The sequence below is a fragment of the Rhizobium sp. UFLA01-1127 genome (genome assembly GCF_059803845.1).
In genome coordinates this window covers 1-43,076 of record NZ_JAUQTZ010000047.1, presented here as the reverse complement: position 1 = coordinate 43,076, position 43,076 = coordinate 1, and the positions used below count along the sequence as shown (strand labels likewise).

Below are 43,076 nucleotides of genomic sequence, written 5' to 3'. Positions count from 1 at the left end.
CACGGCAAAGGCCAGGAAGATCAGCGAGGCTCAGGCGGCGGAACTCGTGGAGCAACGGATGGCCGCACGCTCTGAACACGGCGACAGCATGGACATCATCAACGGCCTGTCGGAATTGGCGCGCGAGCACGGCGTCGTGCTGGCCTCCCATGACGACGACACGGTCGAGAAGGCTGCCCTGCTGCACAGCCTCGGCGCGGCAATCAGCGAGTTTCCGATCAATATCGCAACGGCCAAGGAAGCAAGGCGCCTCGGATTGGCAACGGCGATGGGCGCGCCGAATGCATTGCGGGGCCTATCCTATTCCGGCAATCTTTCCGCGCGGGAAGCCTATGAGGCCGGCGTGCTCGATATTCTCGCCAGCGACTATCATCCATCGGCCATTCTGCCGGCTGTGATCGCACTTGCTGAGATCGGCAAAGGCGGCCTTCCCGCCTCGGCCGCATTGGCAAGCGCCAATCCGGCCGAGGCACTCGGCTTGCATGATCGCGGCCGGATCGCCGAAGGGCTGCGCGCCGATCTCGTGATCGCAGAACGCAGCCGGGTGCCGCGCGTGCGCAGCACGATCCGCGGCGGCAAGGTGGTTTGGTCCGACGGCACCATCAAGGGCTTTTAAGCCAAAAGACCAAGCCGGCACGCGCAGCCTCGGCTAGGTCGATCGGCCTGCCGAACGGCCGGCCGGCGGCGGCAATCGCATCGCGTGCCAGCTGATGCTCGCCTATCATCGGATGCTGCCGGCCGACTTCCAAGCGGCACCGTCGCGCGTCGCGATCGTCACGCCGTTCGAGCCAATACATTGACCCGATTTACGCGGCGATCGAAGTGCCAGGCAAGCTATTCGATCGCGGTGATCTCGAGCTCGTCATCGCCGAGGCTCATGACATCTCCCACGGCCTTTCCCATCAACAGCCTTGCGACCGGCGACACATAGGAAATCGACCCTGCCTTGGGATCGGCTTCATCTTCGCCGACGATGCGGTACTTCTGTACGCGGCCATCTTCGCGGCTGAAAGTTACCTTGCTTCCGAAGGCGACGATCTCGGTTGAAGCGGGTGTCGCAATGACTTCAGCGGTTCGCAGCCTTTCCGCGAAGTAGCGGGCATCGCGCAAGGGGATCGCTGTCTGTCGCCGGCGCTCGTTGACGTCTTCGATGGCACTCGCCGTTTCATAGGCCTTGCGCGCCTCCTGAAGCTGAAGTTCCAGAGCCTTTAATCCCGCTTCCGTGACGAGGTTTGGATGCGAAGAAACGGGCCGGTCCGGCAGCACGGTTTCGGCAGCCGTTTCGGCGCTTTCTTCCTTCATGAACGCAGTGCTCAATTTCAAACTCCACTTTGACGCGCCACAACCTTGAGGTACAATTGGCGATATGCTCCCGGTTGGCAATTTCAACGGCCCTGATTGAACGACGGGAGGCAATCGGCAAATCAGCCCTATACTATAGACCAGATAGGAGCATTGGAGGAATAGAATGGCCGATGGAAAGCCCAAGTCGCCGATAAAGACCGGAGCCGGGAAGCCGCTAGCGGAGCCGAAATTGCTTTCAGGCGGCAACCCGCAGATTGCCAAGGGTGACGGCGACGCGCCGGTGCAGGCTTATATCGCCGCAATGCCCGGCTGGAAGAGCAAGCTCGGGCAGCGCATCGATACACTCATCGTCGAGGCAGTTCCCGACGTTCGAAAGGCGGTCAAATGGAATTCGCCGTTCTACGGCATGGACGGTGACGGCTGGTTCCTGAGTATCCATTGTTTTACGAAATACGTGAAGGTGGCCTTCTTTCGCGGCACGTCGCTGCAGCCGATCCCGCCGGGCGATTCCAAAACCAAGGAGACGCGCTACCTCAACATCCATGAGAACGATACGCTGGACGAAGCGCGATTTGCCGATTGGGTAAAGCAGGCCAGCCGATTGCCGGGCGAGCGCATGTGAGCCATCTCCGGATGGAGCGGGGAAGATGCGATCCGCGGCCGCCCCGCGGAATTTTGACCACCTTACGACAACGATAAGGGATAGCCATGCTCCGCCGGTATGGCGATGTTCGGCATGCGCCCTCAGAGTCCTCGTTGCAACGGCCGGTAAATCGATTAGTCTTCAGGTGGCAAACAATGCCGGGTGCAAAGTCTCCGTATGGCCGACACTTTGCCGGGCAGCTCAACTTGAGAGAAATCGATGGTCAGCCTTGGTGTTTTGACGACGTATATATTGGTGGTGCTCGGCCTGATGATCATTCCAGGCCCGGCGACCCTGCTCACGCTGGCCAGAGCCGTCAGCGGCGGCAAGCGCGTGGGGCTCGCAACCGGCGCCGGAATTGCCGCCGGCGATCTTTTCCATACGACGATGGCGACCTTCGGATTGTCGGCTCTGCTCGCTACATCCGCGCTGGCCTTCGAGATCGTCAAATATGCCGGCGTCATTTATCTCGTCTATCTCGGCTTCAAGGCTTTCGTCGAGAAGAGCAGCAGCATCGACATGCCGACTGCGCAAGCCATCACGCCCATGCGCGCCTTCCGGCAAGGGTTCTTCACCGAGATACTCAACCCCAAGACGGCGCTTTTCTTTCTGGCTTTCCTGCCGCAGTTCATCCATCCTGCAAGCGGGTCCGTCATTGGCCAATTCGCGCTGCTCGGAGCCGTCTTCGTTGCCCTCAGCATCGCCGTGACGTCGCTTCTGGCGATCGGTGCCGGATCGATCGGCGGCTGGCTGCGCCGCAACCGCACCATCGGCCGATGGCAGGGAAAGGTCATCGGAACGATTTATATGGTGCTGGGCCTGCGGCTTGCCTTGCAGCAGCAGTGATCCGGTTTGCTGCAACGCTCTGGTCCGAAAACCGATCACATTTTTCGGCGCCATGGTCGGGAGATCAGGCAGACTGCCGTTTGACGACGCAGAGGTTCATTTCCGAACGCAAGCGAAAGCCCATCGCCTCATAAAGCGCGATGGCCGGCGTATTTGTTCTGTAGGCGTGGAGGTAGGCGGTTTCACCGCGCGCCGAAATCTCTCCGGCCACGAAGCGGAAGAGCAAGGAGCCGAGGCCCCGCCCCTGAAAGTCCGGATGGGTACAAAGCCCGCTGAGCTCGGTAAATAGCGGCTGGCGCATCCGCTGGCCGGCCATGGCAACGAGACGCCCGTCTATTTTCACACCCCAGAAGCAACCGAGGCTCTGGGCGCGCAGCGTAAAGGGGCCGGGCTTGGTGAGCGCAGCAAGAGCGAGCATATCCGCGGCATCGGCCTCCGTCAGCAGCTCCACCCGGCTGTCCGACACCCGCTCGCAAGGCCGCTCTGCTATCATCTGCACGATCCTGGCGGAGGAAAGAACCGTCAATCCTTGAGGAACGATGATCGGCTCGGCTTCGACGATCGCCATGACCTCCTCGTCCGCAGGCAGCCTTGCCAGGGCATCGAGGCCTTCTGCCGTATTGTCGGCGGACGCCGCAAAGGGCACGATCGAAGGCGGATAGCGACGGGCGTCGCCGTTTCCCTCCGCCAATGACGCATGGGCGGTCTCAAGCGCGCTCCAAACCGGTCGGTCGAGAATATGGCTCATGGTTTCGGCTCCTTTTCGGGGCGGGCACGCCGCGCAAGCGGCGCTTGCGCAAGACCCTCCTCAAGCGCGGCCAGTTGTTCCAGCATTGGGCCGGAAAGATCGCCGCAGAGTTCGCGAACTGCCTGCTCGACACGCGGCCAGACGGAATTTTTCGAATAGTCCATGAGAGACTGCCCCTTGGGCGTCAGCGAGATCAAGCGGCGACGCTGGTCTTCGGTCGATGCCCGCATATCGACATAGCCCAGTTCCAGAAGCTGCGAGATGGTGCGCGTCGCGCCCGGCTGGGTAATGCCGACAGCCTGGGCAAGCTCGCCGATCGTCAGCGGGCCGGCGCGGTCGATGGCCGCGAGAAACGGATATTGGGCCGACTGCAAGGTGACGCCAAGTTCATCGATAATCTGCTGCGTATCGGCCTGCAGGCGTTCGCCGATGCGGCGAAAGCGGCTGCCGAGACAGAGGAAACCCAGCGATCGGACGACATCTTCAACCAAACCTACCTCCTACCCCATAAATATAACACGTTATATAAAAGATTATACGATGTTGATCAATAGTCCGTTTGGATTGAAGATGGTCCCACTAAGCCTGCAACAGAATTTGCGACAACCCTGCATCCGCGCGAGTTGCGGAATTCTCCAGCCATTTCTCAGATGTCCGATTGTCGCCGGCCCGCCGGCTCGTCAAAATACCAGGCGATTTTTCGATCCGGAACAGCGTTGACGATCAAACCCGGACGGCATCACTCAACCGGGATTCAAGCGGCGCTCACAGGCGCACGCTAACTTTTCAATCCGAAGCTCTTTTCAAGATGCTCCCAGCTTTTGTCCATGACATTGCTGGCAAGATAGGGAATGCCGACATGGCCGTAGAAAATCGACATTTGCCCCTCTGCCTTCTCTTCGCTGGCGCCGGCGATCTCGCGCAAGTAGATGGCCGACACAAGGCCGGTGGGATCGGCTCCGGTTTCGCAGTGCACGAGGATCGGCTTCGGCGCATCGCGGAGAATCGCGATTAGCTGGCGCGCCTGTTCCGGTGTCACTTCCTTCGTTGGCGGCAGGCCAAAATCGACATGGGAGATACCGGCCTGCTGGGCCGCATCGGTCTCGTCCTTATACCAGGGCGCGATGCTTTTGCCCCGGAGATTGATGATCGTCTTGATGTCATAACGTCTGACATAGTCGTCAATATCGGCCTTGGATGGCTGAGCGGAGCGATAGAGCTGTCCCGGCACCACCTCGTTGAAGTTGTCCGTAAGCTGGATGGCGCTCAGATATGAACCAAGCAGCACCAACGAGCTCACCGCGATCCACCTGGAAATCCTCAGTAATCTGATCATGAAATCATTCTCGTCACTACGATAGATTCAAACTGCCGCTGCCCGATGACCGGGCGGAGCAAGGTCGCCGTCCCTTGCCGGTCCCTTGCATCCATAAAGGCCGTCTACAGGACAAGGTGCAGGACATCGAAGGTTTTATGGTCATGCCAGACCATTATGTCCTGAACGCGGTGATATCCTTACAATTTCGTAAGTAAGGCGATCACCTCGTCAGGCATTTCTTGAAATGCGAGACCTTCGCTTGCTCGAATTCAATTCGATTGCACGGCGACGTAAGTTATTGTGTCTAGACAAAGAAAAGTCGCTTGCGCAATATGCTGCCGATAAAAACGGCAGTAGCATCAACTGCCTCCACAACGAGCAGGGAACTTCATATTATGAAAAAGGCATTGTTTCTCGCCGCCTTCGCGGCCCTGGCCGGCTTCAGCCATGCGCAAGCCGCCGACACCAAGGTTTCGATCGGAATTTCCGGCTGGACCGGCTTTGCGCCGCTGACGCTTGCCAAGGAGGCCGGCATCTTCAAGAAACACGGGCTTGACGTCACCGTGGCCAAGGTGCCGCAGGCAAGCCGCCATCTGGCTCTCGCCTCCGGCGACATCCAGTGCGCGGCAACGACGGTGGAAACATGGATCGTTTGGAATGCCGCCGGTGTGGCGACGACGCAAATATTCCAGCTCGACGTCTCGCACGGCGCCGACGGCATTGCCGCCAAGCCGGGAATCGAAAAAGTGGCCGACCTGAAAGGCAAGGCAGTTGCGGCATCGGCGCCGGGCACGTCGCCGTATTTCCTGCTTGCCTATATCCTTGCCAAGAACGGCATGACCATGAAGGACGTCAAGGTCGTCAACATGGAGCCGGGTCCGGCCGCCCAGGCGCTGCTTGCGGGGCAAAACGACGCCGCCGTGACCTACGAGCCTTATCTGTCCGCCGTGCGGGCGGCGCCGGACAAGGGCAAGATCATCGCCACGACGATCGACTATCCGGCCGTGATGGATACCTTCGGCTGCACGACGGCCTTCCTGAAAGATCATCCCGATGCCGCCAAGGCATTGGCCGCAAGCTATTACGATGCGCTTGAAATGATCAAATCCGACAAGGACAAATCCTTCGAGATCATGGGCAAGGATGTAAAGCAGTCCGGCAAGGAATTCGGCGAGTCGGCAGCCTATCTGGAATGGCAGGACAAGGCGGCTGCGAAAAAGTTCTTCGCAACGACCTTCAAGAGCTTCAACGAAGAAGCCGCCCAGATTCTGCTCGACGCCGGCGTCATCAAGCAGAAACCAGACCTTTCAAAACTGGCCGATCCGTCCTTCATCGAATAAGGCCGCAACCTATTGATGGGCGTTTCGAGCGTTCGGCACGCCTTTTTCACGACAAGAGATAAAATGCGCCCGCTCGAACCCATCAGTCCCGGCAGCCGGCTGGTCTACGGCTTGCTTTTCTTCATTCTTTTCTTCGCTGGCTGGGGCTGCCTGACCCTTGGCGGCTTCGTCTCGAAAACCTTCCTTGCCGATCCCATCACTATGGTAAAGGACGGCTATGATCTTCTCGTCAATCAAGGCTTTCTCTTCGATATCGGCATGACGATCTGGCGCGTGCTCGGCGGCTTCGTCCTGTCGGCGCTGATTGCCGTGCCGCTCGGCATCCTCATGGGGGCTTACAAGCCGATCGAGGCACTTCTCGAGCCCTTCGTCTCCTTTGCCCGCTATTTGCCGGCATCGGCCTTCGTGCCGCTGCTTATCCTGTGGGCCGGCATCGGAGAAACACAGAAACTGCTCGTCATCTTCATCGGCGCGGTGTTCCAGATCATTCTGATGGTCGCGGTTTCGGTGGCCGGCACGCGGCGGGATCTGGTGGAAGCGGCCTATACGCTTGGCGCTTCCGACCGCGGCGTCGTGCGGCGTGTTTTGATCCCGGCGGCGGCTCCCGACATCGGCGAAACACTGCGGCTCGTTCTGGGCTGGGCCTGGACCTACGTCATCGTCGCCGAACTCATCGGTGCGTCCTCGGGCATCGGCTATATGATCATCAACAGCCAGGCGCTGCTTGCCACCGGCCAGATCATCTTCGGCATCATCGTCATCGGCCTGATCGGCCTCGTCTCCGACTTCGCTTTCAAGCTCATGAACCGAAAGCTGTTCGCATGGAGGTTTGCGTGAGCGTTCCCGGAGAACTTCGCATCAGGGATGTCAGCCGCACCTTTCCCGGTGTCCGGGGCGGCGCGCCGACGCTCGCCTTGCAGCCGACGACGCTCGACATTCCCCGCAACGACTTCGTCACCATCCTCGGGCCATCGGGTTGCGGCAAGTCCACCCTTCTGCGGATCATCGCCGGTCTCGACCGGCCGACAAGCGGCACGGTCACGCTGGATGGCAAGGACGTGACCGGCCCCAGCGCCGATCGCGGCATGGTGTTCCAGTCCTACACGCTCTTCCCGTGGCTGACGATACGGGAGAATGTTGCCTTCGGCCTGCGCGAACGCGGCGTTGCCGAAAAAGACAGGAATGACATCGTCGCGAGCTATATGGACAAGGTTGGGCTGCGCGGCTTCGAGGATCATTGGCCGAAGCAATTGTCGGGCGGGATGCAGCAGCGGACGGCAATTGCCCGCGCGCTTGCCAACGATCCGAAAATCCTCCTGCTCGATGAACCGTTCGGCGCGCTCGACAACCAGACGCGCGGGCTGATGCAGGAATTGCTGCTTGGCATATGGGAACGCGAGCAGAAGACAGTGGTCTTCGTGACACACGACATCGAGGAGGCCGTATTCATGGCATCGCGTGTGGTGACGATGACGGCGCGCCCCGGCCGCATCAAGTCGATCACACCGGTTAATCTGCCTCATCCGCGCCACTATACGGTCAAGGCAAGCCCTGAATTTTCAACGCTGCGGCTGAAATTGACGGAAGAGATCAGAAGCGAGGCAATTGCAGCGGCTTCTCACGGCTGAGGGTCTGGCAAGCCAGGCGTTGCTTGGCTAATGCGGAATGCAGTTGCGAACATCAGGCCCCCTCCCCTGCGGCAAGGAGGGCTTCCGGTGCTGATCCGCCTGTATGCGATTGCCCTGCCGAGAGCATCGTCATGCATTGGACCCCGGCTAACGCGACAGTATTTCTGCCGTTTGACTTTGCGGCATAAAGATTGCTGTCCGCAGCATTCAGGCAGTCTTCGGCGTCAAATCCCCCCTCGCAATAGACCGCGCCGATGCTTGTGGAAACGCGCACGATCGCCCCGGAAGGCGCACGGACGTCCAGCTGCGCTATCGCGAGCCTGATTTCCTCGCAGCGTTCGAACATGTCTTCCGCAGCCAGGTTGCCGAAGAATAGTACGAACTCCTCGCCTCCCAAACGGCCGGCCATGTCGCTTGGACGACAGTGGGCGTTCAATATCTGGCCTGTTTTCCGCAGGACCTCGTCGCCCGTCGCATGGCCGTAACGATCGTTGATCGACTTGAAATGATCCAGATCGAGGAACAGCAGCCCTCCCGATATGCCCGCTTTGCTGAAGCCGGCCAGATCCTCTTGGAAGGCCTGCCGATTGAAAACATTCGTGAGCCCGTCGAGCCGTGATTGTAGCCGCAGTTCCTCGTAGGCCTTGGCAAGCCGCAGAAGCGCGTCGGCCGCCGCAGTTTCAGCCCTTCGCAGCTTTTCCGACTGATGAAAATGGAAGGAAGAAGTCGGAATGGCGATCGTTAGCGGACAGATAATTGCCATCATCAAGCCGAGGCCATCGACTTGGCCGCCGAACAAGGGAACGATACTGAAACAAATCGCCAGGGAAGCCGCGAGAGATAAAAAGCCGGTCAAAATGGCTTTGAGCAGAACGACACGCATGGCAAAACCGCAGGATCAAGGGCACCCCGTCCCATTAGCGGTGACTTCCTTAATATCCTCTACGCGAATGAGTAAAAATCCACTCAATGGAAAAGGTCCCTGGATGCATCCGCAACGATGGAGTGTATTGAAGAATTGAGCCTCGCCATCAAGAACATGGCTGGTGTTCGTTCGCAAACACCGCTTTGACCGGGTTCTTCATTCGATGAGCTGCAAATTGCCCTCATTTGCATCGGGTTCGTCGTATAACGACCTCAGCTATCGAAGATGGCCGCCGACTTGACCGAGGAGGACGCCAAAACCGACGAAGCTTCTGCGAAAGCGTCATCCAGGATGCACAGCTGGCGGGCATGGGCGCGCGCATATTCCTCGTAGAAGCCGCGCGAGATCCAGATTTGTGAGCGTCCCCGCCGGCCGCTCCAGCCGACGCCGCCGATCGATTCAGCTGCTGAAAGCTTGCGGCGGACATAGACTTGCGACAGGCCGAACGATTGGACCAGATGGGAAATCGAGCTGACATTCGTCAGGAGCCGATCCTGTCTCCCCAGATCTTCCGGATCGATTCCGGCGATCAGGCGATCCACCAGAAATCTTCCCGCTTCGGCGAAGGCAAAAATGGCATGAAGCGGCCCAGGACTGCGCACCTCCCGACACGATAACAGCGCATGCGCCGCAAGCGGCTCGATGAGTATCAGCATGCGCTCCGGCTCTACCAGGAACCGAGCCGCTCTGCCGCCTCCATCGATAAGGTCGAGGGCTTGAAAATGCAGGTTGTACCAATGGATCAGCATCGACAGCATCAATTGCGTAGGTCCGACCTGATCCGAAGGGCCACCTCTCGAGCCTGCGACCGGACGAATGAAGTTATATTGCAGCGCTTCATCGAAAAATGCGTAGGCCGTGTTGCGGCTGGCGATCCCGTAGTGCTGAGTGAGATTTCCAAGACCGCGTCTGGTCAATCCTGCTCCGACCCTGCGGACGGCTCTAAAATAGTCGCTCAATGCGGCATGGCACAGGAGCCAGCGCTGCTGGGTGGCAAAAAGCACAGCGGCCCGAGGCAAGGATTCGTAAACGGCAACGAAGCTTTGTGCCAATAAGAAGACGGCGCTGGAAAATTCCTTCGCTTCGATCAGTTCACCGGTCTTGCCGGCAGGCCGGGTGCAGATTGCGCGCGCAGGATGCGCTGATCGATGTACGGGGAAATCAAGCACTTTTCCCATAAACCCATTCTTTCACCGTTGTCGCCTGAACGATGTCCAAGGCATTGATACCCGCTCCGGAACCGCCGCGGATGCCGCGAATGTCCGGTTCGAGAAAAAAGCGGCAGGCAACCGAAGGAATGCTTCGTTCCCTTTTCTCTCGATCCCGAGTATCGGCTCCGCTGCCGAAATTTCTTAAATATCGCCCAATAGTAGTTGGAACGACGTAAAGGCGTCCTGAGAAAGCGTCGGTAAAATTCTGATATTTTCTGATATTTTTCTGAAATCATCGATTTCGGCGGTTAAAACTGCATTTAATCAGTTGTGGTCGAAGCCGTTACACCACTTAGGCAAGTGACAATTTGTTTCTGCTTGGTCGATATCGGCTCGTTGACTGCCACGTTAAGCTCTCTTTATACTGACTGTATTTTCGATACTTCAGTTGGAGATCGTTGGGAGCAGGTGTTTTGTTTCGCTGGGTTCGTCCTCGATCCGGATCGTGCCGCGCTTCACGGACCCGACGGCTCCGCAATCAAGCTGCGCCCCAAAGCCTTTGAACTGCTGAAATTCCTCGTCACGAACAATAGGCGCGCTGTCAGCAAGCGGGAATTGATGGAAGCTGTGTGGCCCGGTATTCATGTCGGGGAAGACAGCCTTTTTCAGTGTATCCGCGAGATACGTTCGGCATTGGGTGACACTCAACGGCACATGATCAAGCTTGTGTCGGGCCGTGGTTATGTGTTGACCGCGGAGGTGTCCACGAAACAGGAAAGTGCGAATCCGCAATCGCCGGCGAGCGATACGCCGATTACCGATGCGCCGGCAACTTATCCCGTCGTACGGCGACATCGGTCGGGCTCGCCTAAGGCTTTGGCGCTCGGGGGAGCCGCTCTTTTCTGCATGCTCGCTGTCGTTTTCGGTCTCGCCGTGTCTTCCCCGGGATTCGGCGATATCTCGGGTACAAGCCAGCCCATCATTGAAGTCCTGCCGATTGTCGATACTGCCGGCGATGCCCAAAGCGCCGCTCTGGCGCAAAGCATTGCCGCTGAAATGATCAATGGCCTTACCAAGATCGATGGCATCCGCCTCATCGTCCCCAAGGAACGCGAGCCGGCGGCGTCTGCCAAGCCCATTTCCAGTCGCTCGAACAGGGCCGGCTTCCTTCTGCAGGGAGAATTGCAAAGAAGCCCGCAAGCATGGATCTTTCAAACCCGCTTTATCAATGCAAGCAGCGGGGCAATCGAATCCGCCGCCCAGGTTAAACTGGATGCCGGCGAACCCGACCGGCAGCGCCTTGCGTCCCGTCTCGCTGCGGGAGCGGGCTATGAACTCGCCATTCGCCTGAACAAATCCGGCCGAACGGACAATGACCCTCGGGCTGGCGCAGCCAACGTCGCGATACAACAGGCGAGCGCGTCGATCAATCAGACGACGCACGAGCGGTTTGCGACGGCTCGATCGATACTGGAAAAATATCTTGCCGAACAACCGGATAATGTCGATCTGCAAATTGCCTTGGCAGCGCTGCATCTGCGCGGAATTCAGCTTGCCTGGTACGATCCCGCCGAAAGCCGGACTGCGGAGAACGACGCAAGATCTCTGCTCGAACATGCTTTGAAAGCCCGGCCAAACTTCATTCCGGTGCTCGGAACCTATTGCCGCTTTCTGACGGTCACCAACCAATTTGCAGAAAGCCTTGTGGCCTGTGCAAGGGCGCTGAGCCTCAATCCGTGGGATGGCACGGCGCTATTCCATCTCGGTTTGACGCAAATTCAGCTGGGCCGCTTCGAGGATGGGCTTGCAACATTCGAACAGGCCGACCGCTTCGATACGCCGGACGTCTCGCGCTGGACATGGCTGCTGGGAGCAGGTTTTGCAGATCTGCTCCTGAACCGCAATGAAAACGCCGTGGAATGGCTGCAGCGCTCTATTGCGATTACGCCGGGAACAGGGCGCACGCACATGCTTCTGGCAGCCGCCTATCAACGATTGGGGCGGCCCGCCGAAGCGAAACAGACTTTTGCGACGGCAATGCAATTGAGGCCGGGCTCGACGGCTGTCAATATTGTCCTGCCGTCTCTTAACGCCAGTCCGACCTATCTCGAAGCGAGCGAAAAAATCAGCCGCACGCTGATCGAGATCGGGTTACCGGCCGGCGGCGATGAGCAAAAGCCTGTCGGCAAAGGTCAATGAAGGCATCGCTGGCGTCGTGACGCTCGCGGGCAGCGGTGGACAGCCATCCCGCACGGCGGGAAGAACCCGGCGCCGAACAGGCGCGGGCTCCCCGAGAAAACCGTCAGCTCAACGGCGCGAACCGAAGGGACGAAGCGCCATATGGCGATTGACGTCCTTGTAGAGCAGATAGCGGAACGGGCCTGGGCCTCCGGCATAACAAGCCTGCGGGCAGAAGGCGCGCAGCCACATGAAGTCGCCGGCCTCCACCTCGACCCAATCCTGGTTCAAGCGATAGACAGCCTTGCCTTCCAGCACATAGAGGCCATGCTCCATGACATGGGTTTCCGCAAAAGGAATGACGGCGCCCGGCTGCAAGGTGACGATCGTTACATGCATGTCGTGCCGCAGGTCTGACGGATCGACGAAGCGGGTCGTTGCCCAGCGACCCTCCGTGCCCGGCATGGCGGACAGCGCAATGTCCCTCTCGTTCAAGATGAGCGGCTCCGGATGGTCCAGTCCTTCGACCGCTTCGTAAGCCTTGCGGATCCAGTGAAAGCGGGAATGTGTGCCCGAGCGGTTATGCAGCGACCATTTCAGGCCCGGCGGCAGGAAGGCATAGCCGCCCGGCTGGAGAACATGCTTGCCGGAAGGCAGCGTCAATTCGATCTCGCCGTCGACAACGAAGAGCACGCCCTCGGCCTCGGGATCCTGTTCCGGCTTGTCGCTGCCGCCGCCCGGAGCCACTTCCACGACATATTGTGAAAAGGTCTCGGCAAAGCCCGAAAGCGGCCGGGCGATGACCCAGCAGCGCGTATCGTTCCAGAAGGGCAGATAGCTGGTGACGATGTCCTGCATCACTCCCTTCGGGATGACCGCATAGGCCTGCGTGAATACGGCACGGCCTGTCAGCAGATCGCTCTGCGGCGGATGGCCGCCAAGGGAGGAATAATAGTTTCTTTGCATGGTCTAAGCCCTTCATTCTCATCGTTTCGGGAGGCTAAGCATTAGCCTCCCAGTCGTATTGCATGTGTCGGAAATCGGAACGCCGCATTACGTCGCCCTTCTTCCTCCGGTAATTTCACGATCCCCGCATAACCGCGGCTGCGGGCATGCTGCAGCGGCGTTACGCCGTCATTGTCGGCGAGATTGACGTTTGCATCGGCATTTATCAACAGCCTTGCGATCCGAACAAGACGCAGCCGCTGTCGCTGAGAATGACGGCCTCGACATGACCACGCTCGGAGGCGGAAATAAGCGCCGTGCCGCCATAACGGTCGGCACTTTTGAGATCTACCCCGCGAGCGAGTGTCAGCTTGAGAATATGCAGATGCCCGCGGGCGCCGGCATAGAGCCAGGAAAAGCAAAGCCGACAGCAGATGTTTCAACATGCCTTATCCTGTTGATGTGTCTGCGCGGAACCTATCAGGGAACCCGGCTTCGGAAAATCGAATATCCAAGCCGAGACCGCTTGGGAAAACGAAAACACTTTCAGGATTTTGTGCAGCAATACCCGCCGCATGCTTTCAGGCAGATGCTTACGGTTTTTGACGCCAGCCCATGTCTGCGACCACGACCGAGGGCGGTATGGAACCGATCAGCAGCCGCACGCAAAAGCCGCGGCCGGTGTCCGGGAATGAAACCCGCCCGCCGTGAAGTTCGGCTGCCTTCCTGACCAGATTCAACCCCAGACCCGCGCCGGACGAACCGGCATTGATGCGGCGAAATGGCTCGAAGACACGATCACGCTCCGATGGCGGTATGCCCGGACCTTCGTCGCAGACATCGATCGTGCCCGTGGCGCCAACGCGAACGACGATCGTCCCCTTCCCCCCGGCGTGATCGATCGCGTTTCGTATCAGATTGACGACCGCCATTTCGATCGTCGACGTCCGGATCACGAATATTGCTTCCTCGGGGCTCGGCTCGAAGTCGAAATCATAGCCGGCGTCCATCGCGATCGGCGCGAGATCGGCGGCGATACCTTCCACCACCATATTCAAATCTTTCTTCTCCGCCCGCAATTCGACGGCGCCGATGGCCTGCATCTCCAGCAGCTGATGAGCGAGCCGGGAAAGACGGTCGATATCGTTGCGAAGCTGCCGACTGACTTCGACTTCGGGCAAAAGATCCGCCCGCGTCCGTGCAATCGCAATCGGCGTCCGCAACTCATGTGCGGCATCGGCAAGGAAGCGATTGTGCCTGTTATATCCTTCGTCGAGCTTGGAAAGGGCATGGTTGAACGCATCCACGAGAGGGATGATCTCGGTCGGCACCTTCGAACGATCAAGGCGGGCGGAACGGCTATCGAAGTCGATCGCCTGCGCCTGCATCGCCGTTTCCACCAGCCCGCTCAGCGACCGCCCGACGGCACGGGGCGTTACCAGCAGGGTCGCCGCGCCGGTGAGCGCCAGTATCGGAACCACGCCGATCAGGATGACGAATGCGAGCGCCGGCAATACGTTGAGCCATCGGATTTCGCCATGGGGACCTTTGGCGACGTCGACGCGCATATTAATCCATACATTCAAGCCGTCATTATCAAAGCCGCGTTCGGTAGCCGCCAAGATCTGTAGTCTGCCGGCGGACGTTTCTCGATTTTCGACCGTGGCATGCGCGCCATTGCCAGCTTCCACCCTCGCCCGATCGATCGTCCAGGGAAAGCTCTCGTTGAGCGCGGCCGCGGGTATCTCTCCATATTGAAAGAGTATTCCCTTGTTGTCCCGGATTATGAACCAGAGTTCGGGATAGCGCCGCTTCAGCTCCACCACCTCCTGCGTCTCGGCCACCTGCAGCTGCCCGTCATCGTCTCTCGTTACCTGCTGAGCGACGACACGAACGGCTTCTTCATTGGCATCTTCCAGCTCCGGATCGATGATCCAGATCCAGCCGACGAGAAGGACGAAGAAGAGGAGGAGGAGAGAGGCTTGCAAGATGATCAGGCGCTTTATCAGCCCCCAACGTAGCGATCGGCTGCGCTCCGGGTTCATGCCTTGGCCCGGATCAGATAGCCGATATTGCGCACGGCCCTTATTTCGACGGTGGCCTCGGCCAGAAGCAGCTTCTTTCGAATGCGCGAGATATGCGCGTCTAGGGCGTTCGATCCGATCTCGTCCTCAAGCGCATAAACCGCCTCGGTCAGGCTCGGCCGTGTCACGATACGGTTCGGACGGCGCATCAGCGTCTCCAGCACGAGATATTCACGGCGGGGAAATTCGATGAAGGAGCCGCCAACGGAAATCTCGCTGGTTCTCGGATCGACGCTCAGATTGCCGAAATTCAGATATCTGTCGGAAACCGCCGGCCCTCTTCTCTGGAGCGCTCGCAATCGGGCGAGCAGTTCCTCGATCGCAAAGGGCTTGGCAAGGTAGTCGTCCGCGCCGCTGTCGAGCCCGTCCACACGGTGGTCGACGCCGCCGAGCGCAGTCAGCAAGAGGATCGGCACGGGGTGCTTGCGTTGGCGCAATGCCGCAACGAGATCCAGCCCTTCGCCGTCAGGTAAGCGGCGATCGAGCACAAGGACATCATAGCTCCCGGCGCGGGCCATGGCATCGGCATCCGCAATCGTGCGGACGTGGTCGGCGAGCACATCGCGGCGCCGCAACGCTTCAAGCAGCGCACGCGCCATTTCCGGCTCATCCTCAAGAAGCAGAATTCGCAATGACTTTTCCTCAAAAGGACGGCCATTGCCATCCTTCGCCCGCACTGACAGCCAAAGATTGCGGCTACATTACACGCAGATTGCCAAGGTGGATGTCGTCCGAAATACCCTTACATTTTTCGACATCACGCTCTAAACGGCAATGTTGGCCATAGAGCGGATCCCGTCTCTAGAGGTTTTGCGAGGTTTCACTGCCGGATTGTCCCTGCTGACGGGATTTGCGCTCGTCATGCAAGGTCAGATCCCGTCTCACCCGCACACTTGCGACTTCAATCGGCTGCGCCTTCCCCTGCTCGGCAATAGCTGCGCGTGCCCGCTCGATATCCACCATATAGTCACGCGCAAGCGGCAGAGCCGAGACATTCTTCGTCAATTGCAACTGCCAGTTCATGTGCCCCATGCGACGGAAGGCAAGCTCGGACCCGACCAGATAGAATTCAAACATCCGGCAGAATCGCTCGTCGTAGAGCTCAGCCAGAGTGCTCCTGTTCTTCGTGAAGCGATCCCGCCACTGCTCCAGCGTCTTGGCATAATGGAGACGCAGAATTTCGATGTCGGTCGTCCAGAGACCGGATTTCTCGACCACGGACAGAACTTCGGAGACCGCCGGCGAATAGCCGCCGGGAAAGATATATTTCGCAATCCATGGATTCGTGCTGCCAGGGCCGTCGGCCCGGCCGATCGCATGGATGAGCGCAACGCCGTCCTCCTTGAGCACGGAGCGGATCTTGTCGAAAAAGGTCTTGTAATGGTTGATGCCCACATGCTCGAACATGCCGACGGAGACGATGCGGTCGACCGGACGCGTCCAGGAACGATAGTCCAAAAGCTCGAACGTTACCATATGATCCAGGCCGGCATCCTTTGCGCGGGCCTTTGCAGCCAGCAACTGCTCTTCCGAAAGGGTCAGACCCGTCACTCGCGCGCCAAATTCCTTGGCGAGATAAAGTGCCATGCCGCCCCAGCCGCAGCCGATGTCCAGCACCTCAAGACCTGGACGATCGAGCATCAGCTTCGACGCGATATGCCGCTTCTTCTTGAGTTGCGCCTCTTCAAGCGTTTCGTCGCCGACGGGGAAATAGGCGCAGGAATATTGCCTGTCCTCATCCAGCATCAGCGAATAGAGACGCGCGTCCAGATCGTAGTGATGCGCGACGTTGCGCTTCGATCGCTTCGCGAAATTCAACTGATCGAGATTTCGGCGCAGCCAGCGAACCTTTTCCATCAGTTTCTCAAAAGGATGGCTCCCGCCTTCCATCATATTGAGGGCAAGCAAATCCGCCATATCATAGAGATCGCCGGATCCCGGCTCGACTTCGCCGTCCATATAGGCCTCACCCAGCCCCAAGGCCGGATTGAGGAGCAGACGGCGCTTGGCGCGGGCGGTCTTGATTTTCATTGCGGCGCGCGGTTCGGACCCGGTGCCGAAAATGCGTGTGGAACCATCAGGAAAAGTGACCGTGAGCGTTCCGATTTTGATCAGGCGGGAAAGAGCTGCTTCTAGGAACATGACAACTACCTGTTTATCGTTTCCTTGACGGGTGAATCTCGGGTCCGAAGGCGACCAAGAATCCCGTGACGGTATTGCGATGCGGAAAGCGTACTACCTAATCTGGTAGAATATCCAGATCATCTGCGACATCAAGGTTGCGGCAGCTTAACGATGACAAACTCGAAGTGGTTGCATCGCCACCACCGGAACCGTTTGCAATATCCGCAGGGACCTGCGCCGATCTGCCGAGGGAAAGTTCGCCGCATCGTGCCTGAGAGTTGGCCAAGCCATGGCCCCAGGCTGCCCATTGCGACGGTGTTTCGGCATCCTTCCGCAGCTTGCGGGCAGAATCGACGCGGACGCATCAAGGGCAAGATCAGGATCCGTCCAGTGTCGGATCGCTTGAATCCGCTCTCGGTCGCAAGTTCACGTAGCAGGACGGGCAATGTGAACGGCGACTGGCCGCAGCCACGCACAGGGAACACTGTCAGGCATTCCCATGCTGCCCTTGCGGGAGTTTTCGCCGCCCTTCAGATGTCGAAAGCGCTCGGCAGAACCACGACATCGCGGATCGTCACGTTGCGCGGACGCGTCAGCATGAACATGACGGCATCGGCGACTTCCTTGGGCTCGATCAAGGCGCCGGCTTCCTTGGCCTTCCGCAGGTTTTCCTCCGGCCAATCCGCAAGCAGGGCGCTGATCACGGGACCTGGAGAAACCGAACCGACGCGAACTCCGCTCTTCAGAAGCTGGCGCCGCATGGTCTGTACGAAGCAGGTCATCGCCCATTTCGAGGGCGAGTAGACGGGCTCCCATGGCACCGGCGAATGCCCCGCAACGGAACTCGTGATGATGATATCGCCCGAGCCGCGCTCGATCATGTGCGGCGCGACGGTTCTGACATTCTTGATGACGACATTGACGTTGAGATTAAGCATCCTGTCGATGGCATCGAGATCGGCATCCACGAGGTCACCGCCGATATAGGTGCCGGCATTCGCATGGAGAATATCGAGGTGATCGACCTTCGTGAGAACGTCGTCCAGCAGCGAGGCGCATTGCCTGGCATCCAGCAGATCGACGGTAAGCGGAACGGCTCGGTCGCCCAGGCGCTCGCATACCGATCGCAAGGCTTGCTCGTCCCGATCGACGAGAACGACCTTTGCCCCAGCCGCAATCATCGCCTCCGTCGAGGCCAGCCCGATCCCCGACGCCGCCCCGGTCACCGCGGCCACTTTTCCCTTCAGTTCGTCCATCCTCTCCTCCTTCGATTGAACAGCTATCGCTTTCCGGCACCACAGGCCGCGTGATAATCCGCAAGGCTGCGGGTGACCCGCCATATCAGGATCTGCTCCGGGTCCAGCGGCATATCGGCGAAGTGCCGAGCAGCCGGCATATGCTGCCAGAACAGCGAAAGCGGTACGGTCTGCCCGCGCAGCGCATCGCATAATTTCTCGACGGCGGATTGGGCTTCCGCCGAGGTCCAATAGTAGCGGATGCGGTCGGACAGTGAGTAGTGCCGCAGCCAGCGCTTCTCCCCCTCCGTTCCATGATAGTGCTGGCTCCAGTTTTTCGGATGCGCAAGCATCAGCGCCTCCATCGCGGCGTAAAGCCGCCGCTCGCCATAGTCCGGCACGAGATCGGAAGCGATGAGATCCAGCCCATAAAGCGCTTCGCGCAACACGAAGGTCAGCTCGGGACCGACCTTCAGAATGGGAAACCCATCCTCGACAAGAGCCGTCAAGGGCACTGTGCCTTGGTAATCCGTCGAATGGGCTTCGAAAACGAATTGGGGTTCGTCGACAAGCACCGATTTCAGTTCGTCGATCTTGCTGCGATCATAGAGGATGACGTTGCGATTGCCGAACTCGACGCCTGGCTGGACGACCAGCCCGATGGCACGCGCGAACGCCTCCTGCAATCCGGCCTGCTCAAACACGCGGCGATGGACGTCGATCGTCCTGCGCGCCGCCGAAGCGGCTGTCGGTTCGATGGCGGTCAAAGCATGATCGGCGCCTCCCGGCGGCGGAACTTCCGTGCCGATCACATAGACCGGCATGGCACCCCCGCTCTTCGCCGCCGCAGCCTCTGCCACGGCAGCGAGACGTGCGGCGCGATGGGCTGTCGTCTCGTCGTCAAGCGCTATCGGCTCGCCTTTGCAGCCCATCGACGCATCCAGATGGATCTTTCGAAAGCCGGCCTCTACATAGGCAGCCACCATTTTTTCCGCCTCGGCCATGGCCTCTTCGGCCGGGCGATCCCGCCAGGGATTTGGCCCGAGATGGTCGCCGCCCAGGACGATCAGCTCTTCCGGGCAATCCTCCTCTTTCGCGATGCTCCGAACCAAGGCGACAAAATCGCTCGGCGTCATGCCCGTGTAGCCGCCCAGGTGGTTGACCTGATTGCAGGTTGCCTCGATCAGCACCGTGCTTGAATGCAGGCGCCCATGCCGGAGTGCGGCCCTGAGCACGAGCGGATGTGCCGAGCATACGGACGTGATCCCCATCGGCCGGCCTTCGGCCCTGAGCGTGGCCAGTTTACCAAGATGTATCTGCATCAGGAATGCCTTTGCGTGGCTGCGATGAACGCGTCGAGCTGCTCCCTGGTGCCGGCGCCCTCCATCGGGCCGACGACGGTGACATTGCGCGCACCGGCTGCAGCCGCATAGGTCAGGGCGTCCTTCGGCGGCATGCCCATACGCCGGCATGTGAGATAAGCACCGCCAAAGCAATCGCCGGCGCCGGTGGGATCGACCTCTCTGACGACGAAGGCAGGAGCGTCGATGCGCTCGCCCTGCCTGCCATAGTAAGTGGCGCCGTCTACCCCGCGCTTCAGCACGATCTCCTTGACCCCGATCTCGAACAGGCGGCGGATCGCATTGGTCTCGCCCTCGACGCCAGCCGCGCGCTCAAGCTCCTCACCGGATGGCAGCAACAGATCGGCGGCAGCGATGAGCTCGGCAAACCGCCGTTCGGTGGCCTCGTCGAGCTTGAGTTCCTTGCGAATGTTCGGATCGACCGACAGCGTGCCACCCCGGGCTTTGACGATGCCGGCGGCCTTATCGATCACCGCGCGTGCGCTCGGGACCGACAGCGCCGAGCCCATGACATGCAGGTGCCCGGCGCGATGGACAAGATTGCTGACGCCATCGCTCCAGCCGAAGCGCGCGGCCGCCGACGTCGCGATATTGTAGACGAAGTCGCGAGATCCATCCTTGCGGTAGCGGACGAAGGCGCTGCCCGTCGGATAGTCCGGATCGACTGAAACCGCAGAGATATCGACGCCGTCGCCCCTGAGCCTTTCGAGGTTTACCCGGCCGAAATCGTCAGCACCGACGGCGCCGATCATCGCCGCGCGCCCCCCGAGCCGTCCGCACTGGGAAATGAAGATCGCCGGCGCACCGCTCGCGAAAGGGCCGATAAGCGGCTGTGCCTCCCTGAAACCATCGCCGACCGTCGTAGCGACGATTTCCACAAGGATTTCCCCGACGCAGACTGTCGGGCCGAGCTGGTCGGGGGCCAGGGCTGAACTCATTGCAATCCTGCTTTCGGTATTTGTGATTCTCAAACCGCCGCGCGCTATCCTCACCGCAAGGCACTTCGTTTTCCAGCGAAAAGAAGCACCGGTGGAACATATATGCGGTCTTTCACGGCCGACCAGGGCTCCGTTTCCCTTGACGGACGTTTTCTGTATCTGCGATGAATTCAAGCATGATTCCAGAGGCTTCCGCCCGCGACCGTTCGCTACGGCGGCTATGGATCGGCCATGCGGACGTAGTGAAGCTGAACGGGCCACCAAACCCCTCCATGCCCTCAACAGAAAAAATCCGGTTCGCTTTCCGAGGACGTCGCATTTTCATGTTGACCCCGGTTGCATTCGCATCTTCGATCAGGCGATGGGCAGGAGATCGCAAGAGGACGTCCCGATGAGCTTCGAAGGTAAGAGAGTAATCGTCACCGGTGCGGGCAAGGGTATCGGCCGGGTGGCGGCCGAGATGCTCGTGCAGCGCGGTGCCCATGTCGTGGCGCTGACCAGAAGCGCTGCGGATGTCGCTTCCTTGCAGGACGAGCTCGGCTGCCAGGCCATTCAGGTCGATCTTGCCGACGCAGATAGAACTCGGGAGGCAGCGATCGCAGCACTTCCGGCGGATTATCTTGTGAACTGCGCAGGCACGACCGAGCTGCAGTCGTTCCTTGATACTACGGTCGAAGCCTTCGACCGACTGCATGCGGTCAACACCCGCGCTCCGATGATCGTCGCCCAGGAATTTGCGCGTTCATTGATCTCCAAGAACCTTCCCGGCGCGATCGTCAACATCTCCTCCATCGCCGCCTTCATCGGCATACCGGATCACGCTGCCTACTGCGCCTCGAAGGGAGGGCTCGACGGCCTGACGCGCGTTATGGCCAAGGAATTGGCGCCGAAGGGCATTCGCGTCAACGGCGTGCATCCGACCGTGACGTTGACGCCGATGGCAGTCAAGGCCTGGAGCGATCCCGAAAAGGCGGCGCCTATGCGTGACCGCATCCCGGTCGGCCGGTTTGTCGAACCGGCGGAGGTTGCAGAGGTGATTCTGTTCCTGCTTTCCGACGCTGCGGCCATGGTGAACGGCATCTCGATGCCGATCGATGGTGGCGACATGATCGCCTGAGATCGCGCCAGCCGTAGCCATGCGATCTTTTCGGCAGCGGGTTTCAGGATGACATTCGAGTGGTGTGAAAAGGCCGAGGCAGACTGCATCTACTGCGCTCGACCTGCCTTGGCCTGAACAGCATCATTTCCCAGGATTTTGAGACCTCGAACGCGATTGAGGTCGCGGCTTCGGACGTCTTTGGGCATGATCAGCCGCAGACCATGCCCGCCAACCCCTTCGAACCGCTCAATGCTCTTCATCCCGCTTCCGTTCGTCGTCGCCATCCTGCTCGTTGTTCTCTTCGTCGCGGTCAGAACCCGCGACGCGGGAACAGCGCCGAATTTGCCTTTCCAGGCGCTGATCCTCCTCAGTGCACTGCAGTCCACGCTTTCCGGATTGCGATGGGGCTATGCCGTTCAGCCTATCATGTATGTCATGCCGGTCGCAGCCGCGATGGTGCCGCCGCTTGCCTATCTCGGCGTCGCCAGGCTGGCGCGCAAAAGCGCGCTTTCCTCGCTGCAGCAGATTTGCCTGCATGCGCTCCCGGCAGGCCTCATCATCGTGCTGATCGCAATATGGCGCGATGCGATCGATATCGCCATCGTCCTTGTCGACATCGGCTATGCTGCGGCAATCCTGCTCCTCATGCGGTCAGGCACGGATGCGCTTCGCCTCGCGCCGTTCGAAAATGCCGGTCCGACCTACAGGGCCATCCTTTTTGCCGCCGGCGCTCTTATCCTGTCGGCGGCGGTGGATATCTTCATCTGGCTGGACTTTGCCTGGGCTGCTGGCGAATACGCGCTGAAGGTCATCACCTTCGGAAATCTCGCGGGATTGGCCATCCTCGCCATCGCCGCCGCCGCCGCCAGCCGCAGCCATGCCCCGAACGACAAGGTGGAAACCGTCCAGCCGCCTGAAATTCTTCAGGACACCCAGACGCTTGACGCCGTGCAGGCGTTGATGAAAGACAGGCATGCCTATCGCGATGTCGATCTCAATCTCGACCGCCTGGCGCGCAAACTCGCCATTCCTGCCCGGCAGATCTCCGTCGCCATCAACCGCGCAACGGGCAAGAATGTCTCGCAATATGTCAACGAATATCGGATCGCGGAGGCCTGCATGCTGCTGGTCCAGAGCGAAAAGCCGGTGACGGAAATCATGTTGGATGTCGGCTTTCAGACCAAGTCGAACTTCAATCGCGAGTTCCGGCGCGTCACGGATACGACGCCGCTCGAATGGCGTGAAAGGTCGCGCCCGCCATCCGGCTGACCCCCAAGGGCACCAAGGACTGACTGAATCGCGATCGAGTACGATCCCGAACGTGTTTCAGGTCTCCCCGTTCCGGTCGGATGACGATGCTGCCAGGCATGAGCACCATCACCGACCACGACCATCGATTAGCAGCGACGCTCACGTCCCTTTCACTCGAGCGCCAGCACGCGACACACGGCCAGCCGCACAAGCCAGCGCGGCCGGCGCTCCTTCCTCTGACCTTGACGGCGCTTGCAGCAGCAGCCCTGACCATCATCTTCTATCGGCCCGGTATACTCCATCCGTGGGAGACGCCGGGCTCTGCGATACCGGCTTCGCAAAACGGCCCGCGCGCAACGGAAGCTTTCCGACCGGCAGAAAGGGCAGACAAAAAGGATTATAGGCAAAGCACTCCAAGCCGGCAGGGTTCGGCAATCGGTGAGATAACCGGTGCCGGCACAGTCGTTGCGCCACGAACCACGACGGTATTTTCCAGGTACGAGGCCAGGATCACCGGCGTCGCGGTCGAATTGGGCGACCGCGTTGTAGCCGGCCAAGTTTTGGTCACGCTGGATGACGCCGTCGCCCATATTGCGCTCGAAAAGGCCGAAGCCGCAAGATCGGCCGCGAAACTGGCGCTTGCGGCTCGCGACATCGATCTCACGCAGGCGCGGGCGTCGCTGGATCGCCTTGAAAGCCTCGCCGGCCGCCACGCAGCTTCAAGGCAGCAGCTGGAAGAATCGCAGACAGCCTTTGCACGCGCCTCCAATGCCGTGATGCAGGCCCGGCAGGATGTCGCTACAGCCGACCTCGGCATCCGCTCTGCCGAGGAGCCGCTGGCGGAACTGACGATCCGCGCGCCTTTTGCCGGCACGGTGACGCGGCTCAATGCTCATGTCGGCGACACCGTGCTTGCCCGCGCCGACAGCGTGCGCGAAAACCAGAGCCTGCTTACAATCACCGATACGGCCAGCATGGCAATCGACGCCGATGTGGCGGAGACCAACATCGCATCGCTGAGACCGGGCTTGCGAGGCGAAGCCGTGCTCGACGGATTTCCGGATCGCGCCTTTGCAATCGAAGTCGTGCGGATCGCGCCCACTGCTTCCATCGAAAAAAGCACGATTACGGTCCGCCTTGCCCTCATCGATCCGCCGGAGGGCATCCGGCCGAACATGGCCGCGCGCATCCGCATCTCCCTTCCAGACACGATCAGCCAGAACAGGGACAGCAAGCCATGACTCATGCCGCCTATATCGACCTCAGGCAAGTGCAGAAGACCTATCGTATCGGCAAGGAGGATATACCTATCTTCTCAAGCCTGGATCTTGCCATTCCGCAAGGCGATTTCGTCGCGATCATGGGGCCGTCCGGATCGGGGAAATCGACGCTGCTCAACATGCTGGCCGGCATCGACCGGCCGGATGCCGGAAGTATCGGCATCGGCGACCATCGGCTCGACTGGATGGGGGAGCGGGCGCTCTCGTCCTGGCGGGCGCACCATATCGGCATCGTCTTCCAGTTCTACAATCTCCTGCCGATGCTGACGGCGGCCGAGAATGTCGAGCTGCCGCTTCTCCTGAAACCTCTCACCAGAAAAGAGCGGCGTGAACGGGTCGGCAAGGTTCTCGATCTGGTCGGGCTTGCCGGCCGGGAAAAGCAATATCCTTCGTCCATGTCCGGCGGACAGCAGCAGCGCGTCGGGATTGCCCGCGCCATCGTCTCCGATCCTGGTCTGCTGCTTTGCGACGAGCCGACCGGCGATCTCGACCGGGCAGCCGCCGACGATGTGCTGCGGATGCTCGCCTTCCTCAACCGCGAATTGGGAAAGACCATTGTCATGGTGACGCACGACCCACGGGCCGCGGGTTCGGCCAGGCGGACGCTGCATCTCGACAAGGGACAGTTCATCGAAGCGGAAAAGGCGGCGTGATGACCTTCCTCGACCTTGCCCGAGAGAACGCCTGGCGAAAGCCGCTGCGCACGGTTCTCCTTATTGTCTGCATCGCCGTTGCCTTTCTCATCCATGGGCTGACCGCCAGTTTTCTTGCCGGCTCGCAGGGCACGTCGGCCGCCAGCGACACTATTCTCGGCGTGATGAGTGCAGGCGGGCGCGGACAGACGTTGCCCATGGCGCACCGCGCCCGCATCGCAGCCTACCCCGATGTCGCTGCGGTCGGCTACATGGCGCGCCTGCGCGGTTTCGTCGATGTCGAAAAAAATGTCGTTCCCATCAGCGCCGTCGATCCGGCGCTGCTGATGCAAACCAACGGCGGTGAATTCGGCCTTACTCCGGATCTGCTTGCGGCGATCGATCAGGGCCGTGACCGGGTGCTGGTCGGCAAAGCACTGGCCGAAGCCGAAGGCTGGTCGGTTGGAGAGCCTATCACCGTCACCGCCTTCCAGATGGCGAGACAGGACGGCAGCCGCGACTGGCGCTTCGAGATCGCCGGAATTTTCGAAGGCGAAAGCGCCAGCACGGACACCTACTTCACCATCGCCCGCTACGATTACGTCGATGCCGCGCGCGCAAAGGACAAGGACACGGTCGATGCGTTCATCGTCCGGCCGCGCGAAGGCGTCTCACCGGGAGCGCTGGCAGCTCATATCGACGCGCTTTTCGCCAACTCGGCCGCGCCCACGCGCACGCAATCCGAAAAGCAGTTTCTCGAAGCCTTCCTGCGCCAATATGCCGATATCGGCCTCATCGTCGACCTGGTCACAGATGCTGCCTTCGTCACGCTGCTGATGGTCGTCATCAACACCATGATCTTTGCCGTGCGCGAACGGACGTTCGAGATCGCCGTGCTGAAAACGCTGGGCATTTCGCGCATGATGATCCTGACCCTCGTTCTCGGCGAGACATTGTTCATTTTCGTCGTCGGCGGAGCCATCGGTCTGGCCCTGGCGAAGGTGGGGACGATGCTTGCCGGCCCGTCGCTCGGGCTCGTCTTCTCACCGGCCGTCCTGATGCGCGCAGCAGCGATCGTGCTTGCCCTTGGCCTTGCGACCGGCATCGCGCCTGCCGTCAGCGCCATGCGAACTCCCATCATGAAAGCTTTTCGAACGAGGTAACCGGCATGTCCATCCAAATCAGGCAAATAATCGTCGCGACAAGGACCGCTCTCGGCAGCATGAAACGGCGCCTGGCGATCTCGCTCTCCATGGCGCTGTCGGTATCGCTCGTCGTCATGGTCCTTACAGGCTTCCTCGCGATGGCGAGCGGCTTCGAGAAGGCCTTGGCCGGCGCGGGCTCGCCGCTCGTGGCCGTGGTGCTCGGCGGCGGCACGAACCAGGAGACCGGCTCCGATATTTCCGCCGATGCGATCCGTAACCTCAGGGCCAGGAGGGATGATGTCGGCGTCCTTCGTGATGCGGGCGGAGGCCTTCTTGCATCCCGCGAACTGGTGGTCCCGGTCGATCTTCCGATCGCAAGCAACGGAACTTCAAGGACCCTTGCCTTGCGCGGTATGGACGGCAGCGGCTTCTCGATCCGGCAGGGCATTATCCTTTCGCAAGGGAGGCTGTTTGCGCCCGGCGCCAGGGAGATCGTCGTCGGCGCAGGCATCGTCCGCGATTATCCAGGCGTCGGCATCGGCGCCAAGGTGCGGTTGGGCACCGTCGACTGGACGGTGGTCGGGCATTTTGCAGCTAATGGCGGCGCGTTCGAGTCGGAAATCTGGGGCGACATCGACGCGGTGCGCGCCGCCTTCGACCGGCAGGGGGAGGTGCAAAGCCTGCGATTGCGGCTAGCCGATCCATCCTCCCTCGCCAGATTGAACGGCAAGCTGGCGACGATAACCGAAACGTCGCTGAAGGCCGTATCCGAGGCCGAACTTTATGCGGCACAGGCAGGACATACAGCCGATCTCATCCGTTTGTTCGGATGGCCGATCGCGCTGTTGATGGCCGCAGGCGCGACGGCCGGTGCGCTCAACACGATGATGAGTTCCATCTCGGACAGAAGGGTCGAGATCGCGACCTTGCGGGCACTCGGCTTCAGCCGGCTGTCCACCTTTCTGGCAACCTGGTTCGAAGCGGCCGCGTTGGCCGCATGCGGAGCAGGTATCGGCGTCGCCGCATCAAGGCTTCTCTTCGACGGCTGGTACGCCAGCACCATAGGGGCCAATGAGGCCAGCATGGCCTTTCAGCTGACCGTGACCATCGATGTCATGCTGGCCGGCGGCTTGCTCGGCCTTGCAATCGGGCTCCTCGGCGGCGCCCTTCCGGCATTCGCAGCGGCCCGGCTGCCACTGATCGCCGCATTGAGATCCCGTGGATAGGCTGATTGTCTTACGCTGCGATCGTTGTCATCGGGTAGGCCATTCTTGCCCGTTAACGCATGGCTTTAACCAGTTTTTAATCATCAAGTTGAAGCGCCAACTTTCCTCGGATAAAGGAGGATGGTGGTGCCCCTTCCCTCGTTCCGTGGACAGCAAATTGACAATGGAAAATTTGCTTCAATCGCTGAACTTCATGGAGGAGTACACTGATCGCGTCATTCCGGTCGCGATCCTGCTGCTGGCGGCGGAGATCTTCTTTCCGAAGTCTCGCTATACCTACATATCGAAGCTTCGCGGCGCCGTCTTCTGCGTGACGAACATCCTCATCACGAAGGCAAGCCTGACGCTCTTCTATTGGCTTTGGGCCTATATCGGCATCAAACCGCTATTCAAGATCGATCTGACGTTCCTCTCGAAATTTTCGAACGTCTGGCTGCTGCACCTTTTAGGCGCCATAGCTGCGTCCTTCCTCGTCCTGCAGGTCAGCGAGTTCTTCTACTATTGGTTCCACAGGCTGCAGCATAGCAGCAGATTCTTCTGGCGCTTCCACGCGGAACATCATTCGCTCGAGGAGATGAGCGCCTTCAACAGCAACCACCATTTCAGCGAGGAGATCTTCAGGATTCCGTTCCTGATCGTTCCCGTTTCGCTGCTCTTCGATTTCAGGCAGGACTATGTTCCCTGGATCTGGGTGTTCTTCGTTCGCTGGCAAGGCTATTTCGAACATAGCTCGACGCGTCTGAACCTGGGCTGGGTCCGCTACGTCTTTCCCGACAACCGCTTTCACCGCATTCACCATTCCATCGAACAGCAGCATTTCAACAGGAATTTCGGCAGCGGCTCGGCGATATGGGACATTCTGTTCGGGACGGCCTATTATCCGAGACCTGCGGAATGGCCCGATGTCGGCCTGCCCAACATCCGCGAGCCGCAGAATCTGACCGAATTTCTCGTTCGGCCGTTTCGGCGCGGAAAGCGCATGCGTCCACCTGGCACGAATGGCTTCAAGCGCTCCTATTGATAACCCCGAAAGACTTCGCCATTCATTGCCAACCTGCAAAAGTGAGCCTTGCTTTGCTCTTCAGATGGGATCCAAAATTGTTAGTCCGTCACCACGCCTAGTATGGCTTCTAAATTTTGATGCAACATTTTTGTCGCATTCCATCCTGCTTTCGTGCAACCTGTGGATCTGTGTTGATTATCGCGCGAACTTGACCCACTTTTTCATTTCGGACGGATCCGTCCACAGTGCAAGAAAATGTTTTCGATCAACACCATAAATGCAATCAGTTGGTACAAGGCGAAATGAAAAAATGGCGCAAATCGAGCTGAAACTCGACACAAACAGCTTTTTCGGTGGCGGCGAGTCTGTCATCGGCTATCATTAACCGAGTTCTCGGCGAATTTAAAGAATACGTCCGGCTAATTTTAATTTGCGCTACGGCTAGCTAAAAGTGCGGCATAAGAGGTATTTATGGAGCTTCTCTATTCGGTGTGTTGAAGTCAAGCGCTAGCCGGCGCCGGTCGCGCTGGAATATTCAGCGCTCGCATATGAGTTCCACTCGCCAACTTTTCCCTGGCTGAGCGCCTAGAAAACGTCCGCTTCGGCCGCTCAGTCAGTGGTGGCTCAAAATCTGGCTGAGAAACAGCTTAGTCCGCTCGTGCTGCGGGTTCGTGAAGAAGGCGTCAGGCTTGCCCTCTTCAACGATCTGGCCTGAATTCATGAAGATTACCCGGTCGGCAACGGCGCGGGCGAAGCCCATTTCATGGGTCACACAGACCATCGTCATGCCGTCCTTGGCAAGCCCGGTCATCGTTTCCAGCACTTCCGAGACCATTTCCGGATCGAGCGCCGAGGTCGGCTCGTCGAAGAGCATAACCGCCGGCTGCATGCAGAGCGAGCGGGCGATGGCGACGCGCTGCTGCTGGCCACCCGAGAGCTGGATCGGGTATTTGTTGGCCTGTTCGGGAATGCGCACGCGCTCCAGGAATTTCAGCGCCGTCTTCTTGGCTTCCGCCTCCGGCACGCCCTTGATCCACATCGGTCCGATCATGCAGTTCATCAGCACCGTCATGTGCGGGAAGAGATTGAAGTGCTGGAACACCATCCCGACATTCTTGCGGACCTCGCCGACATTGCGCATCCTGTTGTGCAGCGTGATGCCGTTGACTGAAATCTCGCCTTCCTGATGCGCTTCCAGCCGGTTGAAGCAACGGATCAGCGTCGACTTGCCGGAGCCCGAAGGGCCGCAGACGACGATGCGCTCGCCCTTGCTGACCGTCAGGTTGATATCCTTCAGCACCTGGAAGGCGCCGTACCACTTGGAAACGTTTTTCGCTTCGATAATCTTGTCGCCGTTCATCGGACTTTGCTCCTGGCGTAATGACGCTCGATGCGGGATTGGATGAGCTCCAGGCAGATCGACATGATCCAATAGAGCATGGCGGCCGAGATCAGCATTTCCATATGTTGGAAGGTCTTCTGTCCGAGCGTGCGGGCAAGAAACATCAGCTCCCAGACGCCGATGACAGAGACCAGCGAGCTGTCCTTCAGCATGGAGATGAACTGGTTGCCGGTCGGCGGGATGATGACGGGCAGCGCCTGCGGCAGGATGATCTTGCGCATGGTGATGCCGAAGCCGAAGCCTATAGAACGCGAAGCTTCCCACTGGCCGCGATCGATGCTCTGGATGCCCGAGCGGAAGATCTCCGTCATATAGGCGCCGTAGCAGAGCGACAGAGCGAGGATGCCGGCCGGCACCGCATCGATGACGAAGCCGAGCTGTGGCAGGCCGAGATAGATCAGATAGACCTGCATGAGGAGCGGCAGACCGCGGAAGAACGAGGTGTAGAAGCTGGCGATCGCATAGGCGAAGCCGTTGGTCGACAGTTTGGCGACGGCGCCGAGAATGGCAATCGCCGAGGCGATGACGATCGAAACGGCGGACACATAGATCGTCGTCACCAGGCCCTGGGTAATCATGAAGGGCAGCTTTTCGACGATGAACGGCAGGCTCAGATGAAACGTCGCGAAGAAGGCGAGGAACAAGAGCAGCAGTTCCACCCAGACGACTGCGATCTGCACCCTGAGCGGCGCAAAGCCGATCAGCACGACATTGAGCACGAACATGACGGCGATGACGAAGGCGATCGCGAAACGTCCATACAGCCCGCTGGCATAAGGATCGCCGATCACGGGGCGCATCAATTCGCCCATCGCCGTGCCGGTCAGGTTGAACATCAGGAAGAAAGCCAGCACGACCGCAAACATCGTCGCGATGAACCACGGCTTATGGACGAGCACTTCAGACTCGACGGTATCGGGATAAAGCATCTCTTGTCCCTTGCGGCAAATCGACAGTCCGGTTGCCCGGACCGTCCGCTTCTGGCGGTGGTTACTTTACGACCGTATAGTCTACGCCATACCACTTCACGGAGAGCTTGCTCAGTGTGCCATCGGCCTGCATGCCCTTCACGGCTTCAGCGATCTTGTCGTTGAACTCCTTGTCGCCATGTTCGATCGCCACCGCGAGCGGCTCGTAAAAGACCGGGTCGCCGATCTGCTTGATCGGGTAGCCGGCTTTTACCGCGTCGAGAATGCTCGGCAGCGACGAGACGACGGCATCAAGACGGGTGCCATCACCGAGACGCAGGTCGTCGAAGGCGGTGGTTGAATTCGCGTAGGACTTCACGTCCTTCGGCTTGAACTCATATTTGAAGGGAGGCGCGCCGGCGGCATCGAGCGTCAGGTCGCCCTTGGCATAGGCTTCGAAGGTCGAGGTTGCCGTCGTGCCGACCACCTTGCCGTCAAGATCGGAAAGCTTGGTCGCCTTGCTGTCCTTGTGAACGGCAACGGCTGCCGGGGTATAATAATAGACGGCCGGGAAATCGAAGATCTCGGCGCGCTTCTTGGTCGGCGTCATCGAGCCGACATGCATGTCCCAGCGGCCCGCCCAGTTGCCGGCAGTGATGATGTCCCAGCCCGGGGTGACGAACTCGACCTTCACGCCGAGACGCTTGCCGATATCCTTGGCGACGTCAACGTCGAAGCCGTCGAGTTCGTTCTTCTCGTTCATGAATGATTGCGGCGCCCAGTTGGCGTCAGTCGCAACCTTGAGGTCCTTGGCCGCCATGACGTGATCGAGGACGGCACCGGCATTGGCCGGGAGGGCGGCAAAGGCAACGGCGAGCGATGCTGCCGCTGCGGAAATCTTGGCCAGTCTGTTCATGCGATGGTTCCCTTTTTTGTCATTCTTGGTTGGGGTGCAGGATCATCCTGCACCATGAAGCAATCTTGGGGCGGAGTGACCTCTCGGTCTTCCGGCGATTTAAAGCAACCGCAGGCCGGTCGCTTCCTTGAATCGATGGAAGTCAGAGCTCTCCTTTCTGGCGCATCTCGTCGCGAATGGAGCGCGCGACCCGGAATGCCTCAACACCAGCCGGAATGCCGCAATAAACCGCGATCTGTACGAGTGCTGCCCTCAGTTCGTCATCGGTCAGGCCGTTGCGGATCGCGCCGCGAAAATGGATGCCGAATTCATGCATGCGGTTCAGCGCCGCCAGCATGCCGAGGTTGAGGAGACTGCGCTGCTTGAGATCGAGCCCTTCGTCGGTCCAGGCTGTCCCCCAGCAATATTCGTTGAGCACGTCCTGGAACGGTGCCGAGAAGCTGTCGGCGCCGTTGATGGCGCGGTCGACATAGTCGTCGCCGAGCACCTTGCGGCGAACGGCCTCGCCGCTTTTTCTGAGCGCCTCATCCATGGTTCGTCTCCTTGGCGGCCAGGAAGCCGCGCATCAGGTTCGCCACCGTTTCCGGCGCCTCGATCAGGATTGAGTGACGCAGCCCCGGCAGGATCGACAGCGTCGAGCCCGGGATACGCTCGTGCATGTAGTGGGCCATGCGCGGATTGGATCCGGCATCGTCTTCCCCCGTCGCGATCAGCGTTGGGCAGCGGATCTGGTCGAGGAAGCCGCCGAAGTCGGTCTCGGCGAGCACGCGGTAGGCCGCCGCATAGCATTCCGGATCGTTCTCGGCATCGCGCTGGCGAAGCATTGCGATAACCTCCGGGTTCGCGGCCTGGAATTTTTCAGTCAGCCAGCGCGATAGCGAGGCATTGTGATGATCAGCAGGAGTGCCGGCCCGCAGCGCCGCGAGGCGCTCCAAAACCCGTATCCGCTCTTCCGGCGTCCGGCCGGCCACTGTCGATAACAGCACGAGCTTGCGCAGCCGGTCCAGATGGGTGAGCGCCAGGCGCTGGGCGATCAACCCGCCGAGCGAGAAGCCGGCGAGATTGAAGCTCGAGAAGCCTGCCTTGTCGGCGAGCGCCAGCGCCTCGTTGACGAAATCGTCGATCTCATAGCGGCCCTTCACCCGGCTCGATTGGCCGTGGCCACGCAGGTCGAAGGTCAGAATCGTGAAGCTGTCCTTCAGGCGCTCGACCACACCCGACCACGCCTCCAGATAGGAGCCGACGCCGTGGATGCAGACAAGCGGATCGCCGCTACCGTCGATCCGGTAGTTGAGCGTCACGTCTCCGACGGTATGGCGCCGTACCTCTGCCATGTCAGCCTGCCGCCGCCTTGCGCTGCTTGTCCTTTTCGCGCGCGGCGAAGAAGGGCATGATTTCCTTGACGAACAGCTCGATCGTCCGCTTCTGCAGCTCGAAGGGCAGGTTGAAGGTCAGGCCGAGGCAGTATTGATCGACACCGGCTTCTTCATAGACCAGCAGCTTCTCGATCGCCTCATCGGGCGTGCCGAACATCAGGTTCTTACGGATATTGTCCGGATTGTAGTTGTCCTTGCCCTTGACCGCTTCATAGGGCACCGCTTCCGGGAAGCCTTCGCGGACATTGCCAATATTCTGCATCAGGTTTTCGAAGGCACGCCCGTAATCCATGCTGTGCTTGACCGCCAGTTCCCAGCCGTCGGCCTTGTCGTAGATGCAGGTGCGGCGCTGCATCATGAAGCGCGGGCGCGGAACCTCGGGATGATCGGCAACCGCCTTGTTAAACTTGTCAGCCAGAACCTGGATCTCGGCTGGCGGCTGCGAAAGCGGCGTGGAGAGGATGCTGGCGCCATTGGCGATCGCCCAGTCGAAAGAGCCGGGATCGCGGGCCGCGACCCAGATCGGCGGATGCGGCTGCTGCAGCGGCTTGGGCACCGACGTGGCGGTCGGGAACTTCCAGTAGTGCCCGTCATGGGCGTAGTCACCGGCCCAGAGCTTCTTCACCGCTGGGACGATCTCCTTCATATAGGCGACGCCTTCCTGCTGCGGCATGCCGCCAGCCATCCGGTCGAACTCGTACTGGTAGGAGCCGCGGGCGATGCCGAATTCCAGACGACCATTGGTCAGATGATCGCAGAGCGCGGATTCACCGGCGAGCCGGATCGGGCTCCAGTAAGGCGCGACCAGCGTCGAGGTGCCCAGACGGATCTGCTGCGTATGCTGCGCCAGCCAGACCAGCGTCTGGAACGGATTGGGAGAGATCGTGCATTCGATCGTGTGGTGCTCAGCGGTCCATAGAGCCTCGAAACCGCCCTCGTCGGCCATCCGTGCCAATTGCAGGAGATTGTTCTTGGCCGTTAACATCGGAATGTCGGGCGAGAAGCGTTCCATGGTCAGCGATACTGCGAATTTCATCTGCTAGCCTCCCTTTCGGGCTCTATTTTCTTTGAGCCGTCACTTCAGACGGATGACGAAGGGGTCCTGCATCGCCCCGGAATAATCGATGATGACGTTCTTCAGGCGTGAGAATTCATGCATCACCTCGAAGCCGCCACGCCGGCCGTAACCGCTTTCCTTGAAGCCGCCATTGGCGGACATGAAGGAGGCGGACCGGTAGGTATTGATCCACACAGTGCCGGCTTCGATCTGGTTGGCGAAGCGAAGCGCCCGATCGATGTCCTTGGTCCAGATGCCGGAGGCGAGGCCGTAATGGCTGTCATTGGCAAGCGCGATCATTTCCGCCTCGTCGCGGAACGGCATGACACCGACCACCGGGCCGAAGATCTCGTCGCGCATGAAGCCCATGTCGTTCTGCGCATCGACCATGACAGTCGGCTCGTAGTACCAGCCGCCGCTCGAAAGGCCTTCCTTCTGCGGCCGGCGTCCACCGGCCGCGACCTTGGCGCCTTCCTTGACCCCCGAGGCCACATAACCCTCGACCTTGGAAAGCTGGTCGGCGAGCGCGAGCGGGCCGATATCGGTATCCTCGACCGTCGGCAGACCGACGCGGATGCGGGCGGTGCGGGCGATCAGCGCATCGATGAACTTGTCGTAGATGCTGGCTTCGACGAAGCAGCGCGAACCGGCAACGCAGGTCTGCCCGGCAGCGGCGAAGACGCCGGAGACGACGCCGTTGACCGCATGCTCGATCTCGACATCGCCGAAGACCACATGCGGCGACTTTCCGCCGAGCTCCATCGAGCAGGGCACGAGGTTCTGGGCCGCATTGCCGGCGATACGGCGGCCGGTCGCAGTGCTGCCGGTGAAGACATATTTGGCGACGCCAGGATGACGGGTCAGCGCCTCGCCGACGCTCTTGCCGGTGCCCGTCACAACGTTGACGACGCCTGCCGGGAAGCCGGCTTCATGGATGAGTTCTGCCAGCGCAAGCGTCGAGGCGGTCGCATGTTCCGAAGGCTTGATGACGACGGTGTTGCCGATCGCCAGGCATGGCGCCAGCGTGCCGGTCAGAAGCATCAGCGGCGAATTCCAGGGCGTGATCATGCCGACGACGCCGAGCGGTTCACGCAGGTTGATGTTCAGCGTGTCCATCCGGTTGATCGGAATGGTATCGCCCTGCAGCTTGTCGGCCATGCCGGCGAAGTAGTGGTAGCTATCCGGCATCGAGCGCATCTGCGCCCGGGTCTCCTTGAGCAGCTTGCCGTTGTCGCGCGTTTCGATTTCGGCAAGCGTATCGGCATTGGCGCGGACGAGTTCTGCGAGCTTGCGCACCAGCGCACCGCGGTCAGTCTGCGTCATGCGCCGCCAGGCCGGATTGCGGAAGGTGGCATTTGCGGCCGCGACAGCCGCCGCGACATCATCGGCATCGGCTTCGGCCAGATCGTACCAGCGCTCGCCGGTGGTCGGGTCGTAGCTGGCGATATAGTTGCCGTTCTTCGGCGCCACGAATTCGCCATTGATGAACAGGCCCTGTCGCGAACCTTCGATGGAGCTCACTGTCGTCTTCATATCACTGTCCTTGGTCTTGGGAGGCGTGGATCCAGGCACGGGCTTCGCCGTCGATCATCGCGACGCGGCCGCCGTCGTCTGAATCCATGTAGATGCCGAACCGGCCGGCCTGCCGCTCGCGCACATAGCGGCGCAGCATGGAGCGCAGTTCGTGGCTGACGATCGTCTCGTAGGGCAGAGCATCGATGGCAAAGAAGCGGAGGTCGGCAGGCAGGTTGACGCTCGCCCCCTCACCCGCCAGCCGGGCACGATAGACGAGATAGCCGGGATCGCTATCGGCCACGTCGAAGACGGAATAGAGGAAGGTCTCCTCCGGCATCAGCCGCAGTGCATCGCCGCCTTCGACGACGAGTTGGCTGTCGGCCTTGCGGCGGCGCGCCGAGGGAAGCACCCAACCACTCTTGCCATCCGAGCGCAATAGCAGGCCATCGCCGGCTTCGATGAGATAGCCGATGATCATGCCATGCGATGCGAGCCAGCCTGATGGCAGCGGATCCTTGACGCTGGCATAACGGCCGCGGCAGAAGCCGAGCGGCGCCGTCGGGCTGGTGCCAAAAGCGCGGACTTCGCCGATCAGAACCGCATGATCACCGGCATCGACGGTATTGCAGGTCGTGCAATCGAACCAGGTGAGGCTGTCGGTCAAGACAGGTGCGCCGGTATGGATATGATCGTGTGTGACGGATTGGAACTTGTCCGGCGATTTGGAGGCAAAGGTCGCGGATACATCGACCTGTCCCTCGTGGAGGATATTGACCGCGAAGCAGCCGGCGCTGGTGAAAGCCTGATAGCTGGAAGCCGACTTTGCGATGCAGACCAGCAGCAGCGGCGGGTCGAGGGAGACGGAGGTGAAGGAGTTCGCGGTCATGCCGCGCGGCGTGCCATCATCGTCACGGGTGGTGATGACGGTGACGCCCGTCACGAAGGTTCCAAATGCCCGGCGCAGTGCGATCGGGTCGATCGGCGCATCCGCCTTTGCCGCTGTCTCCGCCATGCTTTCGTGCCTCCTCGTGCTTGATGAGGAGAGGCTATCGTTGCCGGTGCGGCCGTTCTTCCTTGGCTTCGATGGAGTGAGCGGAGAACTTCTGCTGTGATCCGTAGGAGACGAAAAACGGCCAGCAGCATGCGCTGCAAGACCACGGATCCCGGTTGGCGAAGGTTATTTTTCGGCGCTGACGCGATTGTCGATGACGCCGTGCAGGCGGATGGCGAGCTCGACGGCGAAGCGCTTCTCGGGCGTCTCGACATCGACACCGAAGAGCTCCTGGATGCGCGACAGACGATAGCGTAGGGTCGTCACATGCAGGCCCATCGTATCGGCGCAGGCTTGGCTGCGGCAGCCCTCCTGCAAGTAGGTGGAGAGTGTTTCCAGATAAGGCGTACCGTTTTCGCGGTCATGCTCGGCAATGGCGCCGACGCTTTCCTGAACGAAGCTGCGCACGTCGCCTGCCTCGGACGCCGCAACCAGCATCGGCAGCGGCCCGAAATCCTGTGCGGAAACAGCGCCCGTCAAGCCGAAGGAACGGCCGATGCGGATCATCCGGCTGCAACGTTGCCACGCGGCCGGATAATCGGATAGCGTCGTACAGCGATTGCCCGCAACGACAACAGGCGGTTCGTCGAAATAGCGGCCGAGCTCTTCGGCGATCCGCCGTGTCAGCTTTACCGTCCGCTCCTGCAGCTTGCTTGCGTCATGGGGCACGAGGCAGACGACGCCGCCATCGATGGCGATCAGGTTTGCCTGCAGCGAGGCCTGCTGCATGATACGGGCAAGCGTATGCTCGACATCGACGGAGGCACCGCCGAAGGCTTTCGTCTTGTCGGGAAAATCGACGACGATCATCTGCTGTGGCTGCGAGAAATTCAGCCCCAGCCGCTGAGCGCGCTGGGCGACATCGCCGGCATTGCGCCAGCGTGCCTCGACGATCTCGAAGAATAGTTCGGTCTGGGTGCGGGTTTCGAAGCGGAAGCGGATGAAGCTGCGCATCATCTGGACGCTGAGCGCGAACTTGGCGCTGTCGAGCATCAACAGATCGAGGTCGCTGAATTCGCGCGAGGTCGGGAAGATGATCAATGCGCCGACCAGCTGGTTATCGACGGTCAGCGGCTCGATACGAGCCGAAATCTTGAAACGCTGCGCACCGTCATCGAGAAACAGACTGGCGGCGTCGGTCGTGCCGCGATCGATCGCCTCGCGCGCCGCCTTCATCAAGGGACGGGCAAGCGTGGTGGCCGCCGCCGCCTGCCAGGAGGCCTCGTCGTAGAGCGCATTCGGCGGACGTCCTGCGATCACCTGGTTAGCCGTGAAATCGACGACGACGGTCGGGTTGGGCAGCATCATGCCGACCATCGCCGAAAGCGGCGCGACGGCACCGTCACTAAGCACATGTTCGAGCAGCGAGGTATGTGCCTGCAGCGCCCGCTCGAGCCGCTGCGCCGCGCGCTTCTCGGCCTCCAGCCGGTGTTCGCGCTCGACGGCGATGGCGCCCATATGGATAATCGCGCCAAGAAAGGCGAGGTCGTCTTCGGAGACTTCGGTAATCTGACGCGAGATGACGCTCAGCACCATCGGCCGGCCCTCGGCGTCCTTGCAGTTCATCGGCATGACGAGGACGGTGCGGTAGTCGCGTTGGAAGGCTTCCTTGCGGTAGCCGGGAAATTCGACGGACTCACGGGCGTCGCGAATATAGATGGGCTCGTTGCGCTGCAGGGCGATCAACGACGGGCTGGTCGCCAGCTCCCACCTGTCCGGCAGCTGCCGCTCGATCAGCGTCGGGTCATAACGGACGATGACATAGGCATAGCCATGCGCCGCATCGATCCCCATGATCGAGCCGAGCGACCAATGGGCATGGCGGCAGGCTGCCGAGATCAGATGCTGCAGTACGGTCTGCAGGTCGCCGCCGCTGTTGATCTGGCTTGCGACGTCACGGAGCGCCAATATCTGAGACTTATGATCCATGCCTCGACCTTGATGATTATCAAGCAGCATGCGCCACCTCTGTCAACAAGTCTACTCTGCTTCAGAGGAAACCGACGCTGGACGTTTCCTCAGATTGAAGGAAGACGCGCATTCTCCAAAAGCTAGGCTGGAGCGAGCTTCAACATTAGCATCGGCGCTGCACATGACACTTGGCATCAGGAAAATATCGACGTTCATCGAAGAGACATTGGTCGAAGGTGGCAGGGTGGCTCCGCGCCCGCTGACGATGATAGTAGTCGCGGCCGTAATTGAGAACCCCTGGGCCGGCCGTGGGTTTGTTGAGAATTTGCGACCGGAGATCATTCGCATCGTCGCCGACCTCAGCCACGAGATGACGCGCCGTCTATTGCTCCACATCGATGCGAACAAGATCGAAGCCTGTGGTAAGGCTGCGGCAACGGGCGTAAACGGCGAAATCGAGCATGCCTCCGCGATGATCCATACGCTGCGGTTCGGCAACCCGTTTCGCGACGCGATCGGCGGCACCAACTACCTGGAATTCGCGAATACCCGCAATGGTCCGGGTGCGCTTCTATCGCTGCCAATGATGCACAAGAGCGAGAGCGGCAAACGCTCGCACTTCCTGACCGCAAATTTCGTGGTCCCCGACGCGCCTGGCCCGGACGAAATCATCGTGGCGATCGGCGCTGCCGATGGTGGTCGCCCCCACGCGCGTATCGCCGATCGCTTTCAGGATATTGCCGAGATGGAAGCCGAAAAGGTAGTGCAGGGTTAGCGGTAATGAAGATCGATGCGGTCGATCTCAGAATTCTCGATGGGCGGATCTGGGAATTTCGCGTCTGCCCCTCGACGAGCGCGCTTTCGAATGGGTACCGGCGGCCACCGCCAGAAACGTCTGCCTGTTTCAGGCGGGACATCGCCTGGCTACTAAAGAGATTATTGCGCCAGAAGATATTGCCGGTGAGGCTTTGGTGGACATAGAGCCTCAGTTTGCAGCCCATCAGATGAATATTAATGCGTTGCGGTATAGCGGCGTGGAGCCGGATCTGGCCGTTGAATATGATGCGAACGGCCATGATGTCGGGTTCGTCGCTGCCGGCATCGGAGTTTCGATCATCAATAGCTTGATTGCCCGGGAATATAAGCAGTTCGAACTGGAGTTCCGGCCCTTTGAACCGGGCGCCGTATATCATTATGTGGTGTTCTGGCAAAAAGGCCGGCAACTCACCGGCGGCATGCAGCAAACCATTGATGAATTGCTTTCCGTTTTCGGCGCACCGATCTGACGTGCCCTTAAATCGTACGCGTTATAGCACCCGTGCATCCGGCATGAGAATTGACAGACGCCAGGCTTAGCATCGCCATTGGCGCCGCAGGTCAACTTTCCATCCTCCGCCTGGCCCGGGTTGAAAGGGCGGAGCTGGAGCTCTTGAGGCGCGGGCAATCTACCTCTGGACACTCAGGTTGGGATTTATAGGACGGCATGCCGTACGGGGACTGTGCAGCCCATTGAGCTATTGACGATCGGGCCGGACCCGCGTTAGCAAGGTGCCTTGTCTGCCCTTCGCTTTACGAAATCGATGAGGCCCGAGCAAAACATGGGCTTAGCCAACCCAAACCCCTGAAGAATATCGCAACCCAGGTCTCGAAGTATGTCTGCGTGAGAAGTCGTTTCCACGCCCTCCGCCGTCACCCTAATACCGAGGGAATGGCCCATACCGATAATGGAGCCAATCAGTTCCCGTTGTTCCGCCGAGGTGTCTATCGAACGGATGAGCCGACGATCGATTTTTAAGGTATTGGGTCGAAGATGTAAGAGGCTCATGATTGAGGCATGTGCGGAACCGAAATCATCCACTTCCACGGAAATGCCAAGTCTGCGAATATAGGCAAGATTATCCTCCATCTGCCTGTCCAATTCATCTAAGAAAATGGATTCGAGAAGCTCGAAGGAGAACCTGCCAGCCATCTCTGGCTCAATATCAAGCAGTGTCCTGAGTTTCGGATCTTGCAAGCGTCGAGCAGATACGTTGACTGAGCATTTTGGTATAAAGGCCCCCTGGACCGCCCAGACCTCCGTATCTGCCATGGCCTTGCGAAAGATGACGTGGTCGATATCGCCGACGATATTCATCTCTTCGGCGACCTTGAGGAAGTCGCCAGGCACGAGAAGGCCGCGTGTTGGATGCTGCCAACGGACGAGCGCTTCGACGCCGACAATATCGAGCGTCATCGCATCGAACTGCGGCTGATAAACCGGAATAAATTCATCGCGCTCAAGCCCGGCCCAGATTTCGTCGGAAATATGCTTTGCCGCGATAACCCGATTGCGCGATTCGTCTGAAAAGAAATCGAAGCGGTTCCGGCCATGTTCTTTTGCCTTGTAAAGGGCAATATCCGCATTGACCAGAAGACGGCGCACGTCGACGTCATGGCCGATTTCGCAGGCGATGCCGATGCTCGTACCGGAGCGGCACTCGATTTCATCTATAGCCACCGGCTTGCGCAGCGCTTCGATGATGCCTGCCGCCATTGATTGAAGCGGCTCCATCGATCCGTCAAATCTGACGATCGCTACGAACTCGTCACCTCCAAGGCGGCCAACGAACTCGTCGTTTCGAACGTTTTCCTTTAACACCCTTGCGGTGTGTTGAAGTAAGCTGTCGCCGGTGTGGTGTCCGTAGGTATCGTTGACCTGTTTGAAGCGGTCGAGATCAAAATGAAGTACGGCAGCACCGCCACCGGTTGCCCTGCAGTCGGCTTCGATGCTGACGATCCTTTCCTCCAGATACCTACGATTGGGCAAGCCAGTTAGAGGATCATGCAGCGCAACATACTCAATATGCTTCTTGGCGGATTCGAGCTCGAGGTTCCTGGCTTCCGCGAGTTTCTTTGCGTAGACTAGATCTCGTTGGAGGGCCAGGTCGGCAGTAACATCCCAATTGGCTCCGATCATTTTACGATGACCGTCATTATCGATGAACGGCAGGGTTCTTGACCGAATGAAATGTTCCGACCCGTCCGCGAAAATTACCCTGTATTCATCCGAAAAGGGAATTAGATTCGCGACGTGGTGATCCACTTTCTTGAAGACCCGTTCCATGTCATCGGGGTGCAGCATGGATTCCCACAAGCCGCCAATCTTTACCTCGGACTGTTGCTCGAGGTTGTAGAGGCGGAACATGCCCGCATCCCATTCGGCGCTGCCGAGGTCAAAATCGGCCTCGAAAACACCGATCTTGGAGACTTCGAGTGCTAGTCGAAGGCGTTGTGAGATACGCTCAAGTGTCTCTTCCGAATTTTTTCTGGCGGTTATGTCGGTATCAGTACCGACGACACGAAGAGGGCGGTGGTTGCTGTCCCATTTGACGCAGCCCCCTCGACATTCAATCCAGATCCAATGACCTTGCCGATGCTTGTAACGGTATTGGAATACGCACGGATTTGCATCTCCCTGCCGCTGTTCGTGAATGCCATTCAATACGGTTTGCTTGTCATCGGGATGGATCTGTTCAAGCAGCTCGTCCAATGACTGTGGCACAGTGTCCTCAGCCGACAACCCGCGAACCTCGCGCCACATATCGGAATAATATGTCTCCTGGCGTTCCAGATCGTGATCCCACACGGCAGTGCGGCTGGCAATCAGGGCAAGATCCCACGGGTTTTCGGTGTTCGTCTCCGCTGCCGTTCGGACGGTCGGAGCATTGGCTGGGACAAAACGCGCTATGACCGACTGAGGCAACGCCTCACCATCGCTGTTGGTCGCAAGCTCGACCAAGACATGCCACGAAGAGCCATTGTCGCTTCGCAAGAAGACCTGGGCGAACCGAGCAGTTCCGGGTATCGCAGCTGCCGCCATGAGTTGTACACCGAAGATGACGCTATCATGGGGGTCTAGGAAGTCATGAATATTTCGTCCGACGCGAAAACCTGCGAGAAGTTGCGCGATATTGGCAAACACCGAGTTTGCGGCAATCACATGCCCATCAATGGTCAAGACAGCAACTGCGTGCTCTGCATCAGCTAACCACATGGTAGCTGAGGAGCGATCACCTTCTTCAAAGCGATGAGCTGTCTCGACGATTGAATTCAAGGGAGTTCTCTCCAATACTTCCGGAGGACGAGATATTAAGTGTCATGGAGACGGATAAATTTGCCGTTAATGGCGGGCAACTTTGGCGGTCCGCGTTTGGAAGAAGCGGCCCGGGACGTGTAACTAATCAGGCGTCGAGCCGAATGAAACATAGATCCTCAGGTTAGCGCATATGGGCGTCTTTTCCCTCATCCGTATGTCAAATCGTCTCTGGCCTTTGAGCCGCGACAGATTGACATGCGGGAAAGCCTACCGGTCGATGACAACACGGGCACCCCCCGAGGGTAGAACATTCGGCTGATCGCTGAAGCCGGCGTTCTCGATTGCTGTGAGATCACCCTTGGAATCGTCGACCAGGTCGACAAGAATCTGGAGGGTTATTTGAGGTCGCATGGGCGGTGCGGCGACTTCGGGCGACCTCATGTAAGCCGGATTGAACTAA

Annotated in this window: 38 protein-coding genes and 3 pseudogenes; 17 read left to right on the top strand and 24 right to left on the bottom strand. The window is 59.7% G+C overall.

Annotation, left to right across the window (positions count from 1 at the left end):
• Positions 1-616: amidohydrolase family protein (locus tag Q4Q11_RS14265; protein ID WP_498569906.1), on the top strand; the 616-nt coding region annotated here is incomplete at its 5' end.
• Between the two features lie 218 nt (positions 617-834).
• Here Q4Q11_RS14265 and greA read toward each other — a convergent pair.
• Positions 835-1,317 carry a transcription elongation factor GreA gene (gene greA, locus Q4Q11_RS14260; RefSeq protein ID WP_498569905.1) on the bottom strand — a complete coding sequence of 161 codons (483 nt, stop codon included), beginning with the start codon at positions 1,315-1,317 and terminating at the stop codon, positions 835-837.
• A 151-nt stretch (positions 1,318-1,468) separates the two neighbouring features.
• Between greA and Q4Q11_RS14255 the strand changes: the two genes are divergently transcribed.
• Both Q4Q11_RS14255 and Q4Q11_RS14250 read left to right on the top strand, forming a co-directional pair.
• Positions 1,469-1,927, top strand: a complete 459-nt coding sequence (locus Q4Q11_RS14255; protein ID WP_498569904.1) for a DUF1801 domain-containing protein — start codon at positions 1,469-1,471, stop codon at positions 1,925-1,927.
• Positions 1,928-2,167: 240 nt separating this feature from the next.
• Positions 2,168-2,794, top strand: coding sequence for a LysE family translocator (locus Q4Q11_RS14250; protein ID WP_498569903.1), 627 nt, complete (start codon positions 2,168-2,170; stop codon positions 2,792-2,794).
• Between the two features lie 64 nt (positions 2,795-2,858).
• Here Q4Q11_RS14250 and Q4Q11_RS14245 read toward each other — a convergent pair whose 3' ends face one another.
• The 3 genes from Q4Q11_RS14245 to Q4Q11_RS14235 all read right to left on the bottom strand — a co-directional run bounded on the left by Q4Q11_RS14245 (position 2,859) and on the right by Q4Q11_RS14235 (position 4,878).
• A complete protein-coding gene (locus Q4Q11_RS14245) occupies positions 2,859-3,542 on the bottom strand; it encodes a GNAT family N-acetyltransferase (RefSeq protein WP_498569902.1) in 684 nt (227 codons plus the stop codon).
• Positions 3,539-4,033: a MarR family winged helix-turn-helix transcriptional regulator gene (locus tag Q4Q11_RS14240; RefSeq protein ID WP_498569901.1), complete on the bottom strand. Its 495-nt coding sequence runs from the start codon at positions 4,031-4,033 to the stop codon at positions 3,539-3,541. Before Q4Q11_RS14240 ends, Q4Q11_RS14245 begins: the two co-directional genes overlap by 4 nt.
• A gap of 287 nt (positions 4,034-4,320) precedes the next feature.
• Positions 4,321-4,878, bottom strand: coding sequence for a dual specificity protein phosphatase family protein (locus tag Q4Q11_RS14235; RefSeq protein ID WP_498569900.1), 558 nt, complete (start codon positions 4,876-4,878; stop codon positions 4,321-4,323).
• Between the two features lie 377 nt (positions 4,879-5,255).
• Here Q4Q11_RS14235 and Q4Q11_RS14230 point away from each other — a divergent pair, with 377 nt between their 5' ends.
• The 3 genes from Q4Q11_RS14230 to Q4Q11_RS14220 all read left to right on the top strand — a co-directional run bounded on the left by Q4Q11_RS14230 (position 5,256) and on the right by Q4Q11_RS14220 (position 7,828).
• Positions 5,256-6,200 carry an ABC transporter substrate-binding protein gene (locus Q4Q11_RS14230; RefSeq protein WP_498569899.1) on the top strand — a complete coding sequence of 315 codons (945 nt, stop codon included), beginning with the start codon at positions 5,256-5,258 and terminating at the stop codon, positions 6,198-6,200.
• Between the two features lie 63 nt (positions 6,201-6,263).
• Positions 6,264-7,037, top strand: a complete 774-nt coding sequence (locus tag Q4Q11_RS14225; RefSeq protein WP_113215060.1) for an ABC transporter permease — start codon at positions 6,264-6,266, stop codon at positions 7,035-7,037.
• Positions 7,034-7,828: an ABC transporter ATP-binding protein gene (locus Q4Q11_RS14220; RefSeq protein WP_498569898.1), complete on the top strand. Its 795-nt coding sequence runs from the start codon at positions 7,034-7,036 to the stop codon at positions 7,826-7,828. The genes Q4Q11_RS14225 and Q4Q11_RS14220 overlap by 4 nt, the downstream gene beginning before the upstream one ends.
• A 52-nt stretch (positions 7,829-7,880) precedes the next feature.
• Here the strand turns inward: Q4Q11_RS14220 and Q4Q11_RS14215 are convergent, their stop codons facing one another.
• On the bottom strand, positions 7,881-8,711 hold the full coding sequence (locus Q4Q11_RS14215; RefSeq protein ID WP_498569897.1) for a GGDEF domain-containing protein: 831 nt from the start codon (positions 8,709-8,711) through the stop codon (positions 7,881-7,883).
• A 254-nt stretch (positions 8,712-8,965) separates the two neighbouring features.
• Positions 8,966-9,670 carry a hypothetical protein gene (locus tag Q4Q11_RS14210; RefSeq protein WP_498569896.1) on the bottom strand — a complete coding sequence of 235 codons (705 nt, stop codon included), beginning with the start codon at positions 9,668-9,670 and terminating at the stop codon, positions 8,966-8,968.
• A 564-nt stretch (positions 9,671-10,234) separates the two neighbouring features.
• Between Q4Q11_RS14210 and Q4Q11_RS14205 the strand changes: the two are divergent.
• A pseudogene (locus tag Q4Q11_RS14205) lies at positions 10,235-10,594 on the top strand (winged helix-turn-helix domain-containing protein); the annotation flags it as partial.
• Between the two features lie 831 nt (positions 10,595-11,425).
• Positions 11,426-12,103 (top strand): tetratricopeptide repeat protein, encoded by a 678-nt coding sequence (locus Q4Q11_RS14200; protein ID WP_498569907.1) that lies wholly within the window; start codon positions 11,426-11,428, stop codon positions 12,101-12,103.
• Positions 12,104-12,211: 108 nt separating this feature from the next.
• Here Q4Q11_RS14200 and Q4Q11_RS14195 read toward each other — a convergent pair whose 3' ends face one another.
• The 8 genes and pseudogenes from Q4Q11_RS14195 to Q4Q11_RS14160 form a co-directional block, all read right to left on the bottom strand.
• Positions 12,212-13,048, bottom strand: coding sequence for a bifunctional allantoicase/(S)-ureidoglycine aminohydrolase (locus tag Q4Q11_RS14195; protein WP_498569895.1), 837 nt, complete (start codon positions 13,046-13,048; stop codon positions 12,212-12,214).
• A gap of 41 nt (positions 13,049-13,089) precedes the next feature.
• Positions 13,090-13,439: pseudogene (locus Q4Q11_RS14190) on the bottom strand (ankyrin repeat domain-containing protein); the annotation flags it as partial.
• A gap of 181 nt (positions 13,440-13,620) precedes the next feature.
• On the bottom strand, positions 13,621-15,072 hold the full coding sequence (locus tag Q4Q11_RS14185; protein WP_498569894.1) for a sensor histidine kinase: 1,452 nt from the start codon (positions 15,070-15,072) through the stop codon (positions 13,621-13,623).
• Entirely contained in the window at positions 15,069-15,743 is a 675-nt protein-coding gene (locus Q4Q11_RS14180; RefSeq protein WP_498569893.1) for a response regulator transcription factor, read from the bottom strand. The genes Q4Q11_RS14185 and Q4Q11_RS14180 overlap by 4 nt, the downstream gene beginning before the upstream one ends.
• 169 nt (positions 15,744-15,912) lie before the next feature.
• Positions 15,913-17,253 carry a class I SAM-dependent methyltransferase gene (locus tag Q4Q11_RS14175; protein WP_498569892.1) on the bottom strand — a complete coding sequence of 447 codons (1,341 nt, stop codon included), beginning with the start codon at positions 17,251-17,253 and terminating at the stop codon, positions 15,913-15,915.
• Between the two features lie 512 nt (positions 17,254-17,765).
• Positions 17,766-18,491: an SDR family oxidoreductase gene (locus Q4Q11_RS14170; RefSeq protein WP_498569891.1), complete on the bottom strand. Its 726-nt coding sequence runs from the start codon at positions 18,489-18,491 to the stop codon at positions 17,766-17,768.
• Positions 18,492-18,514: 23 nt separating this feature from the next.
• Positions 18,515-19,792 carry a D-tagatose-bisphosphate aldolase, class II, non-catalytic subunit gene (locus Q4Q11_RS14165; protein ID WP_498569890.1) on the bottom strand — a complete coding sequence of 426 codons (1,278 nt, stop codon included), beginning with the start codon at positions 19,790-19,792 and terminating at the stop codon, positions 18,515-18,517.
• Positions 19,792-20,769: a tagatose kinase gene (locus Q4Q11_RS14160; RefSeq protein ID WP_498569889.1), complete on the bottom strand. Its 978-nt coding sequence runs from the start codon at positions 20,767-20,769 to the stop codon at positions 19,792-19,794. The genes Q4Q11_RS14165 and Q4Q11_RS14160 overlap by 1 nt, the downstream gene beginning before the upstream one ends.
• A 391-nt stretch (positions 20,770-21,160) precedes the next feature.
• Here Q4Q11_RS14160 and Q4Q11_RS14155 point away from each other — a divergent pair, with 391 nt between their 5' ends.
• From Q4Q11_RS14155 to Q4Q11_RS14125, 7 genes are all read left to right on the top strand, one after another.
• The gene (locus Q4Q11_RS14155; RefSeq protein WP_498569888.1) at positions 21,161-21,886 is read left to right on the top strand and encodes an SDR family oxidoreductase; all 726 of its coding nucleotides are present in this window, start codon (positions 21,161-21,163) and stop codon (positions 21,884-21,886) included.
• A 231-nt stretch (positions 21,887-22,117) separates the two neighbouring features.
• On the top strand, positions 22,118-23,137 hold the full coding sequence (locus Q4Q11_RS14150) for a helix-turn-helix domain-containing protein (protein WP_498569887.1): 1,020 nt from the start codon (positions 22,118-22,120) through the stop codon (positions 23,135-23,137).
• A gap of 98 nt (positions 23,138-23,235) precedes the next feature.
• Positions 23,236-24,360 (top strand): efflux RND transporter periplasmic adaptor subunit, encoded by a 1,125-nt coding sequence (locus Q4Q11_RS14145; RefSeq protein ID WP_498569886.1) that lies wholly within the window; start codon positions 23,236-23,238, stop codon positions 24,358-24,360.
• Positions 24,357-25,052: an ABC transporter ATP-binding protein gene (locus Q4Q11_RS14140; RefSeq protein WP_498569885.1), complete on the top strand. Its 696-nt coding sequence runs from the start codon at positions 24,357-24,359 to the stop codon at positions 25,050-25,052. The genes Q4Q11_RS14145 and Q4Q11_RS14140 overlap by 4 nt, the downstream gene beginning before the upstream one ends.
• Positions 25,052-26,194, top strand: a complete 1,143-nt coding sequence (locus tag Q4Q11_RS14135) for an ABC transporter permease (protein ID WP_498569884.1) — start codon at positions 25,052-25,054, stop codon at positions 26,192-26,194. The genes Q4Q11_RS14140 and Q4Q11_RS14135 overlap by 1 nt, the downstream gene beginning before the upstream one ends.
• 5 nt (positions 26,195-26,199) lie before the next feature.
• Positions 26,200-27,402 carry an ABC transporter permease gene (locus tag Q4Q11_RS14130; RefSeq protein WP_498569883.1) on the top strand — a complete coding sequence of 401 codons (1,203 nt, stop codon included), beginning with the start codon at positions 26,200-26,202 and terminating at the stop codon, positions 27,400-27,402.
• A 163-nt stretch (positions 27,403-27,565) separates the two neighbouring features.
• A complete protein-coding gene (locus Q4Q11_RS14125; protein WP_498569882.1) occupies positions 27,566-28,423 on the top strand; it encodes a sterol desaturase family protein in 858 nt (285 codons plus the stop codon).
• 595 nt (positions 28,424-29,018) lie between these two features.
• Here the strand turns inward: Q4Q11_RS14125 and Q4Q11_RS14120 are convergent.
• The 9 genes from Q4Q11_RS14120 to Q4Q11_RS14080 form a co-directional block, all read right to left on the bottom strand.
• Positions 29,019-29,765, bottom strand: coding sequence for an amino acid ABC transporter ATP-binding protein (locus Q4Q11_RS14120; protein ID WP_498569881.1), 747 nt, complete (start codon positions 29,763-29,765; stop codon positions 29,019-29,021).
• Complete coding sequence (locus tag Q4Q11_RS14115) at positions 29,762-30,736, bottom strand: amino acid ABC transporter permease (RefSeq protein ID WP_113214069.1); 975 nt, start codon at positions 30,734-30,736, stop codon at positions 29,762-29,764. The genes Q4Q11_RS14120 and Q4Q11_RS14115 overlap by 4 nt, the downstream gene beginning before the upstream one ends.
• A gap of 61 nt (positions 30,737-30,797) precedes the next feature.
• Positions 30,798-31,631: a transporter substrate-binding domain-containing protein gene (locus Q4Q11_RS14110; RefSeq protein WP_498569880.1), complete on the bottom strand. Its 834-nt coding sequence runs from the start codon at positions 31,629-31,631 to the stop codon at positions 30,798-30,800.
• Positions 31,632-31,773: 142 nt separating this feature from the next.
• A complete protein-coding gene (locus Q4Q11_RS14105) occupies positions 31,774-32,163 on the bottom strand; it encodes a carboxymuconolactone decarboxylase family protein (RefSeq protein WP_112714771.1) in 390 nt (129 codons plus the stop codon).
• Positions 32,156-32,965, bottom strand: a complete 810-nt coding sequence (locus Q4Q11_RS14100; protein WP_113214071.1) for an alpha/beta fold hydrolase — start codon at positions 32,963-32,965, stop codon at positions 32,156-32,158. Before Q4Q11_RS14100 ends, Q4Q11_RS14105 begins: the two co-directional genes overlap by 8 nt.
• A gap of 1 nt (position 32,966) precedes the next feature.
• Positions 32,967-34,043 carry an LLM class flavin-dependent oxidoreductase gene (locus tag Q4Q11_RS14095; protein ID WP_113214072.1) on the bottom strand — a complete coding sequence of 359 codons (1,077 nt, stop codon included), beginning with the start codon at positions 34,041-34,043 and terminating at the stop codon, positions 32,967-32,969.
• Positions 34,044-34,082: 39 nt separating this feature from the next.
• Complete coding sequence (locus Q4Q11_RS14090) at positions 34,083-35,597, bottom strand: aldehyde dehydrogenase (protein WP_498569879.1); 1,515 nt, start codon at positions 35,595-35,597, stop codon at positions 34,083-34,085.
• A gap of 1 nt (position 35,598) precedes the next feature.
• On the bottom strand, positions 35,599-36,591 hold the full coding sequence (locus Q4Q11_RS14085) for a flavin reductase family protein (protein WP_498569878.1): 993 nt from the start codon (positions 36,589-36,591) through the stop codon (positions 35,599-35,601).
• Between the two features lie 165 nt (positions 36,592-36,756).
• On the bottom strand, positions 36,757-38,559 hold the full coding sequence (locus Q4Q11_RS14080; RefSeq protein ID WP_498569877.1) for a helix-turn-helix domain-containing protein: 1,803 nt from the start codon (positions 38,557-38,559) through the stop codon (positions 36,757-36,759).
• 163 nt (positions 38,560-38,722) lie between these two features.
• Here Q4Q11_RS14080 and Q4Q11_RS14075 point away from each other — a divergent pair, with 163 nt between their 5' ends.
• Together Q4Q11_RS14075 and Q4Q11_RS14070 are read left to right on the top strand one after the other, a co-directional pair.
• Positions 38,723-39,316: an amino acid synthesis family protein gene (locus Q4Q11_RS14075; RefSeq protein WP_113214075.1), complete on the top strand. Its 594-nt coding sequence runs from the start codon at positions 38,723-38,725 to the stop codon at positions 39,314-39,316.
• A gap of 43 nt (positions 39,317-39,359) precedes the next feature.
• Positions 39,360-39,827: pseudogene (locus tag Q4Q11_RS14070) on the top strand (LysR substrate-binding domain-containing protein); the annotation flags it as partial.
• Positions 39,828-40,081: 254 nt separating this feature from the next.
• Here Q4Q11_RS14070 and Q4Q11_RS14065 read toward each other — a convergent pair.
• Positions 40,082-42,634 carry an EAL domain-containing protein gene (locus tag Q4Q11_RS14065; RefSeq protein WP_498569876.1) on the bottom strand — a complete coding sequence of 851 codons (2,553 nt, stop codon included), beginning with the start codon at positions 42,632-42,634 and terminating at the stop codon, positions 40,082-40,084.
• Positions 42,635-43,076 lie beyond the last annotated feature (442 nt).

What these genes read in the sequence shown, in the direction of transcription:
- Q4Q11_RS14125 (WP_498569882.1), top strand. Translation starts at nt 27,566, where the DNA reads ATGGAAAATTTGCTTCAATCGCTGAACTTCATGGAGGAGTACACTGAT.
- Q4Q11_RS14225 (WP_113215060.1), top strand. Translation starts at nt 6,264, where the DNA reads ATGCGCCCGCTCGAACCCATCAGTCCCGGCAGCCGGCTGGTCTACGGC.
- Q4Q11_RS14150 (WP_498569887.1), top strand. Translation starts at nt 22,118, where the DNA reads ATGCTCTTCATCCCGCTTCCGTTCGTCGTCGCCATCCTGCTCGTTGTT.
- Q4Q11_RS14250 (WP_498569903.1), top strand. Translation starts at nt 2,168, where the DNA reads ATGGTCAGCCTTGGTGTTTTGACGACGTATATATTGGTGGTGCTCGGC.
- Q4Q11_RS14135 (WP_498569884.1), top strand. Translation starts at nt 25,052, where the DNA reads ATGACCTTCCTCGACCTTGCCCGAGAGAACGCCTGGCGAAAGCCGCTG.
- Q4Q11_RS14130 (WP_498569883.1), top strand. Translation starts at nt 26,200, where the DNA reads ATGTCCATCCAAATCAGGCAAATAATCGTCGCGACAAGGACCGCTCTC.
- Q4Q11_RS14100 (WP_113214071.1), bottom strand. Translation starts at nt 32,965, where the DNA reads ATGGCAGAGGTACGGCGCCATACCGTCGGAGACGTGACGCTCAACTAC.
- Q4Q11_RS14170 (WP_498569891.1), bottom strand. Translation starts at nt 18,491, where the DNA reads ATGGACGAACTGAAGGGAAAAGTGGCCGCGGTGACCGGGGCGGCGTCG.
- Q4Q11_RS14255 (WP_498569904.1), top strand. Translation starts at nt 1,469, where the DNA reads ATGGCCGATGGAAAGCCCAAGTCGCCGATAAAGACCGGAGCCGGGAAG.
- Q4Q11_RS14185 (WP_498569894.1), bottom strand. Translation starts at nt 15,072, where the DNA reads ATGAACCCGGAGCGCAGCCGATCGCTACGTTGGGGGCTGATAAAGCGC.
- Q4Q11_RS14230 (WP_498569899.1), top strand. Translation starts at nt 5,256, where the DNA reads ATGAAAAAGGCATTGTTTCTCGCCGCCTTCGCGGCCCTGGCCGGCTTC.
- Q4Q11_RS14160 (WP_498569889.1), bottom strand. Translation starts at nt 20,769, where the DNA reads ATGAGTTCAGCCCTGGCCCCCGACCAGCTCGGCCCGACAGTCTGCGTC.
- Q4Q11_RS14215 (WP_498569897.1), bottom strand. Translation starts at nt 8,711, where the DNA reads ATGCGTGTCGTTCTGCTCAAAGCCATTTTGACCGGCTTTTTATCTCTC.
- Q4Q11_RS14075 (WP_113214075.1), top strand. Translation starts at nt 38,723, where the DNA reads ATGACACTTGGCATCAGGAAAATATCGACGTTCATCGAAGAGACATTG.
- Q4Q11_RS14115 (WP_113214069.1), bottom strand. Translation starts at nt 30,736, where the DNA reads ATGCTTTATCCCGATACCGTCGAGTCTGAAGTGCTCGTCCATAAGCCG.
- Q4Q11_RS14165 (WP_498569890.1), bottom strand. Translation starts at nt 19,792, where the DNA reads ATGCAGATACATCTTGGTAAACTGGCCACGCTCAGGGCCGAAGGCCGG.
- Q4Q11_RS14175 (WP_498569892.1), bottom strand. Translation starts at nt 17,253, where the DNA reads ATGTTCCTAGAAGCAGCTCTTTCCCGCCTGATCAAAATCGGAACGCTC.
- Q4Q11_RS14140 (WP_498569885.1), top strand. Translation starts at nt 24,357, where the DNA reads ATGACTCATGCCGCCTATATCGACCTCAGGCAAGTGCAGAAGACCTAT.
- Q4Q11_RS14110 (WP_498569880.1), bottom strand. Translation starts at nt 31,631, where the DNA reads ATGAACAGACTGGCCAAGATTTCCGCAGCGGCAGCATCGCTCGCCGTT.
- Q4Q11_RS14080 (WP_498569877.1), bottom strand. Translation starts at nt 38,559, where the DNA reads ATGGATCATAAGTCTCAGATATTGGCGCTCCGTGACGTCGCAAGCCAG.
- Q4Q11_RS14105 (WP_112714771.1), bottom strand. Translation starts at nt 32,163, where the DNA reads ATGGATGAGGCGCTCAGAAAAAGCGGCGAGGCCGTTCGCCGCAAGGTG.
- Q4Q11_RS14095 (WP_113214072.1), bottom strand. Translation starts at nt 34,043, where the DNA reads ATGAAATTCGCAGTATCGCTGACCATGGAACGCTTCTCGCCCGACATT.
- Q4Q11_RS14195 (WP_498569895.1), bottom strand. Translation starts at nt 13,048, where the DNA reads ATGCAAAGAAACTATTATTCCTCCCTTGGCGGCCATCCGCCGCAGAGC.
- Q4Q11_RS14235 (WP_498569900.1), bottom strand. Translation starts at nt 4,878, where the DNA reads ATGATCAGATTACTGAGGATTTCCAGGTGGATCGCGGTGAGCTCGTTG.
- Q4Q11_RS14085 (WP_498569878.1), bottom strand. Translation starts at nt 36,591, where the DNA reads ATGGCGGAGACAGCGGCAAAGGCGGATGCGCCGATCGACCCGATCGCA.
- Q4Q11_RS14090 (WP_498569879.1), bottom strand. Translation starts at nt 35,597, where the DNA reads ATGAAGACGACAGTGAGCTCCATCGAAGGTTCGCGACAGGGCCTGTTC.
- Q4Q11_RS14145 (WP_498569886.1), top strand. Translation starts at nt 23,236, where the DNA reads ATGAGCACCATCACCGACCACGACCATCGATTAGCAGCGACGCTCACG.
- Q4Q11_RS14245 (WP_498569902.1), bottom strand. Translation starts at nt 3,542, where the DNA reads ATGAGCCATATTCTCGACCGACCGGTTTGGAGCGCGCTTGAGACCGCC.
- Q4Q11_RS14120 (WP_498569881.1), bottom strand. Translation starts at nt 29,765, where the DNA reads ATGAACGGCGACAAGATTATCGAAGCGAAAAACGTTTCCAAGTGGTAC.
- Q4Q11_RS14155 (WP_498569888.1), top strand. Translation starts at nt 21,161, where the DNA reads ATGAGCTTCGAAGGTAAGAGAGTAATCGTCACCGGTGCGGGCAAGGGT.